This is a genomic window from Dyella sp. C11 (genome assembly GCF_003121485.1).
Classification (GTDB): domain Bacteria; phylum Pseudomonadota; class Gammaproteobacteria; order Xanthomonadales; family Rhodanobacteraceae; genus Dyella.
On the sequence record NZ_QAVX01000006.1, the window covers coordinates 87,737 to 145,407 of the forward strand.

50 protein-coding genes (1 of these 50 cut by a window edge) are annotated in these 57,671 nt (G+C 62.9%); 23 read left to right on the forward strand and 27 right to left on the reverse strand.

Annotation, left to right across the window (positions count from 1 at the left end):
* Both DK366_RS07920 and DK366_RS07925 read right to left on the reverse strand, forming a co-directional pair.
* A partial coding sequence (locus tag DK366_RS07920) for a porin family protein (RefSeq protein WP_232820963.1) occupies nt 1–713 on the reverse strand: 713 nt, incomplete at its 3' end.
* A gap of 210 nt (nt 714–923) precedes the next feature.
* Complete coding sequence (locus DK366_RS07925; protein WP_109125000.1) at nt 924–2,375, reverse strand: bifunctional 2-methylcitrate dehydratase/aconitate hydratase; 1,452 nt, start codon at nt 2,373–2,375, stop codon at nt 924–926.
* 282 nt (nt 2,376–2,657) lie between these two features.
* Here DK366_RS07925 and DK366_RS07930 point away from each other — a divergent pair, with 282 nt between their 5' ends.
* Nucleotides 2,658–3,341: a YjbE family putative metal transport protein gene (locus tag DK366_RS07930; protein ID WP_109125001.1), complete on the forward strand. Its 684-nt coding sequence runs from the start codon at nt 2,658–2,660 to the stop codon at nt 3,339–3,341.
* A gap of 56 nt (nt 3,342–3,397) precedes the next feature.
* On the forward strand, nt 3,398–4,006 hold the full coding sequence (locus DK366_RS07935) for a glutathione S-transferase N-terminal domain-containing protein (RefSeq protein ID WP_109125002.1): 609 nt from the start codon (nt 3,398–3,400) through the stop codon (nt 4,004–4,006).
* Nucleotides 4,007–4,047: 41 nt separating this feature from the next.
* On the opposite strand, the gene DK366_RS07940 is transcribed toward DK366_RS07935, so the two are convergent.
* From DK366_RS07940 to DK366_RS07990, 11 genes are all read right to left on the reverse strand, one after another.
* Nucleotides 4,048–5,496 carry a transporter gene (locus DK366_RS07940; RefSeq protein ID WP_232820964.1) on the reverse strand — a complete coding sequence of 483 codons (1,449 nt, stop codon included), beginning with the start codon at nt 5,494–5,496 and terminating at the stop codon, nt 4,048–4,050.
* 104 nt (nt 5,497–5,600) lie between these two features.
* Entirely contained in the window at nt 5,601–6,212 is a 612-nt protein-coding gene (locus tag DK366_RS07945) for a hypothetical protein (RefSeq protein WP_109125003.1), read from the reverse strand.
* Between the two features lie 10 nt (nt 6,213–6,222).
* The gene (locus tag DK366_RS07950) at nt 6,223–6,909 is read right to left on the reverse strand and encodes a C39 family peptidase (RefSeq protein WP_109125004.1); all 687 of its coding nucleotides are present in this window, start codon (nt 6,907–6,909) and stop codon (nt 6,223–6,225) included.
* Entirely contained in the window at nt 6,906–7,325 is a 420-nt protein-coding gene (locus DK366_RS21540; RefSeq protein WP_232820965.1) for a hypothetical protein, read from the reverse strand. Before DK366_RS21540 ends, DK366_RS07950 begins: the two co-directional genes overlap by 4 nt.
* Before the next feature lie 120 nt (nt 7,326–7,445).
* Entirely contained in the window at nt 7,446–8,414 is a 969-nt protein-coding gene (locus DK366_RS07960) for a hypothetical protein (protein WP_109125005.1), read from the reverse strand.
* Nucleotides 8,415–8,860: 446 nt separating this feature from the next.
* Nucleotides 8,861–10,006, reverse strand: coding sequence for a 2-methylcitrate synthase (gene prpC / locus DK366_RS07965; protein WP_109125108.1), 1,146 nt, complete (start codon nt 10,004–10,006; stop codon nt 8,861–8,863).
* A gap of 72 nt (nt 10,007–10,078) precedes the next feature.
* Nucleotides 10,079–10,969: a methylisocitrate lyase gene (gene prpB, locus DK366_RS07970; RefSeq protein ID WP_109125006.1), complete on the reverse strand. Its 891-nt coding sequence runs from the start codon at nt 10,967–10,969 to the stop codon at nt 10,079–10,081.
* A 209-nt stretch (nt 10,970–11,178) separates the two neighbouring features.
* Nucleotides 11,179–13,074 carry a propionate--CoA ligase gene (gene prpE, locus DK366_RS07975; protein ID WP_109125109.1) on the reverse strand — a complete coding sequence of 632 codons (1,896 nt, stop codon included), beginning with the start codon at nt 13,072–13,074 and terminating at the stop codon, nt 11,179–11,181.
* 128 nt (nt 13,075–13,202) lie between these two features.
* Nucleotides 13,203–13,544 carry a hypothetical protein gene (locus tag DK366_RS07980; RefSeq protein WP_109125007.1) on the reverse strand — a complete coding sequence of 114 codons (342 nt, stop codon included), beginning with the start codon at nt 13,542–13,544 and terminating at the stop codon, nt 13,203–13,205.
* A 141-nt stretch (nt 13,545–13,685) separates the two neighbouring features.
* A complete protein-coding gene (locus DK366_RS07985) occupies nt 13,686–14,672 on the reverse strand; it encodes a malate dehydrogenase (protein WP_109125008.1) in 987 nt (328 codons plus the stop codon).
* A 221-nt stretch (nt 14,673–14,893) separates the two neighbouring features.
* On the reverse strand, nt 14,894–16,093 hold the full coding sequence (locus tag DK366_RS07990; protein ID WP_109125009.1) for a pyridoxal phosphate-dependent aminotransferase: 1,200 nt from the start codon (nt 16,091–16,093) through the stop codon (nt 14,894–14,896).
* A 410-nt stretch (nt 16,094–16,503) separates the two neighbouring features.
* Between DK366_RS07990 and DK366_RS07995 the strand changes: the two genes are divergently transcribed.
* The gene (locus DK366_RS07995) at nt 16,504–16,755 is read left to right on the forward strand and encodes a GlsB/YeaQ/YmgE family stress response membrane protein (RefSeq protein ID WP_109125010.1); all 252 of its coding nucleotides are present in this window, start codon (nt 16,504–16,506) and stop codon (nt 16,753–16,755) included.
* Nucleotides 16,756–16,809: 54 nt separating this feature from the next.
* Here DK366_RS07995 and DK366_RS08000 read toward each other — a convergent pair whose 3' ends face one another.
* The 3 genes from DK366_RS08000 to DK366_RS08010 all read right to left on the reverse strand — a co-directional run bounded on the left by DK366_RS08000 (nt 16,810) and on the right by DK366_RS08010 (nt 19,997).
* On the reverse strand, nt 16,810–17,238 hold the full coding sequence (locus tag DK366_RS08000) for a YidB family protein (RefSeq protein WP_109125011.1): 429 nt from the start codon (nt 17,236–17,238) through the stop codon (nt 16,810–16,812).
* Nucleotides 17,239–17,398: 160 nt separating this feature from the next.
* Nucleotides 17,399–17,908, reverse strand: coding sequence for a peptidylprolyl isomerase (locus DK366_RS08005; RefSeq protein WP_109125012.1), 510 nt, complete (start codon nt 17,906–17,908; stop codon nt 17,399–17,401).
* 91 nt (nt 17,909–17,999) lie between these two features.
* On the reverse strand, nt 18,000–19,997 hold the full coding sequence (locus DK366_RS08010; protein ID WP_232820966.1) for a D-(-)-3-hydroxybutyrate oligomer hydrolase: 1,998 nt from the start codon (nt 19,995–19,997) through the stop codon (nt 18,000–18,002).
* On the opposite strand from DK366_RS08010, the gene DK366_RS08015 reads away from it, so the two are divergent.
* Nucleotides 19,996–20,652 carry a response regulator transcription factor gene (locus DK366_RS08015; protein ID WP_109125013.1) on the forward strand — a complete coding sequence of 219 codons (657 nt, stop codon included), beginning with the start codon at nt 19,996–19,998 and terminating at the stop codon, nt 20,650–20,652. The genes DK366_RS08010 and DK366_RS08015 overlap by 2 nt on opposite strands.
* A gap of 15 nt (nt 20,653–20,667) precedes the next feature.
* Here the strand turns inward: DK366_RS08015 and DK366_RS08020 are convergent, their stop codons facing one another.
* From DK366_RS08020 to DK366_RS08030, 3 genes are all read right to left on the reverse strand, one after another.
* Nucleotides 20,668–23,970 carry a PAS-domain containing protein gene (locus DK366_RS08020; RefSeq protein WP_109125014.1) on the reverse strand — a complete coding sequence of 1,101 codons (3,303 nt, stop codon included), beginning with the start codon at nt 23,968–23,970 and terminating at the stop codon, nt 20,668–20,670.
* A gap of 181 nt (nt 23,971–24,151) precedes the next feature.
* Nucleotides 24,152–25,171, reverse strand: a complete 1,020-nt coding sequence (locus DK366_RS08025) for a PHB depolymerase family esterase (protein ID WP_109125015.1) — start codon at nt 25,169–25,171, stop codon at nt 24,152–24,154.
* 15 nt (nt 25,172–25,186) lie between these two features.
* Nucleotides 25,187–27,415 (reverse strand): TonB-dependent receptor, encoded by a 2,229-nt coding sequence (locus tag DK366_RS08030; protein ID WP_109125016.1) that lies wholly within the window; start codon nt 27,413–27,415, stop codon nt 25,187–25,189.
* Nucleotides 27,416–27,594: 179 nt separating this feature from the next.
* On the opposite strand from DK366_RS08030, the gene DK366_RS08035 reads away from it, so the two are divergent.
* The 3 genes from DK366_RS08035 to DK366_RS08045 all read left to right on the forward strand — a co-directional run bounded on the left by DK366_RS08035 (nt 27,595) and on the right by DK366_RS08045 (nt 32,612).
* Entirely contained in the window at nt 27,595–28,992 is a 1,398-nt protein-coding gene (locus DK366_RS08035) for a GntP family permease (protein ID WP_109125017.1), read from the forward strand.
* A 328-nt stretch (nt 28,993–29,320) separates the two neighbouring features.
* Entirely contained in the window at nt 29,321–31,168 is a 1,848-nt protein-coding gene (gene typA, locus DK366_RS08040; protein ID WP_109125018.1) for a translational GTPase TypA, read from the forward strand.
* 118 nt (nt 31,169–31,286) lie between these two features.
* On the forward strand, nt 31,287–32,612 hold the full coding sequence (locus tag DK366_RS08045) for a carbohydrate porin (protein ID WP_109125019.1): 1,326 nt from the start codon (nt 31,287–31,289) through the stop codon (nt 32,610–32,612).
* 3 nt (nt 32,613–32,615) lie between these two features.
* On the opposite strand, the gene DK366_RS08050 is transcribed toward DK366_RS08045, so the two are convergent.
* Nucleotides 32,616–33,221 carry a class I SAM-dependent methyltransferase gene (locus DK366_RS08050; RefSeq protein ID WP_109125020.1) on the reverse strand — a complete coding sequence of 202 codons (606 nt, stop codon included), beginning with the start codon at nt 33,219–33,221 and terminating at the stop codon, nt 32,616–32,618.
* 108 nt (nt 33,222–33,329) lie between these two features.
* On the opposite strand from DK366_RS08050, the gene DK366_RS08055 reads away from it, so the two are divergent.
* The 3 genes from DK366_RS08055 to DK366_RS08065 all read left to right on the forward strand — a co-directional run bounded on the left by DK366_RS08055 (nt 33,330) and on the right by DK366_RS08065 (nt 36,666).
* A complete protein-coding gene (locus DK366_RS08055) occupies nt 33,330–33,617 on the forward strand; it encodes a hypothetical protein (RefSeq protein ID WP_109125021.1) in 288 nt (95 codons plus the stop codon).
* Nucleotides 33,618–33,899: 282 nt separating this feature from the next.
* A complete protein-coding gene (locus tag DK366_RS08060) occupies nt 33,900–35,456 on the forward strand; it encodes a DUF1800 domain-containing protein (protein ID WP_109125022.1) in 1,557 nt (518 codons plus the stop codon).
* 7 nt (nt 35,457–35,463) lie between these two features.
* On the forward strand, nt 35,464–36,666 hold the full coding sequence (locus tag DK366_RS08065; protein ID WP_109125023.1) for a DUF1501 domain-containing protein: 1,203 nt from the start codon (nt 35,464–35,466) through the stop codon (nt 36,664–36,666).
* Between the two features lie 75 nt (nt 36,667–36,741).
* Here the strand turns inward: DK366_RS08065 and DK366_RS08070 are convergent, their stop codons facing one another.
* From DK366_RS08070 to DK366_RS08080, 3 genes are read right to left on the reverse strand one after another with little or no spacing between them, the layout of a single operon-like run.
* On the reverse strand, nt 36,742–37,188 hold the full coding sequence (locus DK366_RS08070; RefSeq protein ID WP_198651470.1) for a DUF1579 family protein: 447 nt from the start codon (nt 37,186–37,188) through the stop codon (nt 36,742–36,744).
* A gap of 3 nt (nt 37,189–37,191) precedes the next feature.
* Nucleotides 37,192–38,109, reverse strand: a complete 918-nt coding sequence (locus DK366_RS08075; RefSeq protein ID WP_109125024.1) for a sensor domain-containing protein — start codon at nt 38,107–38,109, stop codon at nt 37,192–37,194.
* On the reverse strand, nt 38,109–38,471 hold the full coding sequence (locus DK366_RS08080) for a PadR family transcriptional regulator (RefSeq protein WP_109125025.1): 363 nt from the start codon (nt 38,469–38,471) through the stop codon (nt 38,109–38,111). Before DK366_RS08080 ends, DK366_RS08075 begins: the two co-directional genes overlap by 1 nt.
* A gap of 323 nt (nt 38,472–38,794) precedes the next feature.
* On the opposite strand from DK366_RS08080, the gene pyrC reads away from it, so the two are divergent.
* The 12 genes from pyrC (at nt 38,795) to DK366_RS08140 (ending at nt 51,866) form a co-directional block, all read left to right on the forward strand.
* Complete coding sequence (gene pyrC / locus DK366_RS08085; RefSeq protein ID WP_109125026.1) at nt 38,795–39,832, forward strand: dihydroorotase; 1,038 nt, start codon at nt 38,795–38,797, stop codon at nt 39,830–39,832.
* Nucleotides 39,833–40,311: 479 nt separating this feature from the next.
* Nucleotides 40,312–41,268, forward strand: coding sequence for an AraC family transcriptional regulator (locus DK366_RS08090; protein ID WP_109125027.1), 957 nt, complete (start codon nt 40,312–40,314; stop codon nt 41,266–41,268).
* A 307-nt stretch (nt 41,269–41,575) separates the two neighbouring features.
* Nucleotides 41,576–41,908: a DUF2282 domain-containing protein gene (locus tag DK366_RS08095; RefSeq protein WP_109125028.1), complete on the forward strand. Its 333-nt coding sequence runs from the start codon at nt 41,576–41,578 to the stop codon at nt 41,906–41,908.
* 118 nt (nt 41,909–42,026) lie between these two features.
* Nucleotides 42,027–42,929 carry a DUF692 domain-containing protein gene (locus tag DK366_RS08100; RefSeq protein ID WP_109125029.1) on the forward strand — a complete coding sequence of 301 codons (903 nt, stop codon included), beginning with the start codon at nt 42,027–42,029 and terminating at the stop codon, nt 42,927–42,929.
* Entirely contained in the window at nt 42,922–43,902 is a 981-nt protein-coding gene (locus DK366_RS08105) for a hypothetical protein (protein WP_109125030.1), read from the forward strand. Before DK366_RS08100 ends, DK366_RS08105 begins: the two co-directional genes overlap by 8 nt.
* Nucleotides 43,903–43,912: 10 nt before the next feature.
* Nucleotides 43,913–44,716, forward strand: a complete 804-nt coding sequence (locus DK366_RS08110; RefSeq protein ID WP_109125031.1) for a DNA-binding domain-containing protein — start codon at nt 43,913–43,915, stop codon at nt 44,714–44,716.
* A gap of 1 nt (nt 44,717) precedes the next feature.
* Nucleotides 44,718–45,221, forward strand: coding sequence for a DoxX family protein (locus DK366_RS08115; RefSeq protein ID WP_109125032.1), 504 nt, complete (start codon nt 44,718–44,720; stop codon nt 45,219–45,221).
* Between the two features lie 82 nt (nt 45,222–45,303).
* A complete protein-coding gene (locus DK366_RS08120; RefSeq protein WP_109125112.1) occupies nt 45,304–46,950 on the forward strand; it encodes a Na+/H+ antiporter in 1,647 nt (548 codons plus the stop codon).
* 172 nt (nt 46,951–47,122) lie between these two features.
* On the forward strand, nt 47,123–47,431 hold the full coding sequence (locus tag DK366_RS08125) for a hypothetical protein (RefSeq protein WP_198651471.1): 309 nt from the start codon (nt 47,123–47,125) through the stop codon (nt 47,429–47,431).
* Nucleotides 47,431–48,480 carry a multidrug transporter subunit MdtN gene (gene mdtN / locus DK366_RS08130; RefSeq protein ID WP_109125033.1) on the forward strand — a complete coding sequence of 350 codons (1,050 nt, stop codon included), beginning with the start codon at nt 47,431–47,433 and terminating at the stop codon, nt 48,478–48,480. The genes DK366_RS08125 and mdtN overlap by 1 nt, the downstream gene beginning before the upstream one ends.
* Nucleotides 48,461–50,356, forward strand: a complete 1,896-nt coding sequence (locus tag DK366_RS08135) for an FUSC family protein (protein WP_109125034.1) — start codon at nt 48,461–48,463, stop codon at nt 50,354–50,356. Before mdtN ends, DK366_RS08135 begins: the two co-directional genes overlap by 20 nt.
* The gene (locus DK366_RS08140) at nt 50,346–51,866 is read left to right on the forward strand and encodes a TolC family protein (RefSeq protein ID WP_198651472.1); all 1,521 of its coding nucleotides are present in this window, start codon (nt 50,346–50,348) and stop codon (nt 51,864–51,866) included. Before DK366_RS08135 ends, DK366_RS08140 begins: the two co-directional genes overlap by 11 nt.
* A 163-nt stretch (nt 51,867–52,029) precedes the next feature.
* Here the strand turns inward: DK366_RS08140 and dcp are convergent, their stop codons facing one another.
* Nucleotides 52,030–54,240 (reverse strand): peptidyl-dipeptidase Dcp, encoded by a 2,211-nt coding sequence (gene dcp, locus DK366_RS08145; RefSeq protein ID WP_109125036.1) that lies wholly within the window; start codon nt 54,238–54,240, stop codon nt 52,030–52,032.
* A gap of 240 nt (nt 54,241–54,480) precedes the next feature.
* Between dcp and gnd the strand changes: the two genes are divergently transcribed.
* Complete coding sequence (gnd, locus tag DK366_RS08150; protein ID WP_109125037.1) at nt 54,481–55,386, forward strand: phosphogluconate dehydrogenase (NAD(+)-dependent, decarboxylating); 906 nt, start codon at nt 54,481–54,483, stop codon at nt 55,384–55,386.
* A gap of 31 nt (nt 55,387–55,417) precedes the next feature.
* Here the strand turns inward: gnd and DK366_RS08155 are convergent, their stop codons facing one another.
* From DK366_RS08155 to DK366_RS08165, 3 genes are all read right to left on the reverse strand, one after another.
* Nucleotides 55,418–56,125, reverse strand: coding sequence for an HAD family hydrolase (locus DK366_RS08155; protein WP_232820968.1), 708 nt, complete (start codon nt 56,123–56,125; stop codon nt 55,418–55,420).
* On the reverse strand, nt 56,119–57,510 hold the full coding sequence (zwf, locus tag DK366_RS08160) for a glucose-6-phosphate dehydrogenase (RefSeq protein ID WP_109125038.1): 1,392 nt from the start codon (nt 57,508–57,510) through the stop codon (nt 56,119–56,121). Before zwf ends, DK366_RS08155 begins: the two co-directional genes overlap by 7 nt.
* 114 nt (nt 57,511–57,624) lie before the next feature.
* A protein-coding gene (locus DK366_RS08165; protein ID WP_109125114.1) for a RidA family protein crosses the window boundary here: on the reverse strand, nt 57,625–57,671 show its end. 439 nt of this gene lie beyond the right edge of the window; 47 of the gene's 486 nt are visible here — the last part of the coding sequence; its start codon lies beyond the right edge, outside the window — the gene reads right to left on this strand; it ends in the stop codon at nt 57,625–57,627.

Consider the following 57,671-nt stretch of genomic DNA (forward strand, 5'->3'; position numbering starts at 1 on the left):
ATCGTGCCTTCCGGCAGATCCGGGCACTTGTTGTCGCACAGGTTCACGCCGTTGCGGAACTGCTTGGAGCAGTCCGGAGCAGCCGGCGGCGGCGGCGGTGCCGGCGGAGCCGGCGGTGCACCGATGCGCGACACGATGCTGAAGCCCAGGAACCAGTCGCCGTAGCCATTGCGGTTCGGCTGGGTCTTGTCGTCCCAGTCGTAGCGATAGCCGCCTTCCAGGCGAACGTCGGAGCTGTCCGTGATGGTCTTGGACACGCCCACGCCCACTTCAGCAGCCGGCGACCAGCCGTGTTCGAAGTCGCTGATGTGCTGACTGCCCATCACGCCGCCCAACAGGTACGGGCGCCATGCATTCCAGTCGAGGAAGTAGTAACGAGCGGCCAGGCCGTAGGTGTTGTTCGACCAACGACCACCGCCGGCATCGGTATCGACGGTGCGCTTGGTGCGGTCACCGAAGAAATCCAGCGAGAAGTTGGGCGAGAAGTAACGACCAAAGCCGATGCCGTAATAGAACTGGCGGCTGTTGGTGTTGCGATCGGTGTCGTTGTAGTAGCCGCCCACCGTCGGTGCGATGTACCAGCGGTCATCGTACTGGGAGGTCTCGGTCGTGGCCGGTGCCGAGCTGCCGGAGGCGGTATTGTCCTGCGCGTGAACGGCGCCCGCGCCGCCCAGGGCGAGGGCAATCAGGATGTACAAGCCCTTACGTTTCATCAGGTGTCTCCTCGTTTATTGGTGTACGCGTCCGTTCACCCCAGACGGGAAAAGCCATCAAGTCCGCGGTTCCTTTTCCTAATGAACCCCGAACCTGACTTCGAACCTAGTGGTGCTTGTTTACCCGAAACGGGCGCGGAGTAGCTTAGCAAAAGTTAAGCAATTGCAAATCGACCCCAAACGCGTGTTCATTTTCGGCTCACGCCGTCTTTACAGCGTGAAGAAACCTAGGAATTCGTTAATAGATAGGGTGTCCAGCGTTACCGGGTTAGCCGTTGCGTTCAGGATCGACTTCACCTGATGGGCCGGCAAGTGGCCCCGCAAGGCCGCCTCGAACTTCTTGAGCAGAAGGGGTATACCCTCGGCCCTCCGCCTGCGGTGGCCAATGGGCACATCCACGGTCACCTTTTCCGTGCTGGAACCATCCTTGAAGAAGACCTGGACCGCGTTACCTATATAACGCTTGCCGGGGTCGAAATAGTCCTTCGTGAACCGGGGATTTTCAGTCACCACCATCTTTTCCCGCAGGGCGTCGATGCGCGGATCGGCGGCCACCTCGTCGCCGTAGTCCTCGGCGGTCAGGCGGCCAAAGATCAGCGGCACGGCCACCATGTACTGGATGCAATGGTCGCGGTCCGCGTAATTGGCCAGCGGGCCGGTCTTGTCGATGATGCGCGCGCCCGCCTCCTGGGTTTCGATGGTCACCCTTTCTATCTGGTCGAGCTTGCCGGCCACGGCGCCATGCAGGGCCATGGCGCACTCCACGGCGGTCTGGGCGTGGAACTCGGCCGGGAAGCTGATCTTGAAGAGAATGTTCTCCATGACGTAGCTGCCGAACGGCCGTTCGAACTGGAAAGCGGCGCCGTTGAAGGCCACGTCGTAGTAGCCCCAGGTCTTGGCACTGAGCGCCGACGGGTAGCCCACCACGCCCCGGTCAACCGCATTGATGGCGTGGATGACGGCACGGCGGCAGGCATCACCCGCGGCCCAGCTTTTGCGCGGGCCGGTGTTCGGGGCATGGCGGTAGGTACGGAGGGCGCCGTTGTCGACCCAGCTGTGGGAGATGGCGGTGGTCACCTGCTCCCTGGTGCCACCCAGCATGGCCGTGACGACCGCCGTGGAAGCCAGCCGCACCAGGATGACGTGGTCCTGCCCGACACGGTTGAAGCTGTTCCTGAGCGCGTAGCAGCCCTGGATCTCGTGCGCCTTGATGGCATAGGTGAGCACGTCGCGGACGGTCATCGGCCGGCCTCCCTCACGCTGGGCCTTGCGACTGAGGTAGTCGGCCACGGCCAGGATGGCGCCCAGGTTGTCCGAGGGATGCCCCCATTCCGCCGCCAGCCAGGTGTCGTTGAAATCCAGCCAGCGAATCTGGGTGCCGATGGCGAAAGCGGCTTGTGCAGGGTCCAGCTCGTGACTCGTGCCAGGCACGCGGGCTCCGCCCGGCAGGACTGCCCCCGGCACGATGGGGCCAAGGTGCTTCACGCATTCGGGGAACCTCATGGCCATCATGGCCGTGGCCAGCGAGTCCAGCAGCATGTAGCGCGCCGTGTCATACGCCTCGGTGGATTCAATCCGGTAGTCGATGACGTAGTTGGCCACGTCGGTCATCGGCTGATCGGGCTCGGGACGTTTGGCGGAGCGAATGTCGGGCGCACTCATCACGATGTCTCGCAGCACTGGGAAAACCGCACGTTGCCGCTAGTCGCGTGATACGCAGGTTGACGCGAACGCCGAGCGGCCGCGAAAATACACAGATACTGACCCCAAAAGGGAGTAGTTCCGGACACCGGCTTCATCAGTGTCCTTGCAGTGGTCGTCATCACGAGCGGCAATCCGCTCCGGTCACTGCAGCGGCTTTGCCGCGAACGAGACTTTTGCAGTCATGACGGGCCGCGCGTGCCTGTCGTGTCTGCATTTGTCTTGACGCGCAGAGACCCGCTCATGGAACTTGTCGCCACCGAATTTCTCTCCGGCCTGCTGGCCATCGTGCTGCTCGATCTCGTGCTCGCTGGCGACAACGCCATCGTGATTGCACTGGCTGCGCGCAATCTCCCTCGGCAAATACAGAAGAAGGCCGTGCTCTGGGGCACGGTGGGTGCGGTTGCCATACGCGTGGCACTGACGGGCGTCGTGGTGTTTCTGCTGGAACTGCCGGGTTTGATGCTGGTTGGCGGCCTGCTGCTGTTGCCCATCGCGTGGAAGCTGCTGCAGCAAGACGACAAGCCTCATGAGGTCGGCGCGGCGGGCAGCTTCTGGGTGGCCATGCGCACCATCATCGTGGCCGACGCGTTGATGGGCATGGACAACGTGCTCGCCATCGCCGGCGCGGCCAAGGGCCACATGGTGCTGGTGATCCTTGGCCTGGCCATCAGCGTGCCGCTGGTGGTGTGGGGTTCATCGCTGATCCTTCGATTGATCGAACGCTTCCCGATCATCATCTACATCGGCGCTGCTGCCATTGCCTGGACGGCCGCGCGCATGATTGCGCACGATCACTGGTTGTCGTCGTGGTTCACCACTCACGCATGGGCGGCCTATGTGCTCGATGCCGTACTGGTGATCGGCGTGTGCCTGGGTGGCTGGCTTGTGCAGCGTCGTCGCCGGCGAGTGCAGGCTTCGGCTTGAGCCCAGGGTGCGCGGCAGGCGCCCCTTCACGGATAACGCCCACCGAGAAACTCCCCATGAAGCTGTACTACCTGCCGGGCGCCTGCTCGCTCTCCGATCACATCGTCCTCGATTGGATCGGCCTGCCGTATGAAACGTATCGCGTTGCACGCGAAGAGTTGGGCTCGCCGGAATACCTGCGTATCAATCCGTCGGGTGCCGTCCCTGCCCTGCAGGAACCTGAAGGCTGGGTGCTGACCGAGAACGTGGCGATCCTCAACTACCTCGCCGACAAATTTCCGCTCGCCGGCCTGGGCGGCGAAGGTGCGCGCGGTCGCGCGGAAGTGAACCGCTGGCTCGCTTATCTCAACTCCGATCTGCATCCGCTGTTCAAGCCGGTGTTCGGCGCCGCGCGTTTCATCGACGGCGAAGCAGCGCAGGAACAATTGCGCACCAAATGCATCGGTCGCCTGCGCGCCTATTACGAGCGCCTCGATGCGCAGTTGCAGGGTCGCGACTGGCTGACGGGCACGCGCTCGTTCGCCGACCCTTACCTGTTCGTGGTGCTGCGCTGGGCCATGGGCAAGGGCGTGGATCTGTCGGGGCTCGACAACCTTGCACGCTTCCACCAGCGCATGACCGCCGATGCCGGCGTGGCCTCGGCGATGGCGCAGGAAGGTCTGTGAGATGAAGCGCGCCAACGCCATCGTTGGCGCGCTTTTCAAGCTCAGAACATCATCGGCACGCGAATCGTCACGGTGGCGTCCGGTGTGTCGCGCGTGACGCCCACGCCCAGGGTGAAGTTCAGCGTGCGCTTGTCGCTGAAGCGCCAGGAACCGCCGATCAACAAGGTGCCGAGCACGTACTTGGTGGAGCCCGGTACGTTCTGGTTGTTCTGCTTGGTCTGGCCCACGAAGCTCTGGTCGTAACCGATACTGATCGAGGCCTTTTCGTTGAGCGACAGGCCAAGGCCAATGCTGACGTCCGCAATGTCGCCCGGCTTGATCTTGCCCAAGAACTCCGTGCCACCCAGAAGAATGTTGCGGCTGACGTTGTCGCGCGGCACGTTGTAGAGGTAGCTGAAGTTGCCGAAGAACACGACCGGGTCGGTGGGATACAACCATGTCACACCCGGCTGTATCGACCAGAAGCCCGTGCCCGTGGGTTGCGTCAACGGCAAGCCCGTACCCGTGGCGGAAAGATCCACCTCGGTCGCCACGTTCTCCACGCAGCGCTGTATGCAGTCGGTGGTGACCTGGAACGGGTCCGTACCCGTGCGTGACTTCACGCGCAGCCAGCCCACGTAATACGCCTTGTCGGGACCACCGTTGTTGATCTGGTAACGCAGCGTTGCCTCGACGTCGCCGATGCCGTGGCCGCTGTTGCCGAAGGCGTTGTCCGTCGCGCTGCCGGTGAAGATCTCGCGGCTGGTCACGTCCTCGTGTTGATAGACGTAAGGCACGCGCACTTCGATTTCCATGCGGTTGGTGATGCCGTAGCGGCCGGTGAGCCATCCGATCTGCGTGGTGGTCCTGACCTCGCGTGCATCGATCAAGCCGATGAGGATGGCGGGAATCACCGTGTAGCCGACGAGAGCCACGCGATCCACGTTCGAGTAGCCAAACTGATATGCCGGCTCGATGATGAACTTGCCCTTCGGCGTGAGCACGCCAGGCTGCTGGAAAATGGGCGCTACTTCCGGCGGCCGGGTGTCGGCCTTCGGTGCCTCGCCCACGGGCTGCTGTTGCTGGGGCGCATCGGCAGCTACCGCATCGCCCGCAGGCATGGGAAGCGCTGATGCGCCTGCGCCACCCGCGGCAATGCTGCCCGCGCGCTGCTTGTCCAGCACATCCATGCCCACGGCATGGCGTAGCGACTGATAGTCGGCCTCCTGCTCGGCGAGCGCGCGCTTCATCGCGTCGAGCTGCGCTATCTGCGCGCTGATCTGGCTGCGCATGGCATCGATGCGATCACCCTGCGCCGCTACCTGCTTGCGGAGATCTTCCGCATTGGTGGGCGCCGGTGTCGTGGATGGCGCCGCAGCGATGGGCGCCGGTGGCGTTGCCGCCCCCGATGGCGTCGATGCTTGTTGTTGAGCCGCAACGGGCAGGCCCAGGGCCACCAGCCCTGCACATCCTGCCGACCAGACATACCGCCACGTTGAGTGTCGCATCATGCTTCCTCATGACTCACGGTTCGACGTCGCACAGACGAATGCGCCGCGGCGACAAGCCGCGACGCATCCACAAAAAAAGCGAACCTTGACGGGTCGCCTCTTTCTTAATGCCCCAAAGACTGCAACTGCGATTGCTGCAACGCTTCCTGGAGGCTCCCCTCGCGGAATGCGCTAAGTGCGTTGGTCGTTGCGTTGATCGTGGTGATGCTCTGGATATGCTGGTTGTTCAACGTGTTCTGGATCACCGTTGCACCCTGCCCTGGAGCAAGCGACGACGGATCAAACGTATTGTTCGGGCCAATCTGCGTCACTTGCACCGTGCTCAGCGCCGTTTGCATGGCCGTCGCCTGTGCCGGTGTCATGTGCGCGATATCGGGCACGTTGAAGCTGGTGGTGGTCACCAGGTTGCCGTTGACGTAAACAGCGCGGTCGATGCCGAACGACGCCACCAGGCCATTGCCTACATCGAAGCCGCCGCGTGTCTGGTCAAGCGTGTCTTCGCCAACAGGTGACCATCCGGCAATCGCATCCGACGTGGGAATGCCGCTCACGACATTGGCCAGTGCCGCCGTGGGTGCTGCCGTCGCACCAGCCGTCTGCGCCGCCACCGCCGTCGCCGGTGCAGCAACGTTGTCCTGGGCTTGCGCAGCCACCACGAACGCGCCGCACGTCAGCAGAAGAAAACCCAGACCCGCGATGGTGGAGACCGGTGTCATGTCCGTTTCCTCAAATATCGTCCGGCCCGCGTTTGGGCATCACCATGTTGTAGAGCCCTCGGCGGTCCATGGTGTCGCCGACAGGCGCCTGCGGCGCCACCTTCCAGTCGCTGGCGCTGTTGAAGACGGCGAGATTGCGCCGGTTGTGGATGACGAATACCAGCCCGTTCTTCCACAACTCCATGAATTTCGATTCGGCGATCACGCGCGTGCCGCGTGCCGGGTCGCCCACCAGCACGCGATCGTTGCGCATGCCCTTGATCACCACGAAATGGTGATAGCCCTTCTCATCGATAAGCACGATAGCCGGCAGGTTTTCCTGCTCGAGTTTGTCCAGCGGCACCTTGAAGCCATCGGCATCGAAACCGTTGGCGTCGAGGAAGCGCTTGATGTCCAACAGGGAGAAACCTTCCTTGTTGATCTTTTGCTTGTCGCCATGCGCATACATCTGCTCGAACGCCACCTGTTCATTGACGGGATACCCGTACTGGTAGGTGAGCAGCGTGGCGACCGCCGCGGAGCCGCAGCTGAAATCGTATTTCTGGTGGATGGTGCTCTTGTAGCGCGCTTCCTTCACGCTCGTGAGGTGGATCGTGTACATGCCGTTGCCGTTGCCTGCGACTGTCACCGGCGTTTCGGCACGACCTTCCAGCGGCAGCGCCGCGATCAGTATCAACAGCGCTGCAAGCTTTTTCATTGCTTGAATTCGACGTTGAGGACCGTCGCGTTCTGGATCAGAACGTTGTTGCCCGAATTCTGTATCACCGTCGGGAATCCGGTTGCCCCGGCCATCGAACCACCCGTGATGATGTTGTCGCCACTCACCGTGTGACTGGCCGAGTTGTCACCCACCGTGCCGTTGAGGTCGGTGTTCTGGGTGATCTGCGTACCGCCGCTGAGTTCGGCCAGCGTGGCCGTGTCGACGGTGTCGCCCAGGCCCGTGGCTTCGCCCTGGTGATCCACCTGGGCAGCCGCGATGTAAACGCCGATGGGTGAATCCGCGCCCTGGATCAGGTAGGCGGCAGGAATGGTTGAGCCTTCTGCCAGCACAGCGGCAGGGACGGTGAACGCGCCGAGCGCGGTAAGAGCGAGCAGCCACTTGCAGGATCGCACGGCACTGTCTCCCGAGAACACGTGAACCAATCGGTGGCCAACGCCAGCCTCGCGTTGGCCAATCCCTTGATATGCCAACACGAGGGAACGCAAGCGTTCCCTCGTGCCGGTTGCCCTCACTCAGTGCGCGAAGTTCAGGTTGGCCTGAACGTTGACGCTCTGCTGTACCAGCGCTGCTGCGCCACTGTTCTGTGCAAGGATCGACACGCCAGCCGCTGCTGCGGCCGAACCGTTCATCTGGTTCGACATGTCGAATGCACCGGTGGTCGACGAAGCCGTGCCACCTGCGCCGCCGGAACCGCCCGCTGCGCCTGCACCACCCATGCCTGCACCACCGGTATTGCCGGCGCCCGCACCGCCTGCGCCGCCCGTACCGGCCGTTGCAGTTGCTGCACCACTGGTTCCGCCCGTTGCGCTCGACGAGCCACTGGTTCCGGTCGGAGATGCTGCGCCTGCCGTTCCCCCGGCGCCTGCGCCGCCCGCACCACCGGTACCACCGGTGTTCGCGCCGCTACCGGCCGTACCACCACCGCCGCCCGCACGATTGTGGTTGCGGATGCCACCGGCGTTGCCGCCGTCGCCGCCGTCACCGCCACCAGCCAGGGAAGCACCCCCACCGCCCGCATCGCCCGACGACCTGCCCGAACCGCCAGCCTTGCCACTGCCAGCCAATGCGCCACCGGCGTTGCCGCCGGCACCGCCGTTGCCGCCCGCAGCCTTTGCGCCGGTGCCGCGGCCGCCGTCGCCACCGCTACCACCACGGCCGCCATTGGCGTTGCCGTCGTTATAGGAGGAGTTGCCGATGCCATACACGGCGACCTTGGTCACTTCGCCGTTGAGCGTGCTGTTCGCTACTGCCTTGCTGGTATTGAACGAATCTGCCGTGCCACCGCTGCTGGCGGCGGAGCCGTCTGCTCCGGTCGCTGAAGTGGTGTAGGTGTTGGTGTCAGTGTCGGTATTCGTACGCTGGCTCGAGTCCGTGTTGGTGAGGTTGCTCGAACCGTGCGAGGTGTTGTTGTCATTGGCGAATGCCGGGAGTGTCAGTCCCAGACCTAACACGATTGCGGTCGCAATTAGAGTCTTACGCATAGTCTTTCTCCTGGAGCGATGCGGTGACCCCCTGTGTGCTGGTGAACCGAATCCAGCACGTAGTCGTCGCAACATGCATGCCACGCCATGTGCACGCCTCGTCACATAGATGAAAGCCCTGAAATCAGGGGGTTGAAGCGACTCTTGATCACGGAGACTGGGTTCAGTCAGCGACTGAAAACCCGGGTATGCATCAGGGCTGTAACACCTGCCCTCCGGACGCGCTTAAAACGCGGGACATAAACGCTCGTTCATGAGTAGGAACTTCAGCGGGTTGCAGCACATTCCTCGCCGCTCATCGCGCAGTGCAAACCGCTGTATCAAATGCTTTACACCCCTGCACACGAAACGATAGCAATGTCGTACAGGGTCCTGAACCATAACGAAACTTACAAAAAAAGAGAGAGCCTTTCGGCCCTCTCCCCGGGTCCTTACGTTCGCTTCGATCAGCGCTTTTCGATCGGCACGTAAGCCTGGTCTTCCGGGCCCGTGTAGTTCGCGCTGGGGCGGATGATCTTGCCGTCCTCGCGCTGCTCGATCACGTGCGCGCTCCAGCCGGAGGTGCGTGCGATGACGAACAACGGCGTGAACATGGCCGTCGGCACGCCCATCATGTGGTACGCGCTGGCCGAGAACCAGTCGAGGTTGGGGAACATTTTCTTCTGTTCCCACATCAGCTTCTCGATCTTTTCCGACACATCGAACAGCGTCGGATTGCCACCTTCCGTGCAGAGCTTGCGCGAAATCTCCTTGATGATCTCGTTGCGCGGATCGGACACGGTGTAAACCGGGTGACCAAAGCCGATGATGATTTCCTTGCGTTCGACGCGAGCGCGGATATCCGCTTCCGCTTCGGCGGCATTGCGATAGCGCGCGATGATTTCCATCGCCACTTCGTTGGCACCACCATGCTTGGGACCACGCAGCGCGCCGATGGCACCGGTAATGGCCGAGTACATGTCCGAACCCGTGCCGGCGATGACGCGCGCGGTAAAGGTGGACGCGTTGAACTCGTGCTCGGCGTAGAGGATCAGCGACTTGTCCAGCGAGTGCGCGTGCAGGTCGCTCGGCTTCTTGCCGTGCAGCAGGTGCAGGAAGTGACCGGCGATGGATTCATCGTCGGTTTCCGTCTCGATGCGCTTGCCGTTGTGGCTGAAATGGAACCAGTACAGCAGCATGGAGCCGAAGCTCGCCATCAGGCGGTCGGCGATATCGCGTGCACCGGTAACGTTGTGATCGTCCTTCTCCGGCAGCACGGTGCCCAGCACCGAGCAACCCGTGCGCATCACATCCATCGGATGCGTGGCGGCGGGCAGCAGTTCCAGTGCGCTCTTCACCGGCGCAGGCAGGCCGCGCAGGCGCTTGAGCTTGGCGCGATAGGCGTTCAGTTCGGCCCAGTTCGGCAGCACGCCGTGCACCAGCAGGTAGGCCACTTCCTCGAAGCAACCCTTGGCCGCCAGGTCATGGATGTCATAACCGCGGTAATGCAGGTCGTTACCGCTGCGGCCCACCGTGCACAGCGCGGTGTTGCCGGCGGCCACGCCCGACAGCGCGACGGATTTCTTGGGCTTGGGAAGGGTTTGTTCGCTCATCAGGTACATCTCCTCAATGCATGCGATGGCCGGTCACGGCCGAAACACCGTGACCGGCGAATGGGTGACCGGTCAGGCCTTCTTCTGGCTGGCGAACAGCGCGTCGAGCTTGTCCTCATAGGCGTTGTAGCCGAGGAAGTCGTAAAGATCCGCGCGGGTCTGCAGCGTGTCGATGATGTTCTTCTGCGTGCCTTCGCGACGCACCGTTTCGTAGAAGTGCAGCGCGGCCTTGTTCATGGCGCGATAGGCGCCGCAGCAATACAGCGCGATGTCGACGTTGGCCGTGCGCAGTTCGTCGGTGGTGAAGAACGGCGTGGAACCGAACTCGGTGAGGTTCGCCAGGATCGGCACCTTCACGGCTGCCTTGAAGCGGCGGTAGTCCTCCAGCGTCTTCATCGCTTCGGGGAAGATCATGTCCGCGCCCGCTTCCACATACGCACAGGCGCGATCGATGGCTGCATCGATGCCTTCCGCAGCGGCGGCATCGGTGCGCGCCATGATGACGAAGCCCTCATCGGTACGGGCATCGACGGCCGCCTTCACGCGATCGACCATCTCTTCCTTCGGCACGACTTCCTTGCCGGGACGATGGCCGCAACGCTTCTGGCCGACCTGGTCCTCGATGTGCACCGCGGCCACACCAACGTTGATGAACGAACGGATGGTGCGCGCGATGTTGAACGCACCGCCCCAACCCGTATCGATGTCCACCAGCAGCGGCATCTGCGTGGCGTCGACAATGCGGCGTGCGTCGGTGAGCACGTCTTCCATGGTCGAGATGCCAAGGTCGGGAATGCCCAACGAATTGGCAGCCACGCCACCGCCGGACAGGTAGAGCGCCTTGTAGCCCACGCGCTTGGCCATCAGGCCGGCGTAGGCAGTGATGGCGCCCATGACCTGGAGGGGACTTTCGGCGGCAACGGCAGCGCGGAACGTTGCGCCGGGGGATGCGATCTTTGCCATGAAACCTCCGCTTATAAAGCCGCAATTTTAGCGCAGCGCGTGTTCAAGGCCTGTTGCGAGGCAACATGCATGGTTTCGCATGCTGCGTTGAGTGAAAAGCGGATGCGGGCTGAAGGGTACTAGCGCCCAAATATTTGAAACATCCAAGGTTTCCGCGAGCACCCGCCCCTCACCCCAACCCTCTCCCCGGAGGGGAGAGGGAGCGAAACTCAAGCGCCCTGCTCCGGTCCGCGTTCCAGTGCGCGACGGACTTCATCCAGCGCGCCGGGATCGTCCAGCGTCGACAAATCGCCGGGATCGGTGTGCTGCACGAGCGCCAGCAAGGACCGCCGCAGCAATTTGCCGGAACGCGTCTTGGGCAGTGCGTTCACCACATAGATGCGCGCCGGTCGTGCCACCTTGCCGAGTTGATCCACCACCCGCTGCTGCATGCCCTTGGCGACATCGACAGCCTCTTCGGTGACGCCCTGCCTGAGCGTGGCAAACACCACGGGCACCTGGCCTTTCAATTCATCCTGCATGCCGACAACCGCCGCTTCCGCGCACGCCGGATGAGTCGCCACGGATTCCTCGATTTCGCGAGTACCAAGCCGATGCCCGGCCACGTTGATGACATCGTCCGTGCGACCCAGGATGGTGGTGTAGCCGTTCTCGTCGCGAATGGCCCAATCCAGCGAGCTGTACAGCAACTCCTTGAAGTGACCGAAGTAACTCGTGACATAGCGTTCGTCATCGCGCCAGACGGTGCTGAGGCAGCCCGGGGGCAGCGGCGGCACGAAGACCAGCACGCCCTTCTGATTGGGCGGCAATTCGTCGCCGGTGACTTCGTCGATCACTTTCATCCGGTAGCCGGGAGCAGGCAATCCCGGTGAACCGAACTTCACTTCCTTCAGATCCAGACCCGGCATCAGGGTGAGCGCGGGCCAGCCCGTTTCCGTCTGCCAATAGTTGTCGATCACCGGCACGCCGAGCCCTTCGGTGATCCAGTGCGCGGTGGGTTCGTCCAACGGCTCGCCGGCCAGGAATAGCCACTTCAGTTTCGACAGGTCGCACTTCTTCAACCAGCTTGCATCCTGCTTTTTCAGCACACGGATGCCCGTGGGTGACGAGAACATGGTGCGCACGCCGTAGCGTTCGCAAAGCCGCCACCAGATGCCCGGGTCGGGATGCGTGGGCAGCCCTTCGTACAGCAGCGACGTAGCGCCTCCTATCAACGGCGCGTAGACGTTGTAGGAGTGCCCCACCGCCCAACCCACGTCGGACGTGGAGAACATCACGTCGCCCGGATGGATATCGAAGATGGCCTCGATCGACATGGCCATTGCCACCGCATAACCACCCACGTCGCGCTGGATGCCCTTGGGCTTGCCGGTGGTACCCGAGGTGTAGAGCAGATAGCTGGGCTCGTTCGATTCCAGCCATTCCACCGGGATTTCGGCACCTTCGTAGGACGCACGCAAACTCGCGTAATCAAGATCGCGATCGGCGACGCGCGTCATTTGCGGGTCGAGGCCACGATCGACGATCAACACGTGCGGCGGCTTGTGCGTGGCTTCTTCCAGCGCCGCATCCACCAGCGGCTTGTAGGGAATGACCTTGCCGCCACGCATGCCGGCGTCGGTGGCAATCAGCAACGCAGGCTGTGCATCGTCAATGCGCAGCGCGAGATTGTGCGCGGCGAACCCACCGAAGACGACGGAATGGATCGCGCCGATGCGGGCACATGCCAGCATCGCAAAGACGGCTTCGGCAATATTGGGAAGGTAGATCACCACCCGATCGCCCCTGCCCACGCCCAGCGAGCCAAGCACGGCGGCAAAGGTGTTCACTTCGCGATGAAGCTCGCGATACGTCAGTTCGCGCGTGACGCCGGTTTCGGCAGAAATCGCCACCAAGGCGAGCTGGCCACCGCGCGCCTCCAGGTGCCGATCCACGGCGTTGTAGCAGAGGTTGGTGGTGCCGCCGGCGAACCAGCGGCGAAACGGCAGGTTCGATGTATCGAGGATGCGCTGCGGTGGCGTATGCCAGTGAATGCGCTGCGCCTGCTCGGCCCAGAACACTTCCGGTTGCTCTATCGAGCGCTGATAGAACTCCTCGTAGCGCATCGCGATCATCCTCGTTTCAACGGCTGATCGGTCAAGCCTAAATCAGCCGCCATGAACGGGCTTTGCGACCTTGGTCGAGTCGCTGCGCGGAACGATCGGCACGGGAGCCGATCGTCCGTGATCAGGCATTACAGGCAGGACACCGCGGCGTCGCGGTAGGCCGAGTTGTAATCCTTCTTGAGTTCCTGGGTCTCGTACATGGTGACCAGTGCGCCGGTGCCATCAGATGTGACCGAAACCAGTTCATGCGCACCCTGCTTGTCGTTACCCGACAGCGTGCCTTCCTGATCCTTGTGCGACATGCTCACCTCGGCCGTCTCGGCCCACTTGGCGCGCACGCATTCCAGGTAGGTCGGAATGTCCTTGTTGGTGCGGCTGCTCATCTTCGGCGTGGTGTCACGCAAGCCGTGGGTGCCACCGCAGGCGGTCAGCAGGGCGCAGAGGGAAATCGTCGCAAGAAGTCGCTTCATGTCTGGGTTCCGGTCAGTACTCCGGCGATTCTACCGTTCCTCGGCCATGTCGCCAGCCATGACATGAAAATAGGTCGACCGCTACAAAGAAAAAGGCGGCCGAGGCCGCCTTTTCCATGCCTTGGCGCTTGCGCGCCGGGCTTACTTCTTGGCGAACAGGTGCTCGACGCCAGCGCGCTCTTCGCGCAGTTCCTTGTTGGTGGCGTCCATGCGGGCGCGCGAGAAATCATTGATTTCCAGGCCCTGCACGATGGCGTACTTGCCATCCTTCACCGTCACCGGGTAGCCGTAGATCACGCCCGGCTCGATGCCGTACGAACCATCGGACGGGATACCCATCGAAGCCCAGTCACCTTCCGCGGTGCCCAGCGCCCAGGTGCGCATGTGGTCGACGGCAGCGGAAGCCGCCGACGCCGCCGAGGAAGCACCACGGGCCTTGATGATGGCCGCGCCGCGCTGCTGCACGGTCGGGATGAAATCGCTTTCGTACCAGGCCTGGTCAACCAGCGACAGCGCCGGCTTGCCGCCCACGGTGGCGTGGTGCAGGTCCGGATACTGCGTGGAGCTGTGGTTGCCCCAGATGGTCATCTTCTTGATGTCGGTGTTGTGCTTGCCGGTCTTCTCGGCCAGCTGCGACAGCGCGCGGTTGTGGTCCAGGCGCACCATGGCGGTGAAGCACTTCGGATCGAGATCCGGGGCGTTCTGCTGGGCAATCAGCGCATTGGTGTTGGCCGGGTTGCCGACCACCAGCACGCGCACGTCACGCTTGGCGTGATCGTTCAGTGCCTTGCCCTGCGGGCCGAAGATGGCGCCGTTGGCTTCGAGCAGATCCTTGCGCTCCATGCCCGGGCCGCGCGGACGTGCGCCGACGAGCAGCGCGTAATCCACGTCCTTGAAGGCAACGTTGAGGTCGTCGGTGGCGACCACGCCGGCCAGCGTCGGGAACGCGCAATCGTTGAGTTCCATCACCACGCCCTGCAGCGCGGGCAGCGCCGGGGTGATTTCCAGCAGATGCAGGATCACCGGCTGGTCCGGACCCAGCATGTCGCCCGCGGCAATGCGGAACAGCAGGGCGTAACCGATCTGGCCGGCAGCGCCGGTAACGGCAACACGAACGGGTGCTTTCATCGGAGAAACTCCTTCAACTTGGCTAGTCGTACAAAACAAAACCCATGCCTTGCGTCAAACCAAAACGTCCAGCTTTTGCCCGTCATTCCCGCGAAAACGGGAATCCGGTGCCTTTGCTTTCAGCGTTTTAAAGTCGCTGGATTCCCGCCCTTGCCCCCTTTTGTGGGGTTCGCGGGAATGACGAACTTGTGGAGGTTGTCGCAAAGCATGGGCGAGAATCATCAGGTCAGTTCCGCAAAGAACGCCTGGATGCGTTCCAGCCCGGGCTGCAATTGTGCGGTCGGGCAGGTATAGGAAATGCGCAGGGCACGCGGTTCGCCGAAGGCCGAGCCCGGCACGCAGGCCACGCCCACGGCTTCCAGCAACACGGCGCACAGCTCGACGTCGTCGTTGATGGTCACGCCCTTGTAGCTCTTGCCGAAGGCGACGGAGACGTCGGGAAACGCGTAAAACGCGCCCTGCGGATACGGACACACCACGCCGGGAATCGCACGCAGCGCGTTCACCACCACATCGCGCTTCTCCGCGAATTCCTTGCACTTGGCTTCGGGGATGTCCTGCGGACCGGAGAACGCGGCGACAGCGGCAGCGGTGATCACTTCCGGCAGGCTGGTGATGTGGTTGGAATTGAGCGTGGTGACGGCCTTGGCCACTTCTTCAGGGCCTGCAATCAAGCCCACGCGCCAGCCCGGCATGCCGTACGTCTTCGAAACGGAATCGACGAAGATCAGGCGGCTCTTCAGTTCCGGCTTCACGTGCACGAAGTTGTGATAGCCGATGCCGTCGAACACCATCGAGTTGTAGATGTCGTCGGTGATGATCCAGGTATCCGGATACTTCACCAGCACCTCGGCCAGCGCAGCGATTTCGTCGCGCGTATAGACCATGCCCGTGGGGTTGGACGGGTTGTTGAACAGGAACACTTTCGGCTTGCGCGCCAGCGCTGCATCGAGCTGCGCGGGCGTGAGCTTGTAGTTCTGCTCGGGACCGCAATGCAGGATGTTCGCCTTCGCGCCAAGGATGTCGGCGATGTCGCGATACGTCGTCCAGAACGGCGCGGCAAAGGCGATTTCGTCGCCTTCGTTCAGCAGCGCTTCGCCCAGGTTGTACAGCACCTGCTTGGCGCCAATGCCGATGGAAAGATTCGTGCGGCCGTAACCGGTGAAGCCCAGCTTTTCGATGTGTGCCAGAAACGCATCGAGCAGCACTTCCGCACCGCGGTTGCTGCCGTACTGGCCGGAGTCGTGCTGGAGCGCCTCGCGTGCGGCGGCATACACATGCTCGCCGGGAAGGAAATTCGGTACGCCGATGGAGAAGCTGATGATGTCGCGACCGGCAGCCTTGAGCTGCTTGGCCTTTTCGGCGATGACCATGATCGCGCTGGGCTTGGCGCGACCGACACGCTGGGCGAGCTGAGGCATGACTTCCTCGTGTTTGGGGGACGAAGACAGCAAACTCTCAAAGTTTAGCATGTGGCGGCGCGCCATTCGTGGCAGGGGGCTTACCCGATGGTCTAAGTCGCCCGGGCCCCACGGTGGCCGTGTTTTGCCCGCCCTTCGTCGTTTTCTCACGAACCCGGGATTCCGTTCCGTCATTCCCGCGAAGGCGGGAATCCAGTGTCTTTCGGGACTTGTTGTGAAAATCAAAGACGCTGGATTCCCGCCTTCGCGGGAATGACGGTGAGGAAAATGGCACCCAAGGATGGTGTGATCCAGCCTTTCCACCCCATGCCACAAGCCCTTGCCAACAACCACGTCAAGCGGCTGTTGTGCCTATGGCTGAGGACGCTGGCTCGCCCTAAAGTGAGACCACATCAATCGAGGAGCACACCATGCATTGGTTATGGGTCTTCATCGTCGGTCTGGTTGTTGGCGTCATCGCCAAGATGCTCATGCCGGGCAAGGACCCGGGCGGCTTCATCGTTACCGCGATCCTCGGCATTCTCGGCTCCGTCATTTCCACCTGGGTCGGTGAAAAGCTCGGCTGGTGGGGCGAGACCGGTGTGGTGCACTTTCTGGGATCGATCGGCGGCGCCATCGTGCTGCTGCTGATCTATCACGCGGTCCGCCGCAAAACGGCTTGATTCATGCGTTGCACATCGGCGGCGCCGTGCCGCCGATGTGCCTTGTCTTGGCAATCAGGCCGCGCTGGTGCCGCCGCCAAACAGCTTGCCGGCCAGCGAGGTCAGCGAACCCAGGTCGAAACCGCCCTGCCCCTGTGCCGGCACCTGGCCTTCGGGCGTCAGATGGTCCACCGCGTGCGGCAGAACCTGCGAAAGCTGGCCGAGCAGCTGGCTTTGATCGACGCCCATCTTGCCGGCGGCTTCCTGCAGGATCGAACCGAGACCACCGTTGTGCAGGGCCTGTCCCAGCTGCTCGCTGGATACCTGCTGGTTGGCGCCGGTGCCAACCCATGACTGTGCCGCGTCGCCAAGGCCGTGCTGCTGCAACATGGCGACCAGTCCCTGCACGCCGCCTGCCTTTTCGATCAACTGGCCGGCGATGTTCACGAGTGACGAACCGCCTGCCGGATTACCACCGCCGAGCAGATCATTGAGAAAGGACATGGCTGCATCTCCTAGGGAATGGGAATGACGCACATCGTCTTACGCGTGTAGCCACTCGATTCTAGGCTCCTGTTTCGCACATCGCCATGACAACGCAGGCATGAAAAAAGCCGCCGTCATCGCTGACGGCGGCTTCTTCACGCCATGCACACGAAATGGCTTAGCCGCGTGCGTCGAGCACTTCGTTCCATTCCTTCACGCGCTCGGCCTGGGCGGCCAGCAGCGCATCGACGTCGCCTTCCACGGTGACCTTCTCGATCACGTCACCCTGGCGGATGGCATCGACCACGGCCTGGTCTTCCGCACCAACAATCTCGCCGAAAACGCTGTGCTTGCCGTCCAGCCACGGCGTGGCGCCATGGGTGATAAAGAACTGGCTTCCGTTCGTGCGCGGACCGGCGTTGGCCATCGACAGCACGCCCGGCTTGTCGTGACGCAGCGAGGCGTCGAATTCGTCTTCGAAGCGGTAGCCCGGGCCACCACGACCGCTGCCTTCCGGGCAGCCGCCCTGGATCATGAAGTCGGCGATCACGCGGTGGAACGCCAGGCCGTCGTAATAACCGCGACGCGCGAGGTTCACGAAGCTGGCGACCGTCACCGGCGTCTTGTCTTCGTGCAAGCGCAGGTGGATGGGACCGCGGTTGGTGGTCATGGTGACGTTGATGGTCATCGGGGATCCTTGGTTAAAGGCAGCGCGCAACCACAGGCGCCCTGCAAGCCGAGAAGGATACCCCAGCTGACGTGATGGGCACCGCCCCGGCTCAGCGGGGCGCCTGTGTCCAGGTGGCCGGCAGGTCCAGGCCTTCACGGGACAACGCTGCCGGGCCACGCGGCTTCGGTGCCGGCGTGGGCACCAGCGCGGGCCAGGGCGCACCTTCATAGATGTGCGACCACAGCCGATCCAGCGCTGCGTAACCGTAGGGCAATAGCGGCACGTGCTGGTCGCCGAAGCCCGGGATGGCCAGGAAGGCATCGAAGTGCTGGGCGTAAGGCACTTTCCAATACAGCGGATGCCCGCCCTTGCTGCGCAGCCAGGTCACATAGGGCTCGGAAGTGAATGCCGTGGGCAGCAGCCCATCGGACGCGCCATGCACGACCCAGACCGGCAAACTCGCCCGCGGTGCCTTCACCGTCGTGGCCGCGATGCTGTCGCGCAGCGTTTGCGTGCTGGCCTGGGTGTCGTCCCACAGCGAGCGCAGGCAACGCGCGCCGGAGAACGTGGGGTCATCCGAATGATCGGTGCCACCCAGCAGGCCCACGCCATTGCCCGGTGGAATACCCGACGCATCGGCCCACCAGCTGGCCCGCGTGGCCATGTCGATAGACACCGGCGTGCCGTGCGCGTTGGCGCCGTCATAGCGGAAACCGCAGGGCATGTCGTTCGGCCCGGTGCGCATATAGGCGGACGCATAGGCGGCCGTAATGGCACGCCACAAGTCCAGGGCGGTGGTGGATGCCGAGGTCGCCATGGCTTCATCGGTCCAACCACTGGCGCGCAGATGCTCGTACGCCTCCGACGACTGCTCGGCGATATGGGCGCCACTCAACATGCCGCGCTCGCGCAACTCATGACAGCGATGCGCCCATGCCGGCGGCACGCCGCCTGTGGGCGTCCGTGCCATCGGCACGTTGGCAAAGCGCGCATCTGCCAGCGCGCACGGCAACCAGATCGATGCCTCGGTGGCGTAGTCGAACAATGCACGCCCCTGCTCCGGCACATGCACGTTGGGCTCCAGCGCCACCACGCCCGCGAGCAGGTGATCGTCATCGATGCCCGCCGCCTGCAGCACCGCGCCGCCGCCGTTGGAAAGACCTGCCGCAATCACGCGCGTGTTCTGCGCGGTAAACGGTGCCTGATCGGGGAACGCACGATCGAGCATGGCGAGACCAAAGCGGGCTGCCTGCAATACGTGCTGGCCCCAGTCGGCTTCTGGGTTGTCGCCGGAGTGCGCGTGCTTCACGCCGATGCCTGCATGCCCTGCATCCGCCGAGGGTTCATATTCGAGAGTGGCCGTTCCGCGCTGGGCGCGTGTGCCGTCGAGCGTCACGCCCGTATCGTTGAGCAGATCGAAATAGCCGCTGCCGGTGCCCTTGTCGGTGTAAGCCACGGCGCAACCACGCGGAAGACCCCACGCACCGGCCAGGGCAATGGCACCGTACACACCGCGCGAACCGGAGGACGCCGTAACGACCAGGCAACGACGCGCGCGATCGAAGTTGTCGGGCACCTGCAACAACACGCGATGCGGCGAATGCGCACCGGGAATCCACGCGAAGGCCTGGTACTCGCGCCCCGGCACATCGGGCACACCGCCATACACATGCCCGTAGCCGCCCAGCGGGCCAAGATCGGCAATGCCCTTCCAACTGGTCTGGATCGCACGACGGCGCAATTCAGCCGGCGTCGGCTGCAACGGATGGGCGATGGCCGATGGCGTACCCGCCAGTCCCTCCAGCCCCAATCCTGCGCTGAGCAGGTCGTCGCCCTGTCGGTGTTCGGTCACGCGCACGTCGCCGCGCACGAAATCGGGGGCCTGCATGCCGGACTCCTTGGTCGCGGTCGGCGTAGCACACGACGCCAACAGCGGCGCGAGCAACAGCATCCAACGGGAAAGACGATTGGTCATGCCCACCACCATAGCAAGCAGGCGCGTGTCTGCCATCGTACGAAAGTCCAGCATAGAACCGGTCGCCTTGAGGTGACGGCGTGACGTTTCGATCTCGACGCAGGGCTTCGCCTTGGCTAACGTCAGCGTCATGACACGCCTGCTGATCGCCGATGACCATCCCTTGTTTCGCGCTGCACTGCGGCAAGCCGCCAACGGCAGCGTGGCCGACTGTGACGTACTTGAAGCAGCCGACCTTGATGGTGCGCTCAATGCGCTGGCTGAGGATGACGAGGTCGATCTCGTATTGCTGGACCTGCATATGCCGGGAAGCAAGGGGCTGTCGGGTCTCGCCACCCTGCGCGGACAATTTCCGGGCGTGGCGGTATTGGTGGTATCCGCGCACGACGAAGCCCGCACTGTGCGACGCGTACTGGACCACGGCGCTTCCGGCTTCATTCCCAAGAGTGCCAGCCCCGACGACATCGCCCAGGCCATCCGCAGCGTGCTCGATTGCGGTAACTGGTTGCCGCCGGCACTGGCGCAGGCGGTCGCGGCGCTGCCTGCCGATCCGGTCGATGTCGATCTGGCGTCGCGCCTCGCGCGCCTCACCGAACAGCAATACCGTGTGCTCGCGCTGCTGGGCGAAGGCTTGCTCAACAAGCAGATCGCCGACCGCCTGACCATCCAGGAACGCACCGTCAAGGCACACGTCACCGCCATTTTCGAAAAGCTGGGCGTGCGCAATCGCACGCAGGCGGGCGTGTTGCTGCGATCGCTGGACCTGGCGGATTCGGCGCGGCTCTGACGCCGCAGAAAAGCATCAACCGCGCGCAGCCACCACGCGCTGCAACACCTGGCGCAGCGCCAGCGGCTTGAGCGGCTTGTACAACACGCCAATGCCGCGATCGAGCAACCGCTGCCGCAATTCGCCGTCGCGGTCGGCCGTCAGGATCACCGTCGGCACATGGCGCGCCGACTCGCCCAACTCATGCAAAACGTCCAGCCCCGTGCGGCCTGCATCAAGGTGGTAGTCAAAGATATGCAGGTCCGGCATCCATGGCGCGGCACGCGCCTGCTCCACCGTGCGCGCCATGTGCACCTGCCAACCCCAGCTCGCCAGCAGGACGCTCAACGCCGAGAGTGCCGCCGGCTCGTTGTCCAGCACTAGCGCACGCCCCGTCGGCAACGCCTGCACGTGGGCAATCTCAATGTCCGGCGTTTGCGTTGACGATGCCAACGGCACCGAAAGTTCGAACACGCTGCCATGCCCCGGCCAGGAGCGCAGACCGATCGGATGGTCGAGCAAGGCAGCCATGCGTTGCGCGATGGAGAGACCCAATCCAAGGCCCTGCCCGCCCGCCGTGCTGCCACGCCGAAACTCTTCGAAAATCCCCTGCTGCTCGGCCACCTCGATGCCCGGACCGTTGTCCCACACCTGCACGCGCAGGCGGTCACCGCATCGCCGCACGCCCAACACGACGCGACCATGCTCGGCATAGCGCAATGCATTGGAGAGGAAGTTCTGCAGCACGCGACGCAGCAACTGCGGATCGGAGTGCACCCAGCGCTGGGTAGCCACCACATCGAACCGCACGCCCTTGTCGCCCGCCATCGCACGAAACTCGGCTGCCAGGGGATCCAGTACGTCAGCCAAGGGAAAGTCGCGCACCTGCGGCTGCAACCGCCCCGCCTCCAGCCGCGCCATGTCGAGCAGGCCGGCAAGCAAGCCCTCCGTCGATGACAACGCACCGTGGAGATGCCGCACCGTAGGCGCATCGTGGCCACGCTCGGCCAGCGTGTGTGCGAACAGCTGCGCGGCATGCAGCGGTTGCATCAGGTCGTGGCTCACCGCGGCAAGGAAACGGCTCTTCGCCTCGTTCGCGCGCTGCGCTTCGGCCGTGGCATCCACCAGGGCACGCGTGCGTTCGTCCACACGCAGTTCCAGGGTTTCATTGGATGCCTTGAGCGCGTCTTCGGTTTGACGGAAGGCGGTGACATCGGTGAACGTCGCCACGAATCCGCCGCCCGGCATCGGGTTGCCGCGGATTTCCACGATGGTGCCGTCCGGAAAGCGACGTTCGGAGAGATGTCGTGTGCCCGCGCGCATGTGCGTCAGGCGCCGCTGCACGCCCTCGTCCGTCGCCACGGCGCCGATCATGCCGCGCTCGATGTTGTGGCGCGTCAGGTCGGCGACCGGACGCCCCACCTGCAACAGCTCAACGGGATAGTCGAACAGGCTCGCGTAACGCCGGTTCCAGGCGACCAGGCGCAGCTCCGCATCCACCACGCAGATGCCCTGGCTCATGTTTTCCAGTGCGGCTTCAAGCACGCGCTGGTTGAAACGAAGATCCTGCGCGGCCTCCCCGACGATGGCGGCCACGGTGTCCAGTTCTTCGCGCCGCTGCTGGCGAACCACTTCCAGCAACAGGCGTGCGGACGCCGCGCCAATCACGGCGGCCAATTCGTGTTCCACCGCTGCCACGCGCGCCGGGCCGGCAACGCCGTGCATCGCGGCGTGATTGAACAGGAAACCAACGCGATCGGCCGGCAAAAACCGTGACGCCAACGCTCGCAGCTCAGCCATGCCAATGTCACCCACCGTGCTGGTGCGTGGTGCGTTTCCAAAACGGGAACCGGTCACCGCCATCATCACCGCGACATTGGCAATCAGGCTCATCACCACGGCCCGCGCCATGCGACTCCACTCGCCAAGCCCAAGCAACCCATCGGGCGCCAGCCAAGTCACACCGAAAGGACCTGCATGCCACCACGCAGGACCGTGCGGCTGCATGGTCGGCAGCAGCACGTAGAGCCAAACCAGCGTGCCCGCTGCCAGGCCCGCCGCCACGGCACGCGGCCCCAGCTGCGGCCGATAGACCGCAGCAAGCAACGAAGGAGCGAGTCCGGCCAGTGCGGAGAAGGAAATCGCGCCGATATCCGCCAGCGCATCGTTGCGTGCCAGCACGCGGCTGTAGCACCACGCCAGCAGGATCACGGCGAGTATGGCCAGTCGGCGCTGGTTGAGCACTTCGCCACGCAAGTCGCCCTGCTCGTCGCGGCCCCAGCCGGCTCGCACACGCAGCGGTGCGATGAAGTGGTTCACGATCATCAGGCTCAGCGCGAGCGTGGCGACCACGACCATGCTGGTCGCCGCACTCAGGCCGCCAAGGAAGGCCAACAACGCCAGCCCGTGCTGCCCGCGCGCCAGCGGAAGCGCGAGCACATAGAGATCGGAAGGCACGCCGCCCGGCCCCAGCCACGCATCGCCCAGTCGGGCCAGCGGGAGGATCGGCATCGAGATCAGGAGCATGTACAGCGGAAACAGCCACCGCGCCGTGCGCAAGTGAGTGCTGTCGCGGCATTCGACCACGCCTGCGTGGAACTGATGTGGCAGCGTGAACATGGCCAGTGCGCCCAGCAGGATCAGCGCGGGAAACCCCGTGCTGTCGTGTTGCTCCGGCGCACTTGCCATCAGCGCGCGGCTAGCCGGCGACAGGAGCAACGTGCCCAGTGCCAGCATCGCGCCGAGCTTGAACAGCGATTCGAACGCCATCGCCAACACCAGGCCACGGTTGTGCGCCATCGCCGACGCGCGCCGCGTACCAAACAGCATCGCAAAGAGTGCCATCAACAACGCAACGTAGAGGGCGCTGTCCTGCCACGGATTGGATTCGTTGAGCTGGCCGCGACTCAGCATGCCGTAGCTCATCGCCACGGCCTTCAGTTGCAGGGCGATGTACGGCACGATGCCGATCAGCATCACCACGGTGACCAGCGCTGCCAAACCGGCGTGACGCCCAAGGCGCACGGCGATCAAATCCGCCAGCGAACCGGCGTTGTAGTCGCGCGCCAATTGCACCAGGCGGCGCAACACCGCGATGGCAAAGACATACATGAGGATCGCGCCGACGAACGTCGGTGGCAGCCACCAACCCGAGCGACTCGCCTGCGTGACCGTGCCGTAGAACGTCCACGACGTGCAGTGGATGGCCAGGGACAAGGCGTAGACGATGGCCCAGCGGCGCTCGAACAAGGCGGGGCGGCGCTCGCCGATCAGGGCGACGCCGAACAATAGGCCCAGCCAAACCAGGGCCGCGAAGGTGATGGTGCCCGCCGTCAGCATCCGCGCAACCTGCTCCCTCTCCCCTCCGGGGAGAGGGCTGGGGTGAGGGGCCACGCTGTCCTCAGGTCTTCGACCATGCGTGCGCTTTGGCTATTCAGAAAACAACCGCTCGTAACATCAAATCCGCTCGCAAGCACCCGCCCCTCACCCCAACCCTCCCCCCGGAGGGGAGAGGGAGTTGTCAGTGAGGCAAGCCCATCGCTTGAACAGCACTCACCAGCCAGCGCAATTGCACGCCCTGGCGGCTGTCGTAGTTGTCCCCGGAGTATCCCCACCAGTCCCAGCATGCCTGCGGATTCATGGGCGCGGTGCTCGCGCGGGTCTGAGGATACAGGACCACCACGTCGTAGACGTCGGCCCAGCGATTGAAGCCGGCGTCCTTCACGAACGCCTCGCCCACGGCATCGGCGTTCTGCTTGCAGCCGTGAAACGCAACCATCAGGCCGCAGCGTTTGCCAGCGACGCAATCGGGCGGCAGGTACAGGTACCCCGTCGTGGCAAGAAATGCATCGGCGCCGCCCGGCTTGTAGGCATCCTGATTGAAATGGCGAAGCTCGCCCTTGGCTTCGGTGGCCGCCTTCGAGGGTTTCCCGAACATCTGCTGGAATATCTCGCCGGCCGCATCGAACCCGCAATGGCCCAGATACGGTGAGACCGACTTGTCGCAATCATCGCCCGTGGCGGCCACCGGCAGATTGTGTGCGAAAGCACGCGCACCGTCGTCCTTCACCATCAGCGAACCCAGCGCGGGATCGGCGTCACGCAATTGCTCGTAGAACGTGGCCGCGGCCGTCGCGACCACGGGGGAAACCAGCGCATCGTCCTTGCCATGCAGCACGTAGACGCGTCCGTGTGCAAGATTCTTCAGCGCACCGATATCACCGGATGCCGCGCGTTGCTTCGCCTTGGTGGCAAGCGCCGCTGCATCCGGTGGCGGCACGCCTTTCATGCAGGTGCTCAAGGCCAGGTCCAGACGTCCGTTGGCACAACCGTACGGACCGCCGGCAACGATGGCCGCGGCAGGAAACAGTTCGGGATACGCCATCTGCACCTGCGTCGCCATGTATGCACCGGACGACAAACCCACGACCGCCGTCCTTGATGCATCCAGCTTGAGCTTTGGCAGCGCCGGCACTTCGTCCGCGCCTGCGACGCCGGACAACAGCAACCAGCCACACATCAGTCCCGTCAGGCGTCGCATGCGCATCTCCAACAATCAGAAGGTGTACTTGGCCGTGAGCGTGACCATGCGCGGCGCACCGTAGAAGCCCGTGACAATGCCCAGCGCCGCAATGTTGTAGCCGGTGGTGCGATACGACTTGTTCGCCAGGTTGCTGCCCTGCAGGCTCAGCGTCCACGGCTGGTCGATGCGCCACACAATGCCCGCATTCCACAAGCCATACGACGGCTGCATGATCAGCGGTGACAAGGTGGTCTCGGGATACACGCTGGTCTGGTACGTGTAGTTGATGCGGCCACTGACACTGCCGCCGTTATCCAGCGGAATGGTGTGTTCCAGGTTCAAGCCACCGGACCACTTGGGGGCGTTGGTGAAGCGCTGCGAATCGGCGATGTTGACACCGGCGCTTTCGAAGTCGGTGTACTTGGTGTGCAGGTAGGCCCAGTTGCCGCTGAAGGTCCAGTTCTCCACCGGCGTCCAGGCGAATTCTTCTTCCCAGCCGTCGATGTGGCCCTTGCCGGCGTTGGTGAAGTCGCCGAAGAAGCCCTGCGTGCCGTTCGGCAGCGTGTACGAGGTGAACACGGACAGCTGGATGTTCGAGTAGATGTTGTGGAAGAACGCCGTATTCAACATCAGCGTGTCGTCGAGGAAGGACATCTTGCTGCCCAGTTCGTACGACGTGACCTTTTCATCCTCGATCGGTCGGCACGACTCGGGAATCGCCGCGCAGTTGGCGCGAATGTTGTAGCCACCCGAGTGAAAGCCCTGACTGTAACTTGCGTACAGCTTCACCTGGTCGGTCAAGGCGTAGTCGAGCGACAACTTCGGCGAGACGTTGTGCGAGGTATGCGAACCGCTGAAATCCGCCAGCGTGGAAATCGGCGTGGTGAAGGTCGCGTCCGAGTAGCCGTAGTTCTGGATGACTGCGGACTTCTTTTCGCTCGTGTAGCGCAGGCCAAGGTCCAGGCTCCACTGCGGATTGATGTCCCAGGTGAAGTCGCCATAACCAGCGTAGCTCTTGGTGCCGATGCTGCCACCCGTGCCGCCGTACTGCGAATACAGCGGGTAATACGGCGGCGAGCCAAGGAAGATGTTGTGGATGTAGCCCTTGGCCGTGCCGTCGAAGTAGAACAGGCCGAACACGCCGTGCACCGCCCCGCCGTTGTCGTAGTTGGCCTGCAATTCCTGCGTGAACTGGTGATCCTTGTAGACCGCGTTGACGTCGGCGATCTGCTCGGGAAGCGTATCGAAGTCGATATTGGTATCGGTGGACGAACCGCGGAACGCCGTGATGGATTTCAGCGTCCAGTCCTGGCTCACGATCCAGTTCAGGGTCAGCGCCGTGCCCCACAGGGTCGTGTTGTTCAGCTGCGCCATGCCGCTGCGCGTGTCGTAGTCGCTCGACAACGGCGCATAGCCCGGATCGAACGAGTTGGGCGTCAGCATCTTGGCGCCACGCGGATTGGAGTTGTCGCGCAAACCATCGAAGGACAGTTGCGCGTTGAAATCCGAGCTGGGGAAAAAGCCCAGCGATGCGCGTGCGGCATTGCTGTTCTTGTTGCCGTTGCGGCTACCCGTGAGCAGGTCTTCGCCAAAACCGTCGTTGTGTTCGCTGGCATAGGCAATGCGGCCGCGCCACACGCCATCGGACGTGGCGCCGCCCAGGCTGGCCTTGATGTCCTTCTCGCCGTGCGTACCCACCGTGCCTTCCACCGAACCCGTGGTCTGCGTGGGCAGCGGGTTGGACACGTACTTGATGGCGCCGCCGATGGTGTTCTTGCCGTACAGCGAACCCTGCGGTCCGCGCAGCACTTCGATGCGATTGGTGTCGAACACGTCGAGCACGGTGCCCTGCGGGCGCGCCATGTAGACGTCATCGAGGTAGATACCCACCGCCGGATCGAAACCCCACGTGGGATCGGCCTGGCCCACGCCACGGATGTACGCCGTCAGCGTGGTGTTGGAGCCGCGGGCCGCATAGATCTGCAGCGAAGGCACCTTGCCTTGCAGGTCGGCCAGGTTCTGCACGTTCTGGTTGAACAGCGTCTGCGCGGTAAATGCGCTGACCGCGATGGGCACGTCCTGCAAGGTTTCCTCGCGTTTGCGCGCGGTGACCTTGATGCCTTCCAGTTGCTTGGCGTCGGATGTCTTGGCGGTGGTTGCCGGTGTCGTGCTGCTCTGCGGCGCGTCGTCCGCGTGTGCCGTGACCAGGCACGACAAACCCATCACCAGACCGATCGCCATGCTCAGATGCGTGCGTTTCATAGCTCCCTTGTCTCCCCTCGCTTTGACGCGCCCCGTGGACACAGGACGCCGAATGCCACGGAGCTTAGGCATCGCCACCGCACACCACACTTGTACCTTCGTACAGTGCCGCGCACCGCCATGCCTTGCGGATACTCGCCGCACGACGATGCCCATCACGGGCGTCCGGGGAATTGACGATGGCATTTCTGATCGTGCTGGCCGCGCTGTGTTTCTTGATGTTGGCGGCTTATCGCGGCTACAGCGTGATCCTGTTTGCTCCGGTGGCGGCGCTGGGCGCCGTGCTGCTGACCGACCCGTCGCTGGTCGCGCCGATGTTCACCGGCCTGTTCATGGACAAGATGGTGGGCTTCCTGAAGCTCTACTTTCCCGTGTTCATGCTGGGCGCGCTGTTCGGCAAGGTCATCGAGCTGTCCGGTTTCTCGCGCTCCATCGTGGCGGGCACCATCGGGTTGGTGGGACGCAGTCGCGCCATGCTTTCCATCGTGATCGTGTGCGCGCTGCTCACCTATGGTGGCGTGTCGCTGTTCGTGGTGGTGTTTGCGGTGTATCCGTTTGCGGCGGAGCTTTTTCGTCAGTCGGACATTCCCAAGCGACTCATTCCCGGCACCATCGCGCTGGGTGCCTTCACGTTCACCATGGATTCGTTGCCGGGCACGCCGCAGATCCAGAACATCATTCCCACGGCGTTCTTCGGCACCAATGCATGGGCTGCACCGTGGCTCGGCACGCTGGGCGCGGTGTTCATTCTTATCGTGGGTTTGCTCTATCTGGAATCGCGCCGGCGCAAGGCTGCCGCGGCGGGCGAAGGCTACGGCACGTCGCTGGTCAATGAGCCGGTCGCGTTCGAGGGCGACAAACTCACGCATCCGCTGATCGCCCTGCTTCCGCTCGTGCTGGTGGGCGTGCTCAACAAAGTGCTGGGTGATGCCATTCCCAAACTCTACGGCGCCAGCCATTCGTTTGTGCCGGCCGTGATCGGCGAAGCCAAGCCGGTGGTGCAGGAGATTTCGAAAGTCGCCGCCATCTGGGCCGTGGAAGGCGCCCTGCTGGTGGGCATTCTTTGCGTGCTCGCCTTTGCCTGGCGCCCGGTCACCCGGCGTTTTGCCGAAGGCAGCAAGGCCGCCGTGGCCGGCGCGTTGCTGGCATCGATGAACACGGCGTCGGAGTACGGCTTTGGCGCGGTGATCGCCGCGCTGCCCGGCTTTCGCCTGATTGCCAACGCGCTTCACGCCATCCCCCACCCGCTGGTGAACGAGGCCGTGACGGTCACGGCGCTGGCCGGTATTACCGGTTCAGCCTCCGGCGGCATGAGCATCGCCCTCGCCGCCATGGCCGAGACGTTCATTCATAACGCCCAGGCGGCCGGCATCCCCATGGAAGTGCTGCACCGGGTGGCCGCCATGGCCTCGGGCGGCATGGACACCCTGCCCCACAACGGCGCCGTGATCACCCTGCTGGCCGTCACGGGGCTGACCCATCGCCAGTCGTACCGGGACATTTTTGCCATCACGGTGATCAAGACGCTGGCCGTGTTCGTGGTGATTTTGGCGTATGGGTTGACCGGGCTGGTCTGAATCGGCTTTTCCCCCTTCGAATCTCCCTTTCGGCCCGCCCGGCTCCCCTCGGCGGGCCGCTTTCTTTTGGGGCCGGTTAAAGGCGCTGGATTCCCGCCTACGCGGGAATGACGGTGAGGAAAACCGCTCCTTTCGAGCTCGTCATTCCCGCGAAGGCGGGAATCCAGCGCCTTTCCAGCCCTCAGGTGCCTGCAAACCCCACCAGAAACACCTGCCTGAACAGGCTTGTTGAGACATTTCAAGCAAGCTGTCACATAACCCCGTATAATTCGAGAGTTACCCCTACAGAAACCTCACGCGACGGCCCCGTGCCGCCCGAGCCGACCTCATGTCCATCGAAAATCTGCGCAATATCGCCATCGTCGCTCACGTCGACCACGGCAAGACCACGCTCGTCGACCAGCTGCTGAAGCAGTCCGGCACCCTCAACGAGCGCACCGTGCTCGCCGAGCGCGTGATGGACAGCAACGACCAGGAAAAGGAGCGTGGCATCACGATCCTGGCCAAGAACACGGCCATTACCTGGACGAACCAGAAGACCGGCGACAAGAACCGCATCAACATCGTCGACACCCCAGGCCATGCCGACTTCGGCGGCGAAGTGGAGCGCGTGCTGTCGATGGTCGACACCGTGCTGATCCTGGTCGACGCGATGGACGGCCCGATGCCGCAGACGCGCTTCGTCACCCAGAAGGCCTTCGCCATGGGCTTCAAGCCCATCGTCGTGGTCAACAAGGTCGACCGTCCGGGCGCCCGTCCGGAGTGGGTGGTCGAGCAGGTGTGGGATCTGTTCGAAAAGCTCGGCGCCACCGACGAGCAGATGGAATTCCCGATCGTTTACGCCTCGGCGCTGAACGGCTACGCCTCGCTGGACGAGAACGCCCGCGAAGGCGACATGACCCCGCTGTACGAAGCGATCATGCAGCATGCGCCCAAGCCGGACGTGGATCCGGAAGGCGCCTTCCAGATGCGCATCAGCCAGCTGGACTACAACAACTTCGTCGGCGTCATCGGCATTGGCCGCATCCAGCGCGGCACCCTGAAGAAGGGCATGCCGGTCGCCGTGATCGACCGCGAAGGCAAGAAGCGCCAGGGCAAGATCGGCCAGGTGCTGGGCTTCCTCGGCCTTGAGCGCATCGAGCAGGATTCGGCCGAAGCCGGCGACATCGTCGCCATCTCGGGCATTCCGGAGCTGACCATTTCCGACACGGTCACCTCGATCGACAACCCCGAAGCGCTGCCGGCGCTGAGCGTCGACGAGCCGATGATCTCGATGACCTTCCAGGTCAACAACTCGCCGTTCGTCGGCAACAAGGATCTCTCCGGCGGCAAGTTCCTCACCAGCCGCCAGCTGCGTGAGCGCCTGGATCGCGAGAAGGTGCACAACGTGGCACTGCGCGTGGAAGACGGTTCGGATGCCGACAAGTTCCTGGTCTCGGGCCGTGGCGAACTGCATCTGTCGGTGCTGATCGAAAACATGCGTCGCGAAGGCTACGAGCTGGCCGTGTCGCGTCCGGAAGTGATCATCAAGGAAATCGACGGCCAGAAGATGGAGCCGATCGAACAGCTGGTGGTCGACATCGAAGAGCAGCACCAGGGCGGCGTGATGGAGCGCCTGGGCATCCGCAAGGGTGACCTGAAGAACATGGTGTCGGACGGCAAGGGCCGCGTGCGCCTTGAGTACCTGATCCCGGCCCGTGGCCTGATCGGCTTCCAGAACCAGTTCAAGACCCTCACCCAGGGTTCGGGCCTGCTGTTCCACGTGTTCGACCATTACGGTCCGTACACGCCGGTGGCCATCGCCAAGCGCCTCAACGGCGTGATGATCGCCAACGCGGGCGGCACCACCCCGGCCTACTCGCTTGGACCGCTGCAGGATCGCGGCAAGCTGTTCGCCGCTGAAGGCGACTCGGTGTACGAAGGCCAGCTCATCGGCATTCACGCCAAGGACAACGACCTGACCGTCAACGCCATCAAGCCCAAGCCGCTGACCAACATGCGCGCCTCCGGCAAGGACGATGCGATCCAGCTGACCCCGGCGACCAAGTTCTCGCTGGAACAGGCGCTGGACTTCATCGACGACGACGAGCTGGTCGAAGTCACGCCGAAGGAAATCCGCATGCGCAAGAAGCACCTGACGGAAAACGATCGCAAGAAGGCGTCGCGCGGCGGCTGATTGTTCGATCCATGTCGAGCATGAAGAAAAGGCCGCCGCAAGGCGGCCTTTTTACATTGCACGGATGACTGCGCGCCGAGATTCGGCGCCGCCCCTTCCCTTGCCGTGCAAACCGCCCATGCGTTGTCGACTCGCCACCACCGTGACGTGCCTGCTGTTGGCCTCGTGCGCCCTCCACGCCGACGAGGCCAACCTGTTCGTGCCGCAGTGGCTTGGCGCGCAGTACACCTTCGTCGACCAGCACCAGGACTCGCTGCATTCGCCCTACTCGGGGCCGCTGAGTTTGCGCGCCGACGGCGACACCGAGCGTTCGCACACCTTCGGCGCGTACTTCGGCATGGCGCTTCCCGCACGGCTGCAGTTCTACCTCGACGTGGAAATGTTCAAGGGTGAAGGCGTCTCCGGTGCGACGGGCCTGGGCGGTTTGACCAACGGCGACGTGATCCGCGCCGGCTCCGTGGGTTTGCCCAAGACGCCTTACGTGGCGCGCGCCTACCTCCGCTGGACCACGCCACTGGGCGATGACACTACGCAAGTCGAACGCGCGCAGGATCAGCTGCCAGGCACCGAAGCCGCCGAACGCTTCGAAGTGAAGCTCGGCAAGATGTCCGTGGCCGACGACTTCGACAAGAACCGCTACGCCGGCAGCACGCGCACGCAGTTCATGAACTGGTCGCTGTTCAACAACACCGCCTGGGATTTCGCCGCCGACACGCGCGGCTATACCGAAGGCCTGGTGCTGGCATGGGTGCAGAAAACCTGGAGCCTGCGTTACGGCATCTACCTGATGCCGTATCAGGCGAACGGGCAGAAGCTGGTGGATTCGCTTTCGCAGTCGCAGAACCAGCAGGTCGAACTGACCCTGCAACCGCAGGCGGATGGCTGGGCGCTGCGCTTCCTCGGCTATCGCAACACGGCGCGCATGGGCATCTATAACGACGCCATCGCTATTGCCGAGCAAACCGGCCAGCTGCCGAATGTGCAGGCCGATGATGCGCCGGGCCGGCACAAGTTCGGTTTCGGCATGAATGGCGAACTGCCACTGGCCGACAACGGCGATACCGGCCTGTTCATGCGCGCCGGCTGGAACGACGGCCACACCGAATCGTTCGTGTTCACCGAAGTGGATCGCACGCTCAGCGCGGGATTCCAGCTCTCTGGCGCCCATTGGGCGCGATCAGACGACCATCTTGGCGTTGCCTTCGTCGTGGACGGCCTGTCGCGGGACCACCGCAACTACCTTGAGCTGGGTGGCAGCGGCTTCGTGCTGGGCGATGGCGCGCTCAACTATGGGCGCGAAGAAATCCTCGAGACGTACTACAACTTCGTGCCCTTCGCGCACTTCACGCTCAGCCCGGACCTGCAGCTCATCCACAACCCTGGTTACAACCGCGACCGCGGCCCTGCTCGCTTCGTGGGCTTGCGCGCCCACGTCGAGATCTGACGATCAGGGCAACGCTGCGCGTTCCAGCGCCGCGACGCGCCGTTCCAATCGCGGCCCGAGATAGCAATGCGAGCCGCACGGCATCAGTCCCGCGTCGTTGAAGGCTTTCAGATACCAGCTGGGCGCTCGGGAATGGAAACCGTCCATATCGCCGTCCACGCCATCCTTGCTGGTAAATACTTCAAGGAAGGCCACGCCTTCGAGCATGTCGCTGATGCCCGAAAGCCCCGCGCGAATTTCCGCCGGCTTCAGGTAGTGCAGCACGTCCGTACAAACGACCACGTCGAAACGTTGATCGAAGCGCAGATATTCCAGCTGACCGAAACGCGCCAACCCGATGTTGCGGCTGCGACCAAAACGCGACACTGCATACTCGCTCGCATCCAGTCCCTGGTAGTGGATGCCCGGTCGAAGCTTCAACAACGGCGCACGCCAGACACCTTCACCGCAGCCCACGTCGAGCACGGATCGCACCGGGCGACCGAGGTAATACTCGGCCTGCGCAATCACCATGGCGATCTTCCGACGAAGCTCCGCAGGCGATGCCACCGTGTGATCGGGGTGCCGATACCATTTGTCGAAATAGGCGCGGTCGTAAATCTTGGGCACAGGCTTTGTCTCCGGCTAAGGCCTTGAATCATAGCGTAGGGAAAGCAATCACCTGCCCTGAACATGGCTTGCCGCAGCATACGAACGGGAACCTGGGAGCCGCCCCCTATGCCCACGATCCGCATTCGCATGACCGGCAGTCGCGACGATGCCGACACCTTGCTCAACATTCTCCACGGCATCGACGGTGTCGAACACGTCGAGGAAATCGAAGACGAAACCGCTGCCGCGCGAGAAGACTCCAGTTCGAATGAGCTGGTCGACGACAACGGTGCCGAATTGTTCCTTATCGAGGTGCTGACCACCGACCGCCTGCATGCCGATGCCGTGCACGCGGTGACGGAAGTGCAGTCCACGCAGCTGGGGGCCGTGGTCGAGTTCGTCGACGAGTTCTGACCCTTGCGTAGTGAAGGTACCCCGGCGCATCGCGCCGGCCACTTTCTTGCGAAACAAATCCGGAGGCGTTTCACAACGCCGGCCGCGCATTGCGGCAACCATCGGTGCCGGGCAGACCACGCAAGGCTTTCGCCAGCATGACGAAATTCCAACAAAGTGCCCGGCGCATGAATCCGCGCCGAACAAAATCGCGTTCATGCATCACGATGCGTAAGCCGGGCGACCGCCGCCGCGTTCCCACGTCAAACCGTCGCCCCACCTTGGCCCGAGGAATTCCGACGCATGCGTGACACCCTGCTCCGCCCCGCTCTTCGTTTCAAGCCGTGGCTGATCGCCCTTGGCATCGCCCTGACACTGGGGCCTGCCGTGGCCGATGCACGCGACGCCAAGGCCCTGTCCCAGGAAGACGTGGACTGGCTGCGCCGCGACAGCTTTGAACTCGATAGCGCCACGGTCGCCATGTATCGCGACCTGGGGCGCTCGCGCCTGCTCGACCACCAGCTGGATGGGCGCATCAGCGACGACCTGCCGGCACCCATTACCTCGCTCATCAACTCCTACGAGGCAGCCAGCACGCCGACCGAACAGCTGCTGACGAACCTGCGCGACGAGCAGGAGAAAATCAAGAACATGCCCGACGGCGACGACAAGAACGCCGCCAAGAAGAACCAGCAGCAACACGCCAACGATCTGCTGCAACAAGCGCAACAGATCGAGATGCTGCATGCCATCTACGGGCCCAACCAGCTGAAGGAACAGATGGTGTGGTTCTGGCTCAACCACTTCAGCGTGTACGGCGCCAAGGGACGCGTGCGCTGGGTTGCCGCCGACTACGTGCAGAACAGTATTCGTCCGCATGCCCTGGGCAAGTTCCGCGACCTGGTAATGGCCACGCTGGAAAGCCCGGCCATGATGGAATTTCTCGACAACGCGCAGAATGCGAAAGGCCACGTCAACGAGAACTACGCACGCGAGCTGATGGAACTGCATACGCTGGGCGTGGGTTCGGGCTATACGCAGCAGGACGTGCAGCAGCTCGCGCTTATCCTCACCGGTGCCGGCGTGGCGCCCTTGCGCGATCCCGCCGCGCGCCCCATGCGCCCCGCTGTCGCCGACATGTTCGTGCGCAACGGCATGTTCGAATTCAACCCCAAGCGCCACGACTTCAGCGACAAGGTGCTGCTGGGACACAAGATCAAGGGAAGTGGCTGCGATGAAATAACCGAAGCGGTGGACCTGATCACCAAGCAGCCCGCCTGCGCGCAATTCGTGTCGAAGAAGATCGCCGAGTACTTCGTCTCCGACAACCCGTCACCGGAGCTGGTGGCAAAGATGGCACATACCTTCCAGCGCACCGACGGCGACATTGCCGAAGTGCTGCGTACCATGTTCGACTCCAAGGAACTCGCCGCCAGCTATGGCAAGAAGTTCAAGGACCCGATGCAGTTCGTGGTGTCGTCGGTGCGCATGGCCTATGACGGCAAGCCCATCGCCAACGCCAAGCCGCTGCTCAACTGGATGAACCAGCTCGGCGAACCCGTCTTCGGCCGACTGACACCCGATGGCTGGCCACTGGATAGCGCCGGCTGGTCCAGTTCCGGGCAGATGGCCAAGCGCTTCGAGATTGCCGGCGCCATCGGCACCGGCAACAACCGCCTGCTGACCCCGGAAGGCCAACCCAAGTCCGGCGGTGATTTCCCCATGCTCACCACGCGCCTCTACTACGACACCTTCGATACCAAGCTGAGCGCACCGACGCGCGACGCGCTGGCCAAGGCCACCACACAACAGGAATGGAACACGTTCCTGCTCTCCTCGCCCGACTTCAATTACCGCTGAGGTAGCCATGAAACGCCGCGAATTCCTGCTCGCTGCCGCCACCGCCGCTGTTGCCGCGCCTGCGCTGTCGTTCTCCGGCAAGTTGTTTGCCGCTCCCGCCAGCGCACCGCGCTTCCTGCTCGTGTTCCTGCGCGGCGGCTATGACTCCAACAACCTGCTGATTCCCTACGGCAGCGACTTCTACTACGAATCGCGCCCCACGCTCGCCATCGCCAAACCCGATGCGTACAACGCCAACAGTGCGATCGGCCTCGATGCGAACTGGGGGCTCAACCCGGTACTGCGCGATTCCATCTACCCGTTGTGGCAGAAGCGACAGGTTGCCTTCGTGCCGTTCGCGGGCACCGACGACATGTCGCGCAGCCACTTCGAAACGCAGGACAACATCGAGTCCGGCGAGCCCACCGATCAGCGTAGCAATTTCCGCTCGGGCTTCATGGCGCGCCTGTCGGGCCAGATGAGCACGGTGCCCTCCATTGCCTTTACGGATGCGTTGCCGCTGACGTTCCAGGGCAGCGGTCGCGACATCCCGAATATTTCGCTGCGCGGCAATACCAAGCCGGTGTACGACGAACGACAGGCGGGCATTCTTGCCGGCATGTATCGCGATACCACGCTGGCTTCCGCCGCCGCTGACGGCCTTGAGCTCCGCCAGACCGTATCGAAAGAGTTGCAGGACGAAATGATGAAGGCGAACCGCGGCGCCCCCAACGCCAAGAGTTTCGCCGACGAAACGCAGCGCATCGCCACCATGATGCGCGACCAGTATCGCCTCGGCTTCGTGGATGTCGGCGGCTGGGACACGCACGTCAACCAGGGCAGCACCCCGGGCCAGCTGGCCAACAATCTTTCCAACCTCGGCAAGGGCCTTGCCGCCTATGCCGACGCGCTGGGCGACGAGTGGAACAACACCGTCGTGGTGGTGGTGTCGGAATTCGGCCGCACGTTCCGCGAAAACGGCAACAAGGGCACCGACCACGGCCACGGCACCACCTATTGGGTATTGGGTGGCAAGGTGAACGGTGGACGCATCGCCGGGCAACAGGTGGCGGTGAACGCGCAAAGCCTGCTGCAGAACCGCGACTACCCGGTGCTCAACAATTATCGCGATGTACTGTCGGGTGTGATGGGGCGCATGTGGGGCCTCAACAACGGCCAGCTGCAGTCGGTATTCCCTGGCGCGAAGCCGAAGGATCTTCAGCTCGTCTGATCGTCAAGTCGCGCACAGGGTGCGCTCCCACACGAGCACTCCGTCGCCTTGTGGGAGCGCGACGCCTTTCAGCGATTACTTCACCCGCACATACCGCCCGCTCATCACCGGCTCCCACTTCACGCCGCCATCGAACGAGCTTTCCAGCCTGAGCGTGACGGTGTCATCACCGTCGAATGCATAGATATGGCGAGTCTGTCCACGCGGCGAACTGCGCACAAAGGTAAGGCGTTCGCCATCCCACACGCCTGGCGCTGGCGTGCCCGGGACAAAGCCGTAGCTGTCGAACCAGTAGAGGCTGTATTGGTCGTGGTCGGGCTCTGCGACAAACACCGCGTGAACCAGCAACGCGGTCTTGCCTTCGCGCTCCTCCCGGTAGTCCTGCACCAGAAGGCGACCATTGAGTTGCAGCACGGACGTGACATGCGCCGTCGCATCGCCACCCTGCCCCCAACGGGTGGTGGCGATGGTTTCATCGCCGCGCCACTCGCCAGCCAGTTGCGCCAGGATGCCCGAAGCCATGGCTCAGCGAGCCTCGCCCACGATACGCACCAGAAGGCTCTTGGCGATGGCGCCATGCAGCTTGCCCAGTCCACGCACCATATGCAGCGTGGCGAACAACATCAGGATGCCGACGATGCAGGTAAGCACGGCGAGCGGCCAGTAGTTGTTGTCGCACAGCCAGTAGGGGTAGCCGCATTGCAGATTGATCACATCGGCCACGCTCAACGCCTTCAGGATTGGCGTGGCAATGAAACCCAGCGAGATGCTCAGGAACGTGATGGTCACGGTGAAATACAGGATGCCCAGCGGAAGCATCAGCATCATGTAGAACAGCGTGGTCCACGTATGGACATCCGTGAAGATGGCACCCACACGCTGCCAGAACGACTTGCCGTCCATGGAAGGATACGGTGGGCGACGTGGCATGCGCTCGCCCAGCATCGTCTCCACGATGCGGCCTTCCAGCAGCGACAGCGCGCGCACCGTGCCCAGGAAAAGAACCATGAAGGGGATGCCGATGATCAGTATCGACAGGCTCAGCGACAGCGAAATGCCCGTCACTGCCCAGGTGAAATAGAAGACGCCCGTGGCCAATGACAACAGCATGTAGAACAAGGCACCCCATGTGCGTGAATCCGCTGCCACGCCAAAGAACTGGCCCCACACGGAGCGCTGTTTCGGCATGACAGGTGGCCGCAACGCGCGTTGGATCTTGATCTCCTGGTCGCGGTAGATGTCCGCCACTTCCTCAGGCGCGCCATACGTGCTCACGACGTGCGCAAGCATGTCGGCTTCGCTGCGCGTCGGGTTGTCGGCCAGCTCGGCGCGCAGGTGTTCTTCGGCGTCGTAGAGCGCATCCTGGATCAACGCAGGGTCTGCGCCTTTGAGCGCTGCGCGCAACTGCTTCAGGTATTCGGCGATCGTGCGTGGTGCATTCATTACACCCCTCCTTGCAAAACGGCATCGACGGAGTCGCGCGTGGCCGCCCAGGCTTCCACCCAGTCGCGCAACACCTCGCGCCCCTGCTTCGTGATCCGGTAATAACGCCGCGGTGGTCCGCTGATGGAGGGTTCCACCTCGCTGGCCAGCAGCCCCGCCCCTTCGAGATTGCGCAGCACGGGATAAAGCGCACTCTGCTTGCCCGCCAGCACGCCCTCGCCCACCTCTTCCAGGCGCTTGGCAATCTGGTAGCCGTACATCGGCTGACGCGATTGCCCCAACACCGCCAGCAGCACCAGCGACACCGTGCCCGCCGACAGCTCTTTCTGGAACTTCTTCAGATGGCTGCTGTTGTCTTCCACAACCCACCCGCACTGCTACTCAGTCTGGAGAGAACTATAGTGTGGACTTAACACTAGTGCATGGGCGGGAAGTCATAGGGTGCGGGAAGTCATGGTGTGGGAAAGGCGTACAGACATGAGGCGCGTCCAACCTGCAGGCGGGCGCGGAAACTGTTGCGATGAAATCTGCGCCCGGGATCCAGCCGCTGGGAGGCCACTTTCTGGATCGCACGTGACCCGGGGGATGGGGATAAGCGGGCGTCGTCAGTGGCCTGCGCGCTCGCTTGCGCTACGATTACAGCAGTAATGATTAATGCCTTGGCCCCGCAGGAGGGGCGCGATTTATGACGACAATTTCGATCCGGACGCCCGACGATTGGCATGTCCATCTACGCGACGGCGCGCAACTGGAGCAGACCGTGGCCGCAACGGCCCACGGTTTCGCACGGGCCATCGTGATGCCGAATCTGGTTCCTCCCGTCTGCACGGTGGAGGCCGCCCGCCAATACCGTGATCGGATTCGAGCCGCAACTCCAGCGGGAGCCTCGTTTGAGCCTCTCATGACGTGCTATCTCACCAACGACATCGATCCCGAAGAAGTGGCGACGGGTTACGCCGCGGGTGTCTTTGCCGCATGCAAGCTCTACCCGGCCCATGCCACGACCAATTCAAACCATGGTGTGACGGACATTCGGCGAATCCATGCCGTGCTGGCTACCATGGAACGTATCGGGATGCCGCTGCTGATTCACGGCGAGGTGACCGACGCAGCCGTGGATGTGTTCGATCGCGAAGCCATCTTCATTGAACGCGTGCTTTCCGGCATCGTGCGAGACTTCCCGGGACTCAAGGTGGTGCTGGAGCACATCACCACCACCGAGGCAGCGGACTTTGTCCGTGAGTCTCGCGATCAGGTCGCCGCCACCATCACGCCGCACCACCTGATGATCAATCGCAATGCGATGTTTCAAGGTGGATTCCGCCCGCACGCCTACTGCCTGCCCGTGGCCAAGCGCGAGAAGCATCGCATCGCGCTGCGCCAGGCCGCGACTTCTGGATCGTCCCGCTTTTTCCTCGGCACGGATTCCGCGCCCCATCCGCGCGCAGCGAAGGAATCAGCGTGCGGCTGCGCGGGGATATTCAACGCGCCAGTTGCACTGGAAGCGTATGCACAGGTGTTCGAAGAGGAAGGTGCACTTGACCGTCTTGAGGCTTTTGCCTCGGAGCATGGCCCCCGTTTCTATGGCCTTCCCCTGAATGAAGGCCGCGTCACGCTGACGCGCAGTCCGTGGCAGGTACCCGATGTGATCGAAGTCGGGGGACAAGCCGTGGTGCCCTTCCTCGCCGGCGAAACCCTGGCCTGGCGCCTCGACACGAATTGAAATCACCGCTTGCGCGAAGCCTCGCCATGAGAAAGGAGCGCGGGCTTGCTGCGTCGGCACTGCCTTGCATGCACGCCACCAACCAAGGTCAGCAAAATACGTACTGAAGGCGCTGCTACTGCACACACCTTGGTCTCCAAAACGGTTCTGACTTTGGTGTGATGCCCATGGGCCCACAACGGCTTGCCCCCATGGCGCCGCCGTTGGAAAGGCTGCCCGGCGGCGCTTCCTGCAGTCACCGCCCCCCATCCGGTCTTCTGACGGGGGGGCCGAGACCCACCGCAACCTCTTTGCCACCCAAGTGAACGGTTTTCCTAACGCAACACCATTCCAGCAGGAGCAAAATCGGGCAAGAAAGCGGGGCACTGCGAGGCTTCAAGATATCCGTGCGGGCCAACGATACCGGGCAGTCGACGATTGGCGATAGAAGATCAACTCGCCGATCGATGGCACGGCTGCACTCATGACGGGAACGGCTTATGGCTATTGAAGGTGCAATCCGGTCGTCGTCGTCCCGAAAGTTGATCTCGATCGACGAAATTCTGCACGCCAGGCCGAATATGCCGCTGGCGAGCACGCGCGGGCGCGGCTGGGAGGGCGTGACGGTGGACGTGCACCGCGCCTACTACAACGTGGCCGAAAATTATGCGGGACTGGATCATCACATGGTCCACTATTGCCCGTCCGGCAGCGCCAAGCTGGCCCAGACCCGCGGTGGCAGCACGCATTGTGGCGTGATAAAGGCCGGCCACTCGCTGATCATGCCGGCAGGTTATCCATCCTCATGGGAAGGCGATGCGGCGCCGTCTGCCCGGCTGCGCATACCCACCTCGCTGGTGGCGGCAGCGGCGGAGCAACTGGGTCAACGTGCCGTTCCGCAAGTCGAGATACGCAACGTCTTCGAAACGTTCGATCCGGTGATAGGACGCCTCGTCCAGACCTTCCTTGCCGAGATGGAGCTGGAGCCTCACCCTTGCCAGGTGCTGATCGTCGATGCGCTTTCCACCGCCATCGCCGCGCATTTGATTCGCCGCTACAACATTTTCGGCGTCATCGAGACAGAGCGCACCCGCTCACTGGGCCGACTGGAGATGGCGCGCCTGACCACGTTTGTTGAAGACAACCTGCACCGAAGCATCAGTCTCGATGAGCTGGCAGCGCAGGTGAATGTCAGTCGCTTTCACTTCTGCCGCATTTTCAAGCAAAGCACGGGGACTACCGCTTTCAGCTTCGTGGAGCAGTGCCGCATCCGGCGCGCTCAAGTACTGATTGTCGAAACCAACCTGCCCCTGGCTGAGGTTTCGCTGGTGACGGGCTTTGCCGATCAGAGCCACTTCACGCGCAGATTCCACTTCCACGTGGGATGCACACCCGCCGCCTTCGCTCGTGAGCAAGGCCGCCGTCGCTCCGGTCGACAACCGCCGCCGATCGACTGAACTGGCTCGCCGTCCTCAGACGGACATGCGATAGCCGCAATTCACCCATCGTCGCTTCGATGCAAAGGAAGCTTTCCCGTAAGGGCGAGCCAGTGATCGTTCGCGCATTGATGTCACGTCGATCAATAGCAATCGGAATCCATGACACGCAAGAAGCATCAATCCTTGCCGTGCGTCGATGACTAGGCTGTCTACAAACATGAATCGAAAACAAGTGCTCCCGGCAAGACGCCGCGAGGCACTCGCAGGCGGCCTGCAGGACAGCCAATTTCACGCGCAACCACACTCACGACCAAGGAGAACCACGATGTCCCACAGCAAAACCACCACGCTCGTCGCCGGTGCCATCGCCGCTGTCCTTGGCGGCATGGTGAGTACCACCGCATTCGCCCAGGACTTCACCCCGGCACAGAAGAAGATCCAGGCCCAGAACACGGTGCTGGTGAAGTCCGGCAAGGTCGAGCCTTGTTTTGGTACCGCACTGAAGGGCCAGAACGATTGCTACGCCGGTGCCGGCACGACATGTGCGGGTACCAGCACCGCGGACTACCAGGGCAACTCGTTCAAGCTCGTACCGAAGGGTACGTGCGAATCGATCAAGACTCCCAATGGCAATGGCAGCCTGAAGCCGAAGGTCTGACGTGCGGACACGCCAGGCAGCGTGCTGTCTGGCGTGTCCTTCGCCACATGCGATGCAGGTTCCACAACATCGCTTGCCGGCGTCCAACCGGTAAACGCGCACCATCTCGAGCCAGGCCATGAAGACCATCAGCGACCTATCAAGCCATGGCAGCGCCCTTCCCCTCTGGCCGCCAGGAGGGACACCACTTTGCGCGGGAGTCGGGCTCAAGCCGGTGCACTACCGGTCCATTCTGGAACAGCGTCCGGGCGTCGGCTTCTTCGAGATTCACGCGGAGAATTACATGGGTGAAGGTGGTCCGCCCCATCGTTACCTGTCCGCCATCCGCGAGCACTACACACTTTCGGTGCATGGCGTGGGGCTTTCGCTGGGCGCCAGCCATCCGCTGGATGAGGCGCACCTGCAAAGGCTCAAGGTACTCATCGATCGATACCAGCCGATGTTTTTTTCCGAGCATCTGGCCTGGTCGACTCATGCGTCAGGGTATCTGAACGATCTGTTGCCTCTCCCTTACACCGCTGAAACGCTGCATCGCGTCGTCGAACACATCGATGCCACCCAGACGTTTCTCGGCCGACGTTTGCTACTCGAGAACCCGTCGACCTATGTCCGGTTCACCGAGAGTACCTATGCCGAACCGGACTTCATCCAGGAGATCGTCCGGCGCACGAGCTGTGGTGTGCTGCTGGATGTCAACAATGTCCACGTGTCAGCCATCAATCACGGGTTTGACCCGTATGCGTACATCGATGCCATCCATCCTTCCTCCGTCGGCGAGATCCATCTGGCCGGCCACACGCATGAATGGGATGAGGACGGATCGCCACTGCTGATTGATACCCACGATCAAAACGTCAGCGACGCGGTCTGGTCGCTATACGCACATGCGATACGAAGAATGGGCGCCGTTCCCACCATGATCGAATGGGACACGCGCATTCCCGGCCTCGATGTCCTTGTGGCCGAATCGCAATTGGCGAACGCGGTAGCACGAGCGGCACAGGAGAAGGTCCATGTCTGAGCGGCAGGTTGTCCTGTACTTTTCCTGGAGTCGGCCCGACGAAACCGAGGCGCCGCTCACCGTCATCAACAACCGTTTTCCGGCGCTGTTCGAGAGCCGCCGCATGCTTTACCCCCGCTACGAGGCCTTCTCGCGCACGGATGTATTCGATCAAGGTATCGGCGGCTTTCTTGACCATATCCAGCTGCCCAACTTCACGGCATTCGCTGAGTACGCCGGAAACATCACACAGCATCCGGTACCGATGGTCGAACGCATGGGAGACGACGGCCTGGCGCAGGAGATCAACGATGAATTGCTGCGGGATGTGGACACGCTCGTCGTCATCAGCCTGGATTCACTGCGCAGCCGACAGGCACCGACCAGCAACGAAATGCAGGCCATTCGCCGATTCCTGGCGCATCCTGATCATCTGCTTTTCGTATGCCCTCACCACGATATCGGTGATGTCAACGGCTTGCCGGAGAACAGGCAGGCGGCACGTCAGGAGCAGGAGTTCTATCACCACGGTGACAAAACCATTCCGCCACAACAGCGATTCGGTGGCTTTGCACGGTCGTTGCTGGCCGAACTCGACATGCCGGTGGAGAATCAGTTCGGCCTCCATCCCCGTCTTGATGCGTCTGGAGAACCCTGGCCATTCCATGCCGATCGTGCGCTGGACCGCTGGCATCTCTTGCGCGACGTGGGGGCGTTCAACGCGCACCCGCACCTGCCGCACCTGGCGCGAATCGGCCCTGCCCTGTCCAGGTTTGATGTGCTGGTCCGCCAGGAGATCTCGCCCGACGCGCCGCCACATCCTTTTCAGCTGGCTGGGACGCCTATGTTCGACGCGCTTCTCCAATCGGCACCCGGCGTATTCCAGGGAACGTTGCTTGTAAGCGACGCCACGCTGTGGAGTTCCACGGCAGGCGGCACCGAGCAACTTCAGAGGTTCTGGACGAATGTGCTGCAACGCGCCCTTCCGGTCTGAGCACGATGCCATGCGCGCGACGACTTTTCAGTCAAGCCAACAAACATTCGCACGGGCGCTTTGCGATGCTCATCTTCCCGTGCCCCACGGCGTCGTGGGGCGTGATGGCGCACCCAGCCTGCGTCGCTTCAACGTCTATCGGAACAACGTGGTGGCCGGGCAGGTCGACACCTTGCGCGACGCCTACCCTGCGACGGCAAGACTGGTGGGAGAGACGTTCTTTCGCGCCATGGCGAGGGATTACGTGCTGACGCACTCGCCGGCCACGCCCATGATGTTCGACTACGGCATCGATTTCCCGTCATTCGTCGATGCCTTCGAGCCGGCCCGCGAGCTGCCTTACCTTGGCGATGTGGCGCGCATCGAGCGTGCCTGGGTGGAGGCCTATCACTCACCCGAAGCGTTACCGCTTTCCGCGCTCGCTCTCCAGGGCGTTCTTTCCAGCAGCGAACCTCGGTGGCTGACGGTGCAACTGCACCCATCCATGCGTGTGTTGTCCTCCCTGTTTCCAGCGTTGTCGATTTGGGAGATGAACACTGGGGCATCGAACGACATGTCAATCGACCTGGATGGCCCGGAGGATGTCCTGATCGTGCGGCCCGATGCGCATGTCCACCTTTATCGCCTGCCGAAAGGGGGCGCCACATTCTTCGCCGCCCTGGCCAAAGGTGCTTCGCTGGTGGACGCCGCCGAACAAACCTTCGCCGGCGACGACGCGTTCGATCTTGTCGCCAGCATGGCCATGCTGATCGATGCGCGCATCGTCATGGGTACACGCGTTGCAACCAAGCCATCGGACTCGCTGGATGCATGACATGACCGACCCTTCACCCCGTTCAGGCGTGGCGTTCTTTCGGCGCGTGCGAGCGGGCATCGCCAACGTCGGTTGGTTGCTGGCGCCAATCGTCGCGCGTATCGCGTTGGCACTCCCATTCCTGCGATCCGGCCGTACACGCTGGGATGGCTTTCTGAGTATTTCGCCGGGCACGGCTTATCTGTTCGAAGATCAGTTCAAGCTGCACGTCTTCGGACATCTCTATGCGTTTCCCGCGCCGGACGTGGTGGCCTTCGTCGTTGGGTGCGCGGAGATCATCCTGCCGCTGCTGCTTCTTGTCGGCCTGGCAACGCGTTTTGCCGCGCTGGGGCTGCTCGCCATGACAGCCGTCATCCAGCTGGTATTCCCCGATGCCTGGGTCAACTTCCACTTGTACTGGGCTGCGCTTGCGCTGGCCATCATGGCACTCGGTGGCGGCCCTCTGTCGCTGGACCACGGTATCGAGATGTTTGCGCAACGGCGCCGCGCGGTTGCCATGCGGTGAAGGCATCACCATCGACTTGCGCAACAGGTACTGCGTAGCGGTCATCGAGTCCACCGCCTCGCCGCGAATCCAGGAGGCCGCCATGGGCACCATCGCATTCATCGTTCTCCTGCTCGGCATGGTGGTTCTCAGCTCGATCATCGTACGTTCCTGTGTCGCCCTGCCGCTGCCGATGGTCCAGATCGCACTGGGCGCGGTGGCCGCCCGCGTCGTCACCTATCGCGTTTCGTTGGAACCGGCGGTGTTGTTTCAGCTGTTCCTGGCACCGCTGCTGTTCCTCGACGGCTGGCGCATTCCCAGGGCAGGTCTGTTCCGCGACAAAGGCACCATCCTGTCCCTCGCCCTTGGGCTTGTGCTGATCACGGTGCTCGGTATCGGTGCCTTCATTCATTGGCTTATCCCGGCCTTCTCATGGCCCGCCGCGTTCGCATTGGCGGCCATTCTTTCGCCGACGGACACCATCGCCGTTTCTTCCGTGGCCGCACGCGTGCCGCTACCCAGGCGATTGATGCTGATCCTGGAGGGCGAGTCCCTGCTCAATGACGCCTCCGGCCTAGTGTGCTTTCGGTTCGCAGTTGTAGCCGCCCTGACGGGCAACTTTGCGCTGTGGCGGGCGGCGGGCACGTTTCTCTGGCTTGCGGTGGGTGGGCTTGTTGCCGGCGCCGCGATCTGCCTGGCAGCCAATGCCGCGAAGGACTGGGTATCGCGCCGCTGGGGCGAGGACGTCGGTGCGCAAATCCTGGTGAGCCTGATCATCCCCTTTGCCGCCTATCTGATGGCGGATGCGATCGGCGCTTCAGGCATTCTGGCCGCCGTGGCGGCGGGCCTCATGATGGGCATCGAAGAGCGTGCCGGACGGGCTTCCGCCATCACCCGCATCCAACGTGCCGCTGTCTGGGACGCCGTGCAGTTCGCAGGAAACGGGGTGATCTTCGTGCTGCTGGGCCATCAGCTCCCAGAAATACTTGGCGGCGCAAACACAGCCATACGACAGGCCGGCGTGAGTGGCCTGCCGTGGTTCGCTTTCGATGTGCTCGCCGTCTGCGTCGCACTCGCCGCCCTACGCGCTGCCTGGACGGGGGTGGCGTTGGGCGTTCGCTACGGGCTCGGGGAGCGCGTGGCGACAGATAGCTCCACGAGTCTTGCGCGCCTGGTGGCGATCAGCACCTTCGCCGGCGCGCGCGGCGCGGTGACGCTGGCCGCCGCCATGGCCATTCCGTTGGTCGCGCGCGCCGACGTACCCTGGCCCGCGCGTGATGTGTCCATTTTGATGGCGGCCGGCGTCATTCTGGTCTCTCTGGTATCCGCAAACGCAGGGCTGGCCCTGGTGACGCGCCCTCTCAAGAGATCGGCAACCTCCGCGACCGGAGAGGAAAACGGCATCCGATCCCTGGCCGCCCTCGCTGCGTTGCAGGCGATCGAGCAGGCCCTGCGCGAACCCATGGCGCAAGGTTCCCGTGCCCACGTTTACGCGCAAGCAGGAGGTCGGATTGCAGCGGACTATCACCGGCGCATCGCTGCCCACTCACCCACCGCGGCAGACAAACCATCAGCGCGGCAAGCCAGCGAGGTCGAACGACGCCTGCGGTTAGTGGCACTCGCCGCGGAGCGAAAGGAATTGAACAGTGCCGCGACATTCGGCCGGCAAAGCCAGGAACTGATACGCGAGCTGGTGTACGAGATCGACCTTCAGGAATCTCAGCTCACCTCGCAGGCGCGCCGGACGTGAACGGCCATACGCCATGACGACGACCTCAGCCTGCTGTCGCCCTGTCTCCTGCTTATCTCCCGTGCAAGCGTTCACAAAACGGCGACCTGATCACCTGTCTAGTCTGCCCATCGCCCGACGGACCGGGGGGCGTGCGCGCATACGGAAACGTTGCACCAAAGGGGCACGGGTCATGAGCGAGTTCACATTCGCAGCGCTAGAGCGCAGCCGGCGCGTCATCGCACGCGCGTGGCTGCCTTGTGCGACAGCAAGCATGCTGGGCGGCTGTACTTCCGGTTCGGCACCGGCACTCGTGCTCTTCGGCGCCTATTTCCCAAGCTGGCTGCTCTTCGCCATCCTGGCGATAGTCATCGCTATCGTGGCGCGCATTGCCTTCGGGATGGTCGGCTGGGCGCCTTCGCTACCGTTTCCGCTATTCACGTGCCTCGCAATCGGTGTGCTGGTCGCAGGCGCTGTCGACCTTGTGTGGCTGGGCAACTGATGCGTGCCGTCGGAGAACATCGCCCTTCCCGTATGGCGAAGCTGCTGGCGCTGCTGGTCATCGCAACGGCCGTGGTGATGCTCGTGGTCATCATTCGGCGCGCCGTCGAAAACCCATCCACCGACGCGGCCTCCATCGACGCGGATGTCGTGCACGTCGCTTCCGAGGTCGGTGGTCGGGTGATCCGACTTGAGGTCAGCGAAAACGCCTCGGTGAAACGGGGCGACGTGATGTTCCAGATCGACCCGGGGCCGTATCGCGATGCCGTGGCACAAACGCGCGCCGATCTTGCACTCGCCGAGGCTTCACTCGACACCCAGCGTCGCGTGGTCTCGACGCAGAACTCCACGGCCACCATTGCGGCAGACCAGACGCGCAAAGCAGCGGAGAACGCTGCGCTTACGCAGCGCACGGTCGAACGCCTGCGCCCACTCGCCCAGGCGGGATACATCCCCGAACAACAGCTCGACCAGGCCGAAGTGGCTGCGCGTGACGCCGCCAAATCACTCAGCCAGGCGAAGGAGCAGCAGGCCGCAGCGGCCAACGCCGTGGACACCACGGCAGGTGCCGAAGCCGCGGTGCAGGCCAGGCGCGCTGCACTGGCGATTGCCGAACGAGCCTTGGAACACACTACTGTGCTGGCACCGCATGACGGCCGGGTCGTCGGGCTCTCGGTAACCAGCGGCGAAATCGTCGCGCCGTCGCAATCCTTGTTCACCCTGATTGCATCGGACGAGTGGTTCTCCGTCGGCAATTTTCGGGAGACCGTGCTCAAGCACGTCACCGTGGGCGACTGCGCCACGGTGTATTCCCTCATCGATCGCTCCCGTCCGATGCACGGCATTATCACCGGCATCGGCTCAGGGGTGCTGGACACCGAACGCGTCGACCTGCCGCGTGGCGTGCCCTATGTCGAACGCTCACTCAACTGGGTTCGCGTGTCGCAACGCTTTCCCGTTCGCGTGAAGCTGGAGAATCCTCCGCCGGATCTGGTGCGGCTCGGCGCCAGTGCCATCATCGAGGTCGATCATGGCGTCGCTTGTCGGTGATCATGCGCGGGGTACGCTTCGTGCCCGCTGGCGAGAGCTGCTGGAACGCACGCCGGGTCGCGCGGAATTTGCCCTGCGCCTGGCAATCATCTGTGCACTGACCGCGTGGATAGGCTTGTCCTATCGCACGCTGGACGTGGCGCTTTCCACCTACGTCGTGTTCTTCATGAACAAGCCCGATCGCACCAGCAGCATGCTGACGAGCGTGGCTTTCACCATCCTGGTCGGCATCCTCATCGGCCTGCTCATCTTGATCGCAGGCGTGGCCGTGGATATACCGCCGCTGCGTGTGGCCATCATGGCGGCCATATCGATGGCACTGCTGTTCCTGGCATCGGCGAGCAAGCTCAAGCCCCTGGCCTCCACCATTGCGTTGATTCTTGTCTATGCCCTGGACCTGCTGGGCAAGATACCGGAGGGCGAACTGATTACGCGCGCCCTGCTCTACGTCTGGTTGCTGGTCGCCATTCCTGCCGGCGTGTCCGTGCTGGTCAATCTCTTGATGGGCCCTTCGCCCACGCACCTGGCCGAACGTGCCATCGCGCTGCGACTGCGAGCCGCGCGGGCACTGCTCGTGACACCCGATGCCGTCTCGCGACACAGCGTTGCAAGCTTGCGGGCGCAAGGCGATGCGGACATTCGGAAGCATCTCCACCTGGCCGCACTGGAGAAGACCTCCGCGCTTGCCGATGTGGCATCGCTTCAACAGGCAACGGGCTCTACCAGCGTGCTGCTGCTTCTGGTCGAGCAGATCGATCGCGTGGGCAACGCAACCGTCGCCTGGCGGCAGGAGGCCGCGACGCGTCTTGCCGATATGGCGGCCATCCTCGACCGTCACCTTTACCCCGTCGACATCGCCCCGATCGCGCCAGACGGTGTACCGCCGTCGAGCGCGGCGGCCTCCCTGACCAGTGATTTCAACGCCGTGCTGATTTCCTTTGCGATCACCCCGAAGGAACCCGTCAACGAAACCGCCGGAGAGAAGACCGGCTTTTTCGTGGCGGATGCGTTCCACAACCCCGAACACATCCAGTACGCCACGAAAGTGACCATGGCAGCGATGCTCTGCTATCTCTTCTATTCGCTCACGGACTGGCAAGGTATTCATACCTGCCTGATCACCTGCTACATCGTCGGGCTCGACACCACGGGCGAAACGGTTGAAAAGCTGTTGTTGCGCTTGACGGGTGCATTGACAGGCGCGTCGATAGGCATCGCTGCCATCGTCTGGCTGACACCGGCCATCGACAACGTGAGTGGCTTGCTGGCCCTCGTCTTTGCAGGGGCTCTTGCCGGCGGCTGGATCGCGGCCGGCAGCCCGCGCATTGCGTATGCAGGCTTCCAGCTGACGTTCGCGATCTTGCTGTGCGTCATTCAGGGATCGTCGCCGGCTTTCGACTTGAGCATCGCACGCGACCGCATCATCGGCATCCTGCTCGGCATCGGCGTGGTCTATGTCATCTTCGTCTCCGTCTGGCCGGTGAGCATTGCGCGAGGCATCGATCCCGCACTGTCGTCGCTGTTCCGGCAGCTCGCCGGCATCGGGCGACTGAAGGCGGTCATGGCTCGGCTCTATGCGTTGCCGAACATTCGTCCCGTCGCGGCGAAGATCGACACGGACCTTCAGATCGCCTACTACGAACCCTCGTCACTGCAACCGCCTGCGGATTGGCTCAAGCGCAGGCAAGCGCTTCTGAAACGTCTGCCGTCTCTCGAATATCCCTTGCTCTACAACGATGGAGACCAGGATCTCGATAGCGCGGCAGACCGTTTCGACCGAATGGCGGACGCGATCGACCGCGGCGATGCGGAGTCACTCTTCGCCCAGGCGAATGTCGAGGGTCACCCCGGATGGGAGCAGAACCTTGCGCACTAGCCTTGCCGTGCTGTCGCTGACGTTGGCCCTCTGTGGATGCGCGACATCATCGCTGCAGATGGCGCCGGCGGCGCCTGATCATCCGTGGTCGCCTTCCGTGGATGCATCCGGCACGTTGACGGCCAGCCATTCGGCGTCCTCGATCACGCCATCACAAGGCTATGTACTTCCGCCCAATCCAGCCGTGGGTGATCTGCCGGTCGCGCCCATCGATACCAGCCACGTGTACACCCTGGCCGATCTCATCGACCTCGCCGAGAGCACCAATCCCGACACACGCGTCGCATGGAATGTTGCCCGCAACGCTGCACTTACCGCAGGCGTCGCTCGCAGTACCTATCTTCCCCGCATCAGCGCGACGGCACTCGGCGCCCGACAGACAGCCAGCGGAACCAGCTCCGCACTGGGACTTTCGGCGAACCAGAACGACACCTTCACCGGCTCGGTGGAAGTGCTTTCGCTGGAGTGGCTGCTGTTCGACTTCGGGCAGCGCGATGCCCTGGTCGATGCGGCCGATCAAGGCGTTGTCATCGCCAATATCGGATTTACGAGTGCTCACCAGAAGCTTATCCACGCCGTCAGCCTCGCGTTCTATGCCTATTCGGCGGCGTCCGCACGGGCCGACAGCGCGGACCTGTCGCTCAAGGACGCCCGCAATATCCAGACGGCCGCCGAAAGCCGTAAGAAACACGGCATCGGCACGGTCATCGAGGTAGCACAGGCACGCCAACTGACCGCTCAGGCCGAACTTGCCAGAGTCAGTGCCGACGGCAACAAGTCCGACGCCTACGCGGCACTGCTCTCGGCCATGGGCGTATCACCGCTATCGCGCATACAGGTTGCCGATGCATCGCAGCGTCCGCTTCCCGCGGATCTCGATCGCCCCATTGATCGCGCACTGACAGATGCGCTGGCACGACGTCCCGACGTCTTGGCGGCCGTTGCCGCCCAGAAGGCTGCCGATGCGGGTGTACGGGCAGCCAAGGCCGATTTTCTTCCCAAGGTATTCCTATCGGCCGTAGGTACACACGCCAATGGCAGTCTTGATCTTTCCGCAGTGCCGGCCATCGGTGATCAGTCGCCCACGGTCAATCTGTCCAATCGTCGCTGGGGTGCCACCGTGCTGGTAGGCGTGACGGTTCCCATCTACAGCGGTGGCGTGCGCAATGCGGCGCTGGCGCAGGCGCGCAACCGGGCCGACTCCGCCGAAGAAACGCTTTCGCGTGTCAAGCTCGATGCTTCCCAGGAAGTGGTATTGGCGAATTCCCGATTGCACACCAGCCTCTCTGCCGTGTCCGCCTCGCGCGCGTTGCTCGATGCATCCCAAGTCACGTATGACGCGTCGCTGGCTGCGTTTCGACAAGGCGTGGGATCATCCACTGACATCCTGATGGCCGAACGCCAATTGCTGGAGGCCCGCAATGCCTCCGTCGATGCGCATAGCGCTGCGCTCTCTGCTGCAGCAACGCTTGCACTGGCCTGTGGAACGCTGGGAGCAGCACCGAACTGAATGCCGATAACGACGGTATGTTGTTCGTCTATCGACTTGCGATGCTCTCTCCGCCGCCCTCTTGATCGTGGCAAGTATCGAGCCCGTTTCACTTTCCACGTATCCATTTAAAAAAGAAAAGGGGTCGGACTGGCCGACCCCTTCCTCTCTCAGTGCCAAGACATCACTGCGTCTTGGATGGTGCTTCCTTCAGACCGCGGTTGAGCAGCATCGGTTCGATGCTTGGGTCCTTGCCGCGCCAGTTCTTGTACATGGTGGCCAGGTCCTGCGTATTGCCCTGCGAGAGAATCATCGCGCGGAAGCGATCACCGTTTTCGCGGGTCAGGCCGCCCTTGTCGACGAAGCCCTGGAAGGCATCGTCGGCCAGCATTTCCGTCCACAGGTAGGCGTAGTAACCGGCAGCATAGCCACCGCCCCAGATGTGCTGGAAGTAGCTGGAGCGGTAGCGTGGTGGCACGTAGCTCAGGTTGATCCTGGCCTTGGTGAGCGCGTCCGTCTCGAACTTGTCTGGGTCCTGCTTCGGCGCGCCGGCCGGCAGGCTGTGCCAGCTCATGTCCAGCAACGCGGCCGAAAGCAGCTCGGTCATGTCGTAGCCCTTGTTGAAGGTCTTGGCCTTCTTGATCTTCTCGACCAGTTCGGCCGGCATCGGTTCGCCGGTCTTGTAGTTCTTCGCGTAGTTGGCGAAGACCTTCGGATCGGTCGCCCAGTGCTCGTTGAACTGCGACGGGAATTCCACGAAGTCGCGCGCCGTTGCCGAACCCGAAAGGCTCGGGTATTCGGAGTTCGCGAACATGCCATGCAGACCGTGGCCGAATTCATGGAACATGGTGATCACGTCGTCGAACGAGAGCAGCGCCGGTTGGCCCGGAGCGGGCTTGGTGAAGTTGGCGACGTTGAACACCACGGGCTTGGTGCCCATCAGTTTCGATTGCGCCACCAGGTTGCTCATCCACGCGCCGCCCTGCTTGTTGTCGCGCTTGAAGTAGTCGCAATAGAACAGCGCCATGGAGGTGCCGTCCTTGTCGAATACCTCGAACACGCGCACGTCAGGCTGCCAGACGGGGATGTCCTTGCGTTCCTTGAAGGTCAGCCCGTAGAGCTGGTTGGCGGCGTAGAACACGCCGTTCTGCAGCACGTTGTCCAGTTCGAAGTACGGCTTGATCTGCGATTCGTCGAGATCGTACTTGGCCTTGCGCACCTGCTCGGAATAGTGATTCCAGTCCCATGCCTCGACCTTGAAGCCGCCCTTCTGCTGGTCGATCACATCCTGGATGTCCTTGGCTTCGCGCTCGGCGCGCGCCGCTGCAGCCGGCGCCAGCTTGTCCATGAAGCCAATCGCCGCTTCCGGCGTCTTGGCCATCTGGTCTTCCAGCTTCCATGCGGCGTAACTGGAGAAGCCCAGCAGCTTGGCCTGCTCGGCGCGAATCTGCGCGATGCGGGCGATCAGGTCGCGCGTGTCGTTGTCGTCGCCCTTTTCCGCACGGTTCCACGACGCCTTGAACAACTGCTCGCGCGTGGCGCGGTCATTGAGGTTCTGCAACGCCGGCTGTTGCGTGGTGTTCTGCAGAGGAATGACCCACTTGCCGTCCAACTTGCGACTGGCAGCTGCCTGCGCAGCCGCGGCGATGTCGCCATCGGACAATCCATCGAGTCTGGTCTTGTCATCCACCACCAGCGCACCGGCCTTGGTACCAGCCAGCAATTTCTTGGTGAACTGCGCGCCCAGGCCGGACGCCTCCTTGTTGAGGTCCTTGAGCTTCGCCTTGTCGGCATCGGAAAGTTTTGCGCCGCCGCGCACGAAGTTCTTGTAGGTGACTTCAACCAGGCGCCTGGATTCGGGATCGAGCTTCAGCGAATCGCGCTGGTCGTAGATTGCCTCGATGCGCTTGAAGAGCTTGTCGTTCAGGACGATGGCGTCCTGATGCTCCGCAAACCTGGGCGCCTCTTCCTGTTGCACTTTCTGCAGCACGTCGTTGGTGTTGGCGCCCGTTACCGCAAAGAACGCTCGGCGAACACGGGACAGCAGCTGACCCGACTTCTCCATGGCAACGAAGGTATTTTCGAAGGTCGGCGCATCCGGGTTGTCGGCGATCTTGTAGATCTCCTCCAGGTGCTGCTTCATGCCCTCCTCCAGCGCCGGCTGGTAATCGCCATCCTTGATCTTGTCGAACGGCGGTGCCTCGAACGGCAGCGTGCTGGGCGAGAGGAAGGGGTTAACCGCGCTGGCTTCGGCGACCGGTGCGGCTGTCGAGGCCAGGGCGGGTGCGGTGCCGGCAGCAGCGGGAGCCGGCGGAGCAGCCGGTTCGTTCGACTGCTGCGAACAGGCGGCCAGTGCCATGGACGTGGCCAATACAAGTGTGCGAAGGCGTGGCATCAACAATTCCCCAATGGATTACGCAAACCCCGACCTAACCACACCTTGCCGCGCCTGCCATGGGTCGAAAGTCAGGCTCGCTTCATTTGAGGCTAATGCACCCAAGGAAAGCCACGCCAGGGGAAACGCACGCCATGTCTTTGATCGATGAATTCCGCAGTCACGCCCGCTTGCCTCACGCGGGTTCACCATGCAGGCTTCAGGCATCACCTTCCGTCGATAGTTCACTAAGGACGTTCCATGAAACTTGGCATGATCGGTTTGGGCAGGATGGGGGCCAACATGGCCCAGCGGCTGATGAAGGGCGGTCACGCCGTGGTGGGTTTCGATCCGCAACCGGCCGCAAGGAAGGATCTTGAGGGCAAGGGCGCGCAACCGGCGGATTCGCTGGCTGCGCTGGTGGCTGCCCTGCCCGCGCCGCGCACGCTCTGGCTGATGGTGCCGGCAGGCGAAATCACCGACTCCAGCCTGGATACGTTGCTGCCGTTGCTTGCCGCGGGCGATACCATCATTGATGGCGGCAATTCGTTCTACAAGGACACGCTGCGCCGCGCGAAGCATTTCGCCGAGCACGACATCGCCTATGTCGACTGCGGCACCAGTGGAGGCGTGTGGGGCCTTGAAGAAGGCTACAGCCTGATGATCGGTGGCGAAAAAGCCGCGGTGGAACGCGTGCGTTCGTTGTTCGAAGCGTTGGCGCCCACCAAGGAACTCGGCTGGGCGCACGTTGGCCCCGTGGGTTCGGGCCACTTTACCAAGATGGTCCACAACGGCATCGAATACGGAATGATGCAAGCGTATGCGGAAGGTTTTTCCATCCTGCGCCACAAGGCCGAGTTCGATCTCGACCTGCAACAGGTGGCCGAGATCTGGCGTTATGGCAGTGTGGTGCGCTCGTGGCTGCTCGACCTCACTGCCGATGCCTTGAAGAAGAACCCGAACATGTCCGGCATTGCGCCGTATGTGGCTGATTCCGGTGAAGGCCGCTGGACGGTGGACGAAGCCATCGAGTTGAACGTGCCCGCACCCGTGATCACGCAGTCGCTCATCGAACGACTGCGCTCTCGCGACAAGGATTCCTTCACCGACAAGTTGCTGTCCGCCATGCGCAACGAGTTCGGCGGACACCCCATCAAGAAGGAATAATCGACGCTTCCCGCTGCCGTCCCGCCGGAGCTTACTCCGGCGTGGCGGCTTCGCTGACGCCAGTCGCTACCGGGAGGTCCGCCGCTGTCCAACCGCGCAGATCGGCAATGTGCTCGATGGTGCGATCCGGCGCCGGATCAATCACCAGGCTGTCCGCCTCCAGCGCGTAATGCCCCTGTCGCACGAACACGGTGGTGATGCGCGAGCCGAAGATGCGCTTCATCGCGGCCAGCAGCTGCGGCTTGTCGTCGACCATCACGTAATGTGCCGCCGGGTATTCGCGCTGGATGGCCTCCGTCATGCGCTCCTTGTGCACATAGACCAACACGCGTCCTTCCACCGCCTGCCACAAGCCGGCCCGCTGGATCTTGCGCGGCTGGAACACGATGTCGCCATCGGACAGGATCACCGTGGTGCCCAGCGTGGCAAGATGTTCCAGTGTTTCCAGCACACCTGAAAACAGGCGCATGTTGAACGGGTATTCGAGCAGGAACGTGGACAGGGACAGCAAGCCCTGCTGGTACTCGTGGTCCACGCGAAACTGCTGCAGCGTGCCGAGATAGTCGGCGTAACCCAACGTACCGCGCAGCTTGTTGTAGATGGACCAGTAACGTTCGCGTTCCATCGGTCCGACGTCCTGGTCGAGCCGCGCCGTCAGGTCGGCGGCGAAACGGTCGTTGTCCAGCAGGGTGTTGTCGACGTCCAGCAGAAATACCACTGGCGCGGGCGTCGTTAGCATGGTGAGGTTTCCTCCGGTCTTGGGTCGTGCCATCCGCCGTCGTTGGCGGTGAGGGCATCGGCTGCTGCCGGCCCCCAGGTTCCAGGTTGATATTCGTGCACGGGCGTCTTGTCGTCGAGCACGGGTTCGACAACGGCCCATGCCGCTTCCACGCAGGCATCGCTGGCGAACTGCGAGGCATCGCCGTGCAGGGCGTCACCCAACAAGCGCTGATAGGCAGAGCCTTCCTGCGGTGAATGGTGTCGCGCTACCAGTTCCACCGGTTCGCCGTGCATGGTTTCACCGGCTTGCTTCACGCGAGCGCCGGTGGAAATCACCACTTCGGGACTCAGCCTGAAACGGAAATAGTTCGACTGTTGCGCGGACAGGGCATCGAACACCGCCAGCGGCGGCCGGCGCAAGGTCACCATCACCTCGCAGCTGGTGATGGGCAGGCATTTGCCCGTGCGTATGTAGAACGGCACGCCCGCCCAGCGCCAGGTGTCGATGAACAGGCGCAATGCCACGAAGGTTTCCACCTGCGAATCGGGCGCGACGCCTTTCTCATCGCGATAGCCGCGGAACTGCCCGCGGACCACGTGTTTCGGATCGAGCGGGCGCATGGACTGGAACACGCGATGCTTCTCCGCCTGCGTAGCCGCCGGTTCGCGCCCCATCGGCGCTTCCATCGCCAGCAGCGCGGTCACCTGGAACAGATGATTCTGCACCACGTCGCGCAGCGCGCCGGCTTCATCGTAGAACGCGCCACGGCCCTGCACGCCGAAGTTCTCGGCCATGGTGATCTGCACGTTCTCGATGTACGTGCGATTCCAGATGGGCTCGAGAAACGTATTGGCGAAGCGGAAGTACAACAGGTTCTGCACCGCTTCCTTGCCCAGGTAGTGGTCGATCCGAAAGATGTGCGATTCGGGGAACACTTCGTGCAGCGTGCGATTCAATTGCTTCGCCGAAGCCAGGTCATGACCAAACGGCTTTTCGAGAATGATGCGCGCGCCCTCAGCGCACCCGGACGTCGCCAGCCCCTGCACCACCGTATCGAACAGGGTGGGCGGAATGGCCATGTAATGCAGCGGGCAACGCGCGTGGCCCAAAGCCTGCTTCAGCTGCACGTACGTCGCCGGGTCCTTGTAGTCGCCGTCGATGTAGCGGAGTTGCTTGCAGAGCTTGGCAAAAGCCGCCTCGTCGACGCCGCCATGTTCCTCAAGGCTTTGTCGCGCGCGTTCGCGCAACTGGTCCACGGTCATGTCGCCGTGCGCGACGCCGATGATGGGCATGTCCAGCGCGCCGGCCTTTATCAGCCCTTGCAGCGCGGGAAAGATCATCTTGTAGGCAAGGTCGCCTGTGGCACCAAAGAAGACGAAAGCATCCGATCGCGTGTCACTCATGATGCGTAGCCGACTCCATCGCCACAGTGGAACGAGAACGGTGACCCATCACATGTTAAATCCAGGCATGCAAGGCATGGGATTGGCGTGAGGCGGAGCGTGGGTTCTTGCGTTTCAGTGGTGGATCGAAAGCTCGGCTTCGATCTCCACGGGGATATTGA

Bases quoted from the DNA above. Each gene is read 5' to 3' on its own strand.
- DK366_RS07925 (WP_109125000.1), bottom strand. From the start codon at position 2,375: ATGAGTGCGCCCGACATTCGCTCCGCCAAACGTCCCGAGCCCGATCAG.
- DK366_RS07930 (WP_109125001.1), top strand. From the start codon at position 2,658: ATGGAACTTGTCGCCACCGAATTTCTCTCCGGCCTGCTGGCCATCGTG.
- DK366_RS07935 (WP_109125002.1), top strand. From the start codon at position 3,398: ATGAAGCTGTACTACCTGCCGGGCGCCTGCTCGCTCTCCGATCACATC.
- DK366_RS07940 (WP_232820964.1), bottom strand. From the start codon at position 5,496: ATGATGCGACACTCAACGTGGCGGTATGTCTGGTCGGCAGGATGTGCA.
- DK366_RS07945 (WP_109125003.1), bottom strand. From the start codon at position 6,212: ATGACACCGGTCTCCACCATCGCGGGTCTGGGTTTTCTTCTGCTGACG.
- DK366_RS07950 (WP_109125004.1), bottom strand. From the start codon at position 6,909: ATGAAAAAGCTTGCAGCGCTGTTGATACTGATCGCGGCGCTGCCGCTG.
- DK366_RS07960 (WP_109125005.1), bottom strand. From the start codon at position 8,414: ATGCGTAAGACTCTAATTGCGACCGCAATCGTGTTAGGTCTGGGACTG.
- prpC (WP_109125108.1), bottom strand. From the start codon at position 10,006: ATGAGCGAACAAACCCTTCCCAAGCCCAAGAAATCCGTCGCGCTGTCG.
- prpB (WP_109125006.1), bottom strand. From the start codon at position 10,969: ATGGCAAAGATCGCATCCCCCGGCGCAACGTTCCGCGCTGCCGTTGCC.
- prpE (WP_109125109.1), bottom strand. From the start codon at position 13,074: ATGCGCTACGAGGAGTTCTATCAGCGCTCGATAGAGCAACCGGAAGTG.
- DK366_RS07980 (WP_109125007.1), bottom strand. From the start codon at position 13,544: ATGAAGCGACTTCTTGCGACGATTTCCCTCTGCGCCCTGCTGACCGCC.
- DK366_RS07985 (WP_109125008.1), bottom strand. From the start codon at position 14,672: ATGAAAGCACCCGTTCGTGTTGCCGTTACCGGCGCTGCCGGCCAGATC.
- DK366_RS07990 (WP_109125009.1), bottom strand. From the start codon at position 16,093: ATGCCTCAGCTCGCCCAGCGTGTCGGTCGCGCCAAGCCCAGCGCGATC.
- DK366_RS07995 (WP_109125010.1), top strand. From the start codon at position 16,504: ATGCATTGGTTATGGGTCTTCATCGTCGGTCTGGTTGTTGGCGTCATC.
- DK366_RS08000 (WP_109125011.1), bottom strand. From the start codon at position 17,238: ATGTCCTTTCTCAATGATCTGCTCGGCGGTGGTAATCCGGCAGGCGGT.
- DK366_RS08005 (WP_109125012.1), bottom strand. From the start codon at position 17,908: ATGACCATCAACGTCACCATGACCACCAACCGCGGTCCCATCCACCTG.
- DK366_RS08015 (WP_109125013.1), top strand. From the start codon at position 19,996: ATGACACGCCTGCTGATCGCCGATGACCATCCCTTGTTTCGCGCTGCA.
- DK366_RS08010 (WP_232820966.1), bottom strand. From the start codon at position 19,997: ATGACGCTGACGTTAGCCAAGGCGAAGCCCTGCGTCGAGATCGAAACG.
- DK366_RS08020 (WP_109125014.1), bottom strand. From the start codon at position 23,970: ATGCTGACGGCGGGCACCATCACCTTCGCGGCCCTGGTTTGGCTGGGC.
- DK366_RS08025 (WP_109125015.1), bottom strand. From the start codon at position 25,171: ATGCGACGCCTGACGGGACTGATGTGTGGCTGGTTGCTGTTGTCCGGC.
- DK366_RS08030 (WP_109125016.1), bottom strand. From the start codon at position 27,415: ATGAAACGCACGCATCTGAGCATGGCGATCGGTCTGGTGATGGGTTTG.
- DK366_RS08035 (WP_109125017.1), top strand. From the start codon at position 27,595: ATGGCATTTCTGATCGTGCTGGCCGCGCTGTGTTTCTTGATGTTGGCG.
- typA (WP_109125018.1), top strand. From the start codon at position 29,321: ATGTCCATCGAAAATCTGCGCAATATCGCCATCGTCGCTCACGTCGAC.
- DK366_RS08045 (WP_109125019.1), top strand. From the start codon at position 31,287: ATGCGTTGTCGACTCGCCACCACCGTGACGTGCCTGCTGTTGGCCTCG.
- DK366_RS08055 (WP_109125021.1), top strand. From the start codon at position 33,330: ATGCCCACGATCCGCATTCGCATGACCGGCAGTCGCGACGATGCCGAC.
- DK366_RS08060 (WP_109125022.1), top strand. From the start codon at position 33,900: ATGCGTGACACCCTGCTCCGCCCCGCTCTTCGTTTCAAGCCGTGGCTG.
- DK366_RS08065 (WP_109125023.1), top strand. From the start codon at position 35,464: ATGAAACGCCGCGAATTCCTGCTCGCTGCCGCCACCGCCGCTGTTGCC.
- DK366_RS08070 (WP_198651470.1), bottom strand. From the start codon at position 37,188: ATGGCTTCGGGCATCCTGGCGCAACTGGCTGGCGAGTGGCGCGGCGAT.
- DK366_RS08075 (WP_109125024.1), bottom strand. From the start codon at position 38,109: ATGAATGCACCACGCACGATCGCCGAATACCTGAAGCAGTTGCGCGCA.
- pyrC (WP_109125026.1), top strand. From the start codon at position 38,795: ATGACGACAATTTCGATCCGGACGCCCGACGATTGGCATGTCCATCTA.
- DK366_RS08090 (WP_109125027.1), top strand. From the start codon at position 40,312: ATGGCTATTGAAGGTGCAATCCGGTCGTCGTCGTCCCGAAAGTTGATC.
- DK366_RS08095 (WP_109125028.1), top strand. From the start codon at position 41,576: ATGTCCCACAGCAAAACCACCACGCTCGTCGCCGGTGCCATCGCCGCT.
- DK366_RS08100 (WP_109125029.1), top strand. From the start codon at position 42,027: ATGAAGACCATCAGCGACCTATCAAGCCATGGCAGCGCCCTTCCCCTC.
- DK366_RS08105 (WP_109125030.1), top strand. From the start codon at position 42,922: ATGTCTGAGCGGCAGGTTGTCCTGTACTTTTCCTGGAGTCGGCCCGAC.
- DK366_RS08110 (WP_109125031.1), top strand. From the start codon at position 43,913: ATGCGCGCGACGACTTTTCAGTCAAGCCAACAAACATTCGCACGGGCG.
- DK366_RS08115 (WP_109125032.1), top strand. From the start codon at position 44,718: ATGACCGACCCTTCACCCCGTTCAGGCGTGGCGTTCTTTCGGCGCGTG.
- DK366_RS08120 (WP_109125112.1), top strand. From the start codon at position 45,304: ATGGGCACCATCGCATTCATCGTTCTCCTGCTCGGCATGGTGGTTCTC.
- DK366_RS08125 (WP_198651471.1), top strand. From the start codon at position 47,123: ATGAGCGAGTTCACATTCGCAGCGCTAGAGCGCAGCCGGCGCGTCATC.
- mdtN (WP_109125033.1), top strand. From the start codon at position 47,431: ATGCGTGCCGTCGGAGAACATCGCCCTTCCCGTATGGCGAAGCTGCTG.
- DK366_RS08135 (WP_109125034.1), top strand. From the start codon at position 48,461: ATGGCGTCGCTTGTCGGTGATCATGCGCGGGGTACGCTTCGTGCCCGC.
- dcp (WP_109125036.1), bottom strand. From the start codon at position 54,240: ATGCCACGCCTTCGCACACTTGTATTGGCCACGTCCATGGCACTGGCC.
- gnd (WP_109125037.1), top strand. From the start codon at position 54,481: ATGAAACTTGGCATGATCGGTTTGGGCAGGATGGGGGCCAACATGGCC.
- DK366_RS08155 (WP_232820968.1), bottom strand. From the start codon at position 56,125: ATGCTAACGACGCCCGCGCCAGTGGTATTTCTGCTGGACGTCGACAAC.
- zwf (WP_109125038.1), bottom strand. From the start codon at position 57,510: ATGAGTGACACGCGATCGGATGCTTTCGTCTTCTTTGGTGCCACAGGC.